At 64.0% G+C, this 57671-nt stretch carries 50 protein-coding genes and 1 pseudogene (1 of these 51 running past the window's edge); 35 read left to right on the top strand and 16 right to left on the bottom strand.

Features of this window, described 5'->3' with window-relative positions:
- Positions 1-348 (top strand): annotated as a pseudogene (locus CXZ10_RS21480) (hypothetical protein); the annotation flags it as partial.
- An 18-nt stretch (positions 349-366) separates the two neighbouring features.
- Here the strand turns inward: CXZ10_RS21480 and CXZ10_RS06805 are convergent.
- The 4 genes from CXZ10_RS06805 to CXZ10_RS06820 all read right to left on the bottom strand — a co-directional run bounded on the left by CXZ10_RS06805 (position 367) and on the right by CXZ10_RS06820 (position 3654).
- Positions 367-1422 (bottom strand): sensor histidine kinase, encoded by a 1056-nt coding sequence (locus CXZ10_RS06805; protein WP_101288396.1) that lies wholly within the window; start codon positions 1420-1422, stop codon positions 367-369.
- Positions 1423-1836, bottom strand: a complete 414-nt coding sequence (locus CXZ10_RS06810) for a response regulator (RefSeq protein ID WP_180335899.1) — start codon at positions 1834-1836, stop codon at positions 1423-1425.
- A 29-nt stretch (positions 1837-1865) separates the two neighbouring features.
- Positions 1866-3371, bottom strand: coding sequence for a sensor histidine kinase (locus tag CXZ10_RS06815; RefSeq protein WP_101288398.1), 1506 nt, complete (start codon positions 3369-3371; stop codon positions 1866-1868).
- 121 nt (positions 3372-3492) lie between these two features.
- Complete coding sequence (locus CXZ10_RS06820) at positions 3493-3654, bottom strand: DUF1328 domain-containing protein (protein ID WP_101288497.1); 162 nt, start codon at positions 3652-3654, stop codon at positions 3493-3495.
- Between the two features lie 415 nt (positions 3655-4069).
- Here CXZ10_RS06820 and CXZ10_RS06825 point away from each other — a divergent pair, with 415 nt between their 5' ends.
- A complete protein-coding gene (locus CXZ10_RS06825) occupies positions 4070-5134 on the top strand; it encodes a zinc-binding metallopeptidase family protein (protein ID WP_101288399.1) in 1065 nt (354 codons plus the stop codon).
- An 84-nt stretch (positions 5135-5218) separates the two neighbouring features.
- Here CXZ10_RS06825 and CXZ10_RS06830 read toward each other — a convergent pair whose 3' ends face one another.
- The 5 genes from CXZ10_RS06830 to CXZ10_RS06845 form a co-directional block, all read right to left on the bottom strand.
- A complete protein-coding gene (locus CXZ10_RS06830; protein ID WP_101288400.1) occupies positions 5219-5410 on the bottom strand; it encodes a hypothetical protein in 192 nt (63 codons plus the stop codon).
- 91 nt (positions 5411-5501) lie between these two features.
- On the bottom strand, positions 5502-5648 hold the full coding sequence (locus CXZ10_RS21485) for a hypothetical protein (RefSeq protein ID WP_180335893.1): 147 nt from the start codon (positions 5646-5648) through the stop codon (positions 5502-5504).
- 275 nt (positions 5649-5923) lie between these two features.
- Complete coding sequence (locus tag CXZ10_RS06835; RefSeq protein ID WP_101288401.1) at positions 5924-6760, bottom strand: FTR1 family iron permease; 837 nt, start codon at positions 6758-6760, stop codon at positions 5924-5926.
- 38 nt (positions 6761-6798) lie between these two features.
- Positions 6799-7107 (bottom strand): cupredoxin domain-containing protein, encoded by a 309-nt coding sequence (locus CXZ10_RS06840; protein WP_244617152.1) that lies wholly within the window; start codon positions 7105-7107, stop codon positions 6799-6801.
- 52 nt (positions 7108-7159) lie between these two features.
- Complete coding sequence (locus CXZ10_RS06845; RefSeq protein WP_101288403.1) at positions 7160-7702, bottom strand: iron transporter; 543 nt, start codon at positions 7700-7702, stop codon at positions 7160-7162.
- Between the two features lie 259 nt (positions 7703-7961).
- Between CXZ10_RS06845 and CXZ10_RS06850 the strand changes: the two genes are divergently transcribed.
- The 12 genes from CXZ10_RS06850 to CXZ10_RS06905 all read left to right on the top strand — a co-directional run bounded on the left by CXZ10_RS06850 (position 7962) and on the right by CXZ10_RS06905 (position 22448).
- Entirely contained in the window at positions 7962-9413 is a 1452-nt protein-coding gene (locus CXZ10_RS06850; protein WP_210199862.1) for a 4Fe-4S binding protein, read from the top strand.
- 262 nt (positions 9414-9675) lie between these two features.
- Positions 9676-10857 (top strand): efflux RND transporter periplasmic adaptor subunit, encoded by a 1182-nt coding sequence (locus CXZ10_RS06855; protein ID WP_101288404.1) that lies wholly within the window; start codon positions 9676-9678, stop codon positions 10855-10857.
- Positions 10854-14000 carry an efflux RND transporter permease subunit gene (locus tag CXZ10_RS06860; protein WP_101288405.1) on the top strand — a complete coding sequence of 1049 codons (3147 nt, stop codon included), beginning with the start codon at positions 10854-10856 and terminating at the stop codon, positions 13998-14000. Before CXZ10_RS06855 ends, CXZ10_RS06860 begins: the two co-directional genes overlap by 4 nt.
- A 221-nt stretch (positions 14001-14221) precedes the next feature.
- The gene (locus CXZ10_RS06865; RefSeq protein WP_180335894.1) at positions 14222-15148 is read left to right on the top strand and encodes an aldo/keto reductase; all 927 of its coding nucleotides are present in this window, start codon (positions 14222-14224) and stop codon (positions 15146-15148) included.
- Between the two features lie 109 nt (positions 15149-15257).
- The gene (locus CXZ10_RS06870) at positions 15258-15746 is read left to right on the top strand and encodes a GFA family protein (protein WP_101288407.1); all 489 of its coding nucleotides are present in this window, start codon (positions 15258-15260) and stop codon (positions 15744-15746) included.
- A 232-nt stretch (positions 15747-15978) separates the two neighbouring features.
- Positions 15979-16818 (top strand): MetQ/NlpA family ABC transporter substrate-binding protein, encoded by an 840-nt coding sequence (locus CXZ10_RS06875; RefSeq protein ID WP_101288408.1) that lies wholly within the window; start codon positions 15979-15981, stop codon positions 16816-16818.
- 112 nt (positions 16819-16930) lie between these two features.
- Positions 16931-18022, top strand: coding sequence for a methionine ABC transporter ATP-binding protein (locus CXZ10_RS06880; protein WP_244617140.1), 1092 nt, complete (start codon positions 16931-16933; stop codon positions 18020-18022).
- Positions 18003-18659, top strand: a complete 657-nt coding sequence (locus CXZ10_RS06885) for a methionine ABC transporter permease (RefSeq protein ID WP_101288410.1) — start codon at positions 18003-18005, stop codon at positions 18657-18659. The genes CXZ10_RS06880 and CXZ10_RS06885 overlap by 20 nt, the downstream gene beginning before the upstream one ends.
- 243 nt (positions 18660-18902) lie before the next feature.
- Positions 18903-19808: a metal ABC transporter substrate-binding protein gene (locus CXZ10_RS06890; protein WP_101288411.1), complete on the top strand. Its 906-nt coding sequence runs from the start codon at positions 18903-18905 to the stop codon at positions 19806-19808.
- Between the two features lie 50 nt (positions 19809-19858).
- Positions 19859-20755, top strand: coding sequence for a manganese/iron ABC transporter ATP-binding protein (locus CXZ10_RS06895; RefSeq protein WP_143741485.1), 897 nt, complete (start codon positions 19859-19861; stop codon positions 20753-20755).
- On the top strand, positions 20752-21612 hold the full coding sequence (locus tag CXZ10_RS06900) for a metal ABC transporter permease (RefSeq protein ID WP_101288413.1): 861 nt from the start codon (positions 20752-20754) through the stop codon (positions 21610-21612). The genes CXZ10_RS06895 and CXZ10_RS06900 overlap by 4 nt, the downstream gene beginning before the upstream one ends.
- Positions 21609-22448, top strand: coding sequence for a metal ABC transporter permease (locus CXZ10_RS06905; RefSeq protein WP_101288414.1), 840 nt, complete (start codon positions 21609-21611; stop codon positions 22446-22448). Before CXZ10_RS06900 ends, CXZ10_RS06905 begins: the two co-directional genes overlap by 4 nt.
- 92 nt (positions 22449-22540) lie before the next feature.
- Here the strand turns inward: CXZ10_RS06905 and iolE are convergent, their stop codons facing one another.
- Both iolE and CXZ10_RS06915 read right to left on the bottom strand, forming a co-directional pair.
- Positions 22541-23422 (bottom strand): myo-inosose-2 dehydratase, encoded by an 882-nt coding sequence (gene iolE, locus CXZ10_RS06910; RefSeq protein WP_101288415.1) that lies wholly within the window; start codon positions 23420-23422, stop codon positions 22541-22543.
- Positions 23423-23680: 258 nt separating this feature from the next.
- Complete coding sequence (locus CXZ10_RS06915) at positions 23681-24574, bottom strand: MurR/RpiR family transcriptional regulator (RefSeq protein WP_244617139.1); 894 nt, start codon at positions 24572-24574, stop codon at positions 23681-23683.
- A 577-nt stretch (positions 24575-25151) separates the two neighbouring features.
- Here CXZ10_RS06915 and iolG point away from each other — a divergent pair.
- From iolG to CXZ10_RS06955, 8 genes are all read left to right on the top strand, one after another.
- Positions 25152-26147 (top strand): inositol 2-dehydrogenase, encoded by a 996-nt coding sequence (gene iolG, locus CXZ10_RS06920; protein ID WP_101288416.1) that lies wholly within the window; start codon positions 25152-25154, stop codon positions 26145-26147.
- 510 nt (positions 26148-26657) lie between these two features.
- Positions 26658-28589 (top strand): bifunctional 5-dehydro-2-deoxygluconokinase/5-dehydro-2-deoxyphosphogluconate aldolase, encoded by a 1932-nt coding sequence (locus tag CXZ10_RS06925; protein ID WP_101288417.1) that lies wholly within the window; start codon positions 26658-26660, stop codon positions 28587-28589.
- A gap of 71 nt (positions 28590-28660) precedes the next feature.
- Positions 28661-30514, top strand: a complete 1854-nt coding sequence (gene iolD, locus CXZ10_RS06930; protein ID WP_101288418.1) for a 3D-(3,5/4)-trihydroxycyclohexane-1,2-dione acylhydrolase (decyclizing) — start codon at positions 28661-28663, stop codon at positions 30512-30514.
- Between the two features lie 24 nt (positions 30515-30538).
- Complete coding sequence (gene iolB, locus CXZ10_RS06935) at positions 30539-31366, top strand: 5-deoxy-glucuronate isomerase (RefSeq protein WP_101288419.1); 828 nt, start codon at positions 30539-30541, stop codon at positions 31364-31366.
- 50 nt (positions 31367-31416) lie between these two features.
- Positions 31417-32961 carry a CoA-acylating methylmalonate-semialdehyde dehydrogenase gene (locus CXZ10_RS06940; protein ID WP_210199863.1) on the top strand — a complete coding sequence of 515 codons (1545 nt, stop codon included), beginning with the start codon at positions 31417-31419 and terminating at the stop codon, positions 32959-32961.
- A 554-nt stretch (positions 32962-33515) separates the two neighbouring features.
- Complete coding sequence (locus CXZ10_RS06945; protein ID WP_101288420.1) at positions 33516-35804, top strand: glycosyltransferase family 4 protein; 2289 nt, start codon at positions 33516-33518, stop codon at positions 35802-35804.
- Positions 35801-37075 carry a glycoside hydrolase family 130 protein gene (locus CXZ10_RS06950; RefSeq protein ID WP_101288421.1) on the top strand — a complete coding sequence of 425 codons (1275 nt, stop codon included), beginning with the start codon at positions 35801-35803 and terminating at the stop codon, positions 37073-37075. Before CXZ10_RS06945 ends, CXZ10_RS06950 begins: the two co-directional genes overlap by 4 nt.
- Positions 37076-37367: 292 nt before the next feature.
- Positions 37368-37799 (top strand): helix-turn-helix domain-containing protein, encoded by a 432-nt coding sequence (locus CXZ10_RS06955; RefSeq protein ID WP_101288422.1) that lies wholly within the window; start codon positions 37368-37370, stop codon positions 37797-37799.
- A gap of 15 nt (positions 37800-37814) precedes the next feature.
- On the opposite strand, the gene CXZ10_RS06960 is transcribed toward CXZ10_RS06955, so the two are convergent.
- Both CXZ10_RS06960 and CXZ10_RS06965 read right to left on the bottom strand, forming a co-directional pair.
- The gene (locus CXZ10_RS06960; protein WP_101288423.1) at positions 37815-38054 is read right to left on the bottom strand and encodes a hypothetical protein; all 240 of its coding nucleotides are present in this window, start codon (positions 38052-38054) and stop codon (positions 37815-37817) included.
- Complete coding sequence (locus CXZ10_RS06965) at positions 38051-39094, bottom strand: GNAT family N-acetyltransferase (protein ID WP_101288424.1); 1044 nt, start codon at positions 39092-39094, stop codon at positions 38051-38053. The genes CXZ10_RS06960 and CXZ10_RS06965 overlap by 4 nt, the downstream gene beginning before the upstream one ends.
- 293 nt (positions 39095-39387) lie before the next feature.
- Here CXZ10_RS06965 and CXZ10_RS06970 point away from each other — a divergent pair, with 293 nt between their 5' ends.
- From CXZ10_RS06970 to CXZ10_RS06985, 5 genes are all read left to right on the top strand, one after another.
- Complete coding sequence (locus tag CXZ10_RS06970) at positions 39388-40401, top strand: LysR family transcriptional regulator (RefSeq protein ID WP_180335895.1); 1014 nt, start codon at positions 39388-39390, stop codon at positions 40399-40401.
- A 47-nt stretch (positions 40402-40448) separates the two neighbouring features.
- Entirely contained in the window at positions 40449-40622 is a 174-nt protein-coding gene (locus CXZ10_RS21490; protein ID WP_180335896.1) for a hypothetical protein, read from the top strand.
- Between the two features lie 228 nt (positions 40623-40850).
- Positions 40851-42542 (top strand): circadian clock protein KaiC, encoded by a 1692-nt coding sequence (kaiC, locus tag CXZ10_RS06975; RefSeq protein WP_101288426.1) that lies wholly within the window; start codon positions 40851-40853, stop codon positions 42540-42542.
- An 18-nt stretch (positions 42543-42560) separates the two neighbouring features.
- Complete coding sequence (locus tag CXZ10_RS06980) at positions 42561-42839, top strand: circadian clock KaiB family protein (protein WP_180335901.1); 279 nt, start codon at positions 42561-42563, stop codon at positions 42837-42839.
- Entirely contained in the window at positions 42839-44317 is a 1479-nt protein-coding gene (locus tag CXZ10_RS06985; protein ID WP_101288501.1) for a sensor histidine kinase, read from the top strand. Before CXZ10_RS06980 ends, CXZ10_RS06985 begins: the two co-directional genes overlap by 1 nt.
- A 93-nt stretch (positions 44318-44410) precedes the next feature.
- Here CXZ10_RS06985 and pgmB read toward each other — a convergent pair whose 3' ends face one another.
- Together pgmB and CXZ10_RS06995 are read right to left on the bottom strand one after the other, a co-directional pair.
- A complete protein-coding gene (pgmB, locus tag CXZ10_RS06990; protein ID WP_210199864.1) occupies positions 44411-47410 on the bottom strand; it encodes a beta-phosphoglucomutase in 3000 nt (999 codons plus the stop codon).
- A gap of 84 nt (positions 47411-47494) precedes the next feature.
- Positions 47495-48649, bottom strand: coding sequence for an amidase family protein (locus CXZ10_RS06995; protein ID WP_101288429.1), 1155 nt, complete (start codon positions 48647-48649; stop codon positions 47495-47497).
- Between the two features lie 279 nt (positions 48650-48928).
- On the opposite strand from CXZ10_RS06995, the gene CXZ10_RS07000 reads away from it, so the two are divergent.
- The 6 genes from CXZ10_RS07000 to CXZ10_RS07025 all read left to right on the top strand — a co-directional run bounded on the left by CXZ10_RS07000 (position 48929) and on the right by CXZ10_RS07025 (position 55064).
- Positions 48929-49960 (top strand): substrate-binding domain-containing protein, encoded by a 1032-nt coding sequence (locus CXZ10_RS07000; RefSeq protein ID WP_101288430.1) that lies wholly within the window; start codon positions 48929-48931, stop codon positions 49958-49960.
- 148 nt (positions 49961-50108) lie between these two features.
- Entirely contained in the window at positions 50109-51914 is a 1806-nt protein-coding gene (locus tag CXZ10_RS07005) for a YbhB/YbcL family Raf kinase inhibitor-like protein (protein WP_101288431.1), read from the top strand.
- 197 nt (positions 51915-52111) lie between these two features.
- A complete protein-coding gene (locus tag CXZ10_RS07010; protein WP_210199865.1) occupies positions 52112-52975 on the top strand; it encodes an alpha/beta hydrolase fold domain-containing protein in 864 nt (287 codons plus the stop codon).
- Complete coding sequence (locus tag CXZ10_RS07015; RefSeq protein ID WP_101288433.1) at positions 52972-53526, top strand: DUF4142 domain-containing protein; 555 nt, start codon at positions 52972-52974, stop codon at positions 53524-53526. Before CXZ10_RS07010 ends, CXZ10_RS07015 begins: the two co-directional genes overlap by 4 nt.
- A 111-nt stretch (positions 53527-53637) precedes the next feature.
- Positions 53638-53925: a DUF2934 domain-containing protein gene (locus tag CXZ10_RS07020; protein ID WP_101288434.1), complete on the top strand. Its 288-nt coding sequence runs from the start codon at positions 53638-53640 to the stop codon at positions 53923-53925.
- Positions 53926-54143: 218 nt separating this feature from the next.
- A complete protein-coding gene (locus tag CXZ10_RS07025) occupies positions 54144-55064 on the top strand; it encodes a CPBP family intramembrane glutamic endopeptidase (RefSeq protein WP_101288435.1) in 921 nt (306 codons plus the stop codon).
- 53 nt (positions 55065-55117) lie between these two features.
- On the opposite strand, the gene CXZ10_RS07030 is transcribed toward CXZ10_RS07025, so the two are convergent.
- On the bottom strand, positions 55118-55393 hold the full coding sequence (locus tag CXZ10_RS07030) for a hypothetical protein (protein WP_101288436.1): 276 nt from the start codon (positions 55391-55393) through the stop codon (positions 55118-55120).
- A 289-nt stretch (positions 55394-55682) separates the two neighbouring features.
- Here CXZ10_RS07030 and CXZ10_RS07035 point away from each other — a divergent pair, with 289 nt between their 5' ends.
- Both CXZ10_RS07035 and CXZ10_RS07040 read left to right on the top strand, forming a co-directional pair.
- Entirely contained in the window at positions 55683-56684 is a 1002-nt protein-coding gene (locus CXZ10_RS07035) for a LacI family DNA-binding transcriptional regulator (protein ID WP_101288437.1), read from the top strand.
- A 163-nt stretch (positions 56685-56847) separates the two neighbouring features.
- Positions 56848-57671: the 5' portion of an ABC transporter substrate-binding protein gene (locus CXZ10_RS07040; protein WP_101288438.1), read on the top strand. Its footprint extends 496 nt past the window's final position; 824 of the gene's 1320 nt are visible here — the first part of the coding sequence; it begins with the start codon at positions 56848-56850; its stop codon lies off the right edge, out of view.

Consider the following 57671-nt stretch of genomic DNA (forward strand, 5'->3'; position numbering starts at 1 on the left):
GGCGGCTTTGCCGCCGCCGCCGCGACAGTCGCGGTGATGATGGTGACCTTGGCGGTCGGATTTGTGGCCTTTGCCGCGCATATCGCGCTGGCCCGCCATTATGAGCCGGAAGTTGCCGCGCTGATCGTTGCCGGTTCGCTGTTCCTGCTCGCCCTGATCGCGCTTCTCGTCGCGCGGCAGGTGCTCAAGAGGGCGCAACGGGAACTGAGGTCGGCCGTTGCGTCCAGCGCAGCAGTCGCCTTCGTTCCGACGGCAGCCTCCATGGCAGCACGGCATACCCGGCTGGCCGCTGTCGTCGGTGTGGCAAGCATCGGCTTCTGGCTGGCGCGCAACACTCTGCGTCGCTGAACGACCGGCAGCAAAGGCTCAGGCGTCTGGAAACTCAATGCAGACGCGCGTGCCGGGGCTGGTCTGGGAATAGGAGATTTCGGCATCGAGATTGCGCGCCATGGCGCGCAAAACCTTCGAGCCGATTCCCGTCCCTTGGGCCGGACCTGTACCATCCCAACCGATGCCGTCGTCCTCGACGCATACCAGCAGTCGCCCCCCCTCCAGCCTGCGGGAATGGACGCGGATTTCTCCACTGGCGTCTGGTGAGTAGGCATATTTGAAGGCGTTGGTTACCAGCTCTCCGACCATGACGCCAAGCGTTACCGCCTTGTCTGTAGGCAGAGAAATGGGGATGAGATTCGTCTTGACCATGCGATGGGCGCCGTTGCCCGTCAGTGACGCTGACAGTTCTCCAACCAGATGGGTCAGATAGGCGCCGATATCGACCTCGCCGATATTGTCGGAAGTGTAGAGATGGCGGTGAACGCCGGCGACCGCTGAAATGCGGCTTTGCGTCTCTTCGAGTGCGTGGCGGGCATGAGGATCGCTGACGGCAGCGGCCTGCATCCGAACCATGGCGGCAACCAGGCCAAGCGAGTTGGCCACCCGGTGGTTGACCTCCTTCAGCAGCATTTCCGCGCGGTCGCGCGCCTCGCGGATCAGTTGCTGGTCGCGTGCCCTTGCGGTTTTCAGCCGCCAGCGCTCGAAAGCCTGCTCAAGGGAGGCGATCAGGAGGTCGAAGAACTCCGGCGACGCGTCCTTGATCACATAATCGTCTGCGCCCTGCTTGAGGGCTTCGACGGCCAGCCGGGCATCCATCGATCCGGTGACGTAGACCACTGGCGGACGAGCGCTGCGAGGCCCTATGCGGGCGAGGATATCCAGCCCGGTCTCGGCGGCGAGCGTATGATCGAGGGCGATGACGCCGATACCGCCCTCGGCGATGAGCTTCAGCGCCTCGTTACCGGTCGTGACGTGAACCGTCTCATGCCCGCGTCGGGCCAGAGCCTTGCGGACCAGAGCAGCGAGGGCGACGTCGTCCTCGACATGCAAGACCCGGATAGGCTCCTTGAGATCGGTTCCATAGGGCATTCAATCCAGCTCCGGAATCTGCATCACCGACAGGAAGAGGCCGAGCTGACGGATGGCGTTGGCGAAGCTTTCGTAATTCAGCGGCTTGGTGATGTAAACATTGGCGCCGAGATCATAGCAGCGCTGGATCTCGCGCGCGTCGTCGGTTGTCGTGAGGACGATCACCGGGGTGCGCCGCGTGTGTTCGTTGGCCTTGAGGCGCGCCAGAATGTCGATGCCGGTCATATCCGGAAGGTTGAGGTCGAGCAGCACGAGCGACGGCCGGCCGATGGCAACCAGCCCCGATCCATCCGATCCCAACAGGTAGTTGATGGCGCTGGTGCCGTTCCGAAAGGAGATGATCTCGTTGGTGACACCGGCGCGACGAATGTTCTTCTCGATGAGGCGGGCATGCCCTTCGTCATCCTCGATCATGATGATCGCCACGGGCTTGGGTTCCTTGCTCACGTTTCGTTTCTCCCCATACGCAATACCAGATCACGGGCGATCGTCACGATGAAGGTCGTCCCATTTTCTCCGTCACTTCTGACCGAGACGTCGCCACCCAGGCGACGGCTTAACATGCGGGTGTGCGCAAGACCGATGCCGTCTCCGGGCTTGTCCTGTGCGCCGGCGCGTCGAAACAGTTCGAAGATGCGCTCGAAATCGGCTTCGGCGATTCCCCGGCCATTGTCCTCGACCTCGAACACGGCCGCTCCGCGCTCCAGCCGACCGCGAACGGTGATTTGTCCCGGGCGGCCATCCTTCAGATATTTGGTCGCATTGTCGAGAAGGTTCGTGAAGATTTGCTGCAAGGCCGAACGGTCGGACACGACGTCGGGCAGGCGCCCCTCGATGCGCACCTCGGCCCCCGCTTCCGCGAACCGCTGACGAATGGAATCGATGCACTCAGAGACGAGGCTCTGCATGTCCAGCGGCATCGGCTCAAGCACACGACGACCGGCGCGCGACAGCTTCAGGATCTCATTGATGAGACCATCCATGCGTTTCATCGACGAGCGGATGAAACCGAGCGCTTCGGGAATGTCCTCGTCAACGGCAAGAAGCGCGTCGGCGCGATCGGGGTCATCGTCATCACCTACTTTACGGACATAGGCGGTCAGGCGCTCGGTAGCTGTCTCCAACTCGGATGTGAAGCCCATGATGTTGACGAGCGGCGCCCTGAGGTCGTGACTGACGATATAGGCATAGCGTTGCAACTCGTCGTTGGTTCGCATGACCGCCTCGGTGCGCTCGCGCACACGCGACTCGAGTTCCTGATTGATTTCAATGAGCTCTTCCCGGGCTTCGCCGATCTGCCTGATATGACGAGTTATGACCATGGCGGCACCGGCCGTCAGCACGACGATCATCGCCACACCGAGGCTGATCATCGTTCTGAGCATGGCGGCGGTGTCCCGCATGGCGGCGGCACGGGCGATGCGAACCGACGCCGCGATCTCGCGAATGACGGCGCCTTTCTCTCGAACCCGATCCATCAATGCGCGGCCGCTCTCCATGGCCGCGACGAGTTCTGCCTTATCGAAGTTTCCGGCCCGGTATCTGGCGAGATTGCTGCTGATCAGATCCATTCTCTGCCGGCCAAGCGCAACCAGCTCGTCCACAGGTTCGGGGGCTATCGCCTTGCCCTCGCCCACCTCAGCCGCCCTCAGCCCGAGGTCGGAGGAATCTTCGGCGAACTCCGACAGGGCCGACTCATAAGGCCCCAAATAGGCCGCATCGCCGGTGATGATGAAGCCGCGCTGGGCCGTTTCGGCATCGGCGAGATCGGAGATGAACTCCAGCACAAGACGGTCAACGCGCGCTGCCCGCAGCGATTCAGTGCCGTGCAACTGCGACCGTGATGAGAAAATGAAGGCGGCCGAGACGATCATCAACAAGACGACCGCCCCGCCCGCCAGAAGCAGAAGACTGTAGCCGACGACCCGACCTCCACCGAATCTCAGCATTTACCGACTTCCCCCCGCTCGCGCAGAAATAGCCGAGGCATACTGCCTGCGAACCGGGAAACTACAAGTACCATCCTGTTGATCGCTCCTTCGCAATGTACGAGCCTGCCGGGCTGCACCGTCAGGCTTGGAGCAGTTGGAAGACGAAGCTCACCACGAACAGGATCAGGAACAGCCCGAACAGCACCCTGGCAATACCAGCAGAGGCAGCTGCGATACCTGAAAAACCGAAGACGGCGGCGATCAGAGCCACGACAAGAAAGATGAGAGACCAGTAAAGCATGGCGAATGACTCCATCTGATGCGCTTTCGGATGGAACAACGCTGGATCGCCTGGTCGGTTCCGGTCAACTGTTCGTTCCGTTGGGTCACCATAGGAAAAAGCGTTCTTAGCGGCATTCGGAACCGGCGTGACATTGGCACGTTGTAATGATCGAAGCCCGTCACCCGGAACCGATCCCCGAAGGGCATTTCATCTCATCTCAGCAATGGAGCAGGCACCATGCGAAGCATCCTTCTCTGGTTTCTCGGCGTTCCGATCCCGATCATCATCCTGATCGCCCTTCTCTACCGCTGATGTCGACACCCGGATCGGACGCCGCGCCGCTCCCGACGACAGACACCACGCCGCCGGTCCTCCCGAGGGGACCGGCGGTTTCGTGATAACGGCATCCCGGCCAACCAGGGTGAAGAAACCAATGAGGCTCTTTTCCTGCGACAACTGCGGCAACACGGTCCATTTCGACAATGGAGCCTGCGTGGCCTGCAACAGGCGCCTCGGCTATGTTCCGGACCGTTCGCGCATGACGGCTCTGGAAGCATCCGAAAATGGTTGGTTCTCCGGTGCCCTCGGCAAGGAATTCGTCTTCTGTGCCAATGCCGACGTCGCGGCCTGCAACTGGTTGCTGCCATCTGACCAGGCGGGACAGCTTTGTCCGGCCTGTCGGCACAACCGGACAATTCCCGCCCTGACCGACGACACGACGATCGACGCCTTTCGGCGGGTCGTATCGGCCGAGCGCCATCTTTTCTATTCGCTGATCGCCTGGCGCCTTCCCGCGCCCGACAAGACCGAAGACGCCGAAGCCGGGCTCGCCTTCGACTTCCTTGCCGACGAGGTCGGGCCGGACGGAACCGTCAAGCCCGTCATGACCGGACATGCCGACGGCGTCATCACGCTCGCCATCGCCGAGGCGGACGACGCAGCCCGCGAGGAGCGCCGCGTCAGCCTTGGCGAACCCTATCGGACGCTGCTAGGCCATTTCAGGCATGAGATCGGCCACTATTACTGGGATCGGCTGGTCCGCGACGGCGGCCGTCTAGAGGCCTTCCGCGCGCTGTTCGGCGACGAACGGCAGGACTATGCCGAGGCGCTCGCAAGGAACTATCGCGACGGACCGCCCGCCGACTGGCAGAGCCGGTTCGTCAGTTCCTACGCAGCCTGCCATCCCTGGGAGGATTTCGCGGAGACCTTTGCCCACTACGTCCACATGGTCGATGCCCTGGAAACGGCCCACGCCCTGGGGCTGGTGGTGTCGCCGCGCGTCGCCGCTCCAGAACAGCTCGACCTGAGCGTCGATTTCTCGCCCTACAGACAGCGCGACTTCTCGGCGCTCGCCACGGCCTGGCCGCCGCTCACCGTGGCGGTCAACGAGATCAACCGCTCGCTCGGCCAGAGGGACTTCTACCCCTTCATTCTTTCCGCGGAGGTTCTGTCCAAGCTGGAATTCGTTCACGCCCTTGTCGGAGCGCGCGGCGCCTGACCACTTGCGGGTGGGCGAATGGTCACGAAAAAGCCCGGCTCCCTAGGGAACCGGGCTATGAGCGATGACCCGAAGACACCGACATCATCCTCCGGTCTTCCGACCACGGGCCGAACGACGCGGCACGATTTCGGCGGCGGGAACGCCGCGCCCACCGGCCGAGAGGGCGGCGACAAGCAAGATCACGGCGGCAATCAGCGGCGCCAGAGCCAGAAACTGAGCGGCCAGAGTCGTCACGACGGGAGCGGACTGTTCAACGAGGGCAAGGGCGGGCATGGCTTGATCCTCTTTTTGCACCGACCGGAAGCGTGAGCTGGGCGGGCGGTACCGTTTGCGGCTGGGACCGTAACGGTCCGGTTGACGCGGGTTACTTTCCTTCGACCGATACGCCGTTTTCGCCAATCGAGATCTCGACACCGTCCGGCTGCTTCTTCTCTTCATAGAGCTGATAACCAAGCACGCCGACACCTGCGGCAAGAAGAACGACGACGGCGACAAGCATCTGACGACTCATGGCGTCTCCCCAACTTGGATGCTGGGCCGAAATGGCCCGGCGTACCGAACGAAGTCCGGCAATGAACCGGCCTTCGTGAGGAAAACACCTCCAGCGATCGGTTGGTTCCCTTTGGCTCGAAATATTCGCGGTGTTTCCCGTCACATCTTCGACGTCCGGGCTGACCTGAGACTGACCGGCGCGACATGCCGGCTGGCTGTTGCACCGAACGTGAAAAGCCCCGGCGCTCCTCTCTGGAGCGCCGGGGCCTGCTTTTGTCAAAGCTTGCGGTGTCGTCAGGCGAGCACGGGTGCCACCGGCCGTTTCGGACGGAAGATGACGAACAGCACCAGGGCCCAATAGCCGACGAAGACGAGGAGTTCCATCAGGTTGGGGGTCGCCCGGTAGCCGGTCAGGGCCGAGATGAAGCCGCCGGTGGCATCGCCATCGGAGAGCAGCCAGCCGCTGTCCCAAAGGCGGCGCGACAGGCGCGGCAGTATTTCAAGGTCGATCAGGCCGTCGATGCCGGTCATCAGCAAGGCGCAGGCGAGGAACAGCAGCATGATCTCCGTAATCCTGAAGAACAGGCGCCAGGAGAGGAGGCGGCTGCCGGCCTGCAGAAGGCCGTAGCTCAGAAGCGCCAGGGCAAAGCCGAACAGGCCAGCGCCCACGCCGGAGACGAGATCGCCGGCGGCGCCCGACGACAGGATGCCGTAGAGGAAGATCACCGTCTCGCTGCCCTCGCGGGCAACGGCGACCAGCGCCAGCACGAAAACGCCCCACCAGGAGCGACGGATGACGGCGATGGAGAGCTGCGCTTCCAAGTCGCGCTTCATCGACCGGCCGTGCTTGCGCATCCAGAAGACCATCTGGAGGATGAGAACGGCGGCGATCAGCACCATGCCCGTGGTGTAGGCGAGCTGAGCCTCCTCGGAGATGGCATCGCCCAGCCGGACCAGCAGCGCGGCGAGAAGGCCGGCAAAGGCCAGACCGGCGGCGACCCCGCCCCACAGGTAGAGGCGGGCGCGGCCGGTATCGCGCGTCTCCGCACGCAGCCATGCATCGAGAATGCCGATGACCAGCAGCGCTTCGACGCTTTCACGCCAGACCACGAAGGCGATGGAGCCGAACATTGAACCAAACCTCGTCTTGACCCGTTACGCCCGTCCGTTCACTTCGCGACCAGGACAGCGGGTGGCGCCTCCGGATGGAAGTCGTCGAAGAAGGAATACTCGCCCGGATCGAGATACTTGATGACCATGGACGTGGTGACACCCGGCCCGATCACCTTTTCCTTGCGAAGCGGCACGCTTTCAAATTCGGCCGGCGTCTTGCCGAGATTGACCAGTTGCAGCTCGAAGCGGGTGTCGGCCGGCACTTCGATGCGACTCGGCGTCATGGTGCCGTCGTTGAACTCGATGCGGAACACCGGGTCGTCCTCGGCGGCGGCCGGAGTAGCCGCCGCGAGAACCACGAGCAGGCAGCCGGCGGTCTGACAAAGCCGCCGCCGGTGCGTCGTGTTGAGAAGAGGCTCAGTAGCCACCCTTTTTCCCCGTACCAGCATAGGTGAACTCGTACTTAGCCTCGAAGGGCTCGAACCAGGGCGCAACGCCGGTTTCCTTGTCGACATGACGGCCGAACATCGCCATGTGGCCGCTGCCGGAAGGCGGCGCGATCTTGTAGGTGAGCTGATAGACGCCGGGGCCGTCGAGCTTGACGTTGTCGCCGTAATGCGGGCCGTCGGATGCGACCATGCCCATGAACGGACCCTTGGCAACCGTCTTGCCATCCTTGGTCAGTTCATAGGTGATCTCCAGGTAGGGCACCCAGTCGCCATTGGCAAAACCGTTGACGTTGTCCTTGGTGGCGTGGATGTCGGCCTCAAGGTGGACATCGGCCTTATCAGCGGCCAGCATCATTCCGGCCGGCTCCATCTCGATCGGCTGAAGATAGACCGCGGCTACCTCCATGCCGCCGCCGAACTGCGGCTCACCAATCGGATACTCGAGCGCAAAGGCGCTCGTTGCGAAACCAAAGGCCGCCGAGGCCAGAGCCAGTCCAGTCAGGATGCGCATTCTTATCGTCCCAGTTGCTAATGATTGTCATTAGTATTGGCTTTAGAAGCGAGAGGTCAATCATGGGGAAACCCCTGACGGATAATAGAAATGTTCTAAACTTTTGACGCGGCGGAGGTTTTGCCTGGCCGGATTCTCGGGCGCGTGAGGGAAACCACCAGCTTGATCCGCTAATGCAAGTGCGAGCAATTAGCAGTCGTGCGTGTTTCGCGGACGGGCGAAGCGCGCAGTCAGGATGTCGGTGTCGGAGGGACACGTAATGAACAGGCTTGCCCGCGGCGAAGATTTCGTCGGCCCGGCCGCGAAAATCATGATCGAAGCCGGTGGCGTTGACTCACGCAGTTCCTTCACGCGCAAGGCCGAGACGCTGTTCGTCCAATGGCGGCGGCATTTCGGCTGGATCCAAGTGCTGATGTTCGGCGTGTTCCTGGTGGTGATCGGCCTGCCGGTGCTGCTGCCCGACCCGCCCGCCGAAAGCGGCATTCTCTCCAATCCGACCCTGTTCCTGCGCTATCTCCTGTGGGGTATCTGGTTTCCGCTGGTCTTTCTGTCGGTGATAGTGCTTGGCCGCCTGTGGTGCGGCACGCTCTGCCCGATGGGTGCCGCCTCCGAGCTCGCCAACAAGTATGGCCTGCAGCGCGCCATTCCCGGCTGGATCAAGTGGGAGGGTACCCCTGCCCTCAGCTTCATCATCATGACGCTCTATGGACAGACCATCGGCGTGCGCGACCATCCGGAAGCGGCGGCCGGCCTGTTCGGCGGCACCATGCTGCTCGCCATCGCCATCGGCGGCCTCTACGGCCGCAACAAGCGCGTCTGGTGTCGCCACCTCTGCCCGATCGGTCGCGTGCTGGGCCTCTACTCCCGGCTTGGCGCCGTGCAGTTCACGCCCAAGATCCGCCTGAGCGGCGGCGACGCCTATACCGAGCGCGGCGCCTGCCCGACCATGATCGATCTGCCGCGCAAGGTCGAAAGCCGCCATTGCATCGAGTGCTTCCGCTGCGTCAACCCGAAGGCGGCCGGCAGCATACGGCTGGACCTGCGCCGGCCCGGCGTCGAAGTGGAGGAGATCCGCGACCATCGCGCCAACCCGGCCGAGGCCTGGTTCCTGTTCCTCGACACCGGCGTGGCGCTCGGCGGGTTCCTCTGGCTGGTGCTGCCGCAGTATCAAGCGATGCGCCAAGGCCTCGGCGTCTGGGCGATCCAGAACCACATCGATTGGATCACCCGCATCGGTCCGTCCTGGCTGATGAGCGTGCACCCGGCGCGGGCCGAAACCTTCCTGTGGCTCGACTTCATCATGATCGTCGGCTTCATGCTCGGCACCATGGCCTTGCTCACCGCCGTTCTCGCCAGCCTGACGGCCTTGGGTGCGGCGATCGCCCGCCGGCTCGGTGCCGACGGCGGCTTCGGTCAGGTCTTCACGGAACTCGGCTACCAATATGCGCCGGTGGCGCTCATGAGCCTCATCATCGGTCTCGGCGCCGAGCTGCTGATGCCCCTCAGCGACACGTTCGTCGGCATGGAAGGCGTGCATATCATCCGCGGCGGCCTGTTCCTGATCGGCGTCGTCTGGAGCATCTGGCTCGGCGACCGCATTTTGCGGCGCCAGGGATTGGCTCTGGGCAAGCGCTGGATACCGCTCCTTCCCGGCATCGCCGGCAGCCTGTTCGTCGGCTTCGGCTGGTGGCCGGCCATCTTCGGACTTTAGGCACCGTCAACGACAAACTTTCCAGTCATCGCTAATGACGCGGGCGATCAGAAACGATTGCCCGCGAAATATTTCCCTTTCCTTTCAAGCATACGACGTCAGTTCTTTTCCAGCTTGCGACAATTGTATATCCGGTTACCATTCATCTCCAGCATGACGTTGACTTAGCGGAGGGCGGGAAACTATTGATCCCGTTCACGACTGTCGTTCGACGATTTGTTCCGAAACATTTTGATACGGAACTTATGGCTGGAGCCAAAACATGCGCGCTATCGGAAGACTTGGCGGCGTAGTGCTTGTTCTGACCCTCATTGCCGCCTGCCAGCCGAGCGGTCCGTCGGGGCCGCCGCCGGCCGGAAAGGCAGAGGTCGGCTACGTGTCGCTCCAGCCGACATCAGTACCGCATACCATGGAGCTGCCGGGCCGCGTCATCGCCTTGGCCACGGCGGAAATTCGACCACAGGTGTCCGGCATCGTCCGTAAAATCGCGTTCAAGGAAGGCGGCGTCATCGAGGCCGGCGACGTGCTCTACGAACTTGACGACGCCAAGTTCAAGGCGGCATATGCCGCCGCCTCTGCCGCCGTCAAGAAAGCCGAGGCGGCCACCGCCGGTGCACAAACGGCCTACGATCGCAATGCCAAACTGGCCGAAAGCAACGCTGTCGCCGCTCAGACCGTCGATGATTCCCGTTCGACGCTGCTGCAGGCCCAGGCCTCCGAGGAGGCGGCGCGGGCCGACCTGGAGACAGCGCGCATCAATCTTGAGAATGCCACCATCCGTGCACCGATCGGCGGTGTTATCGGCGTGTCCGCGGTCAGCGTCGGCGCACTGGTCACCGAGAACCAGACCGATGCGCTCGCCACCATCCGCCAGATCGACCCGATCAACGTCGACCTCGTCGACTCCAGCGCCAACCTCCTGCGCATCCGCGACGAGGTCAACAGTGGGCGTCTGGGACGCGGAAGCGGCAATCCACCGGCCGTCACGCTCACGCTCGAGAACGGCAAGCCCTACGGCACGGCCGGCTCCGTCTCTCTGACCGAGATGGTGGTGAGCGAAACCACCGGCACCTTCACGCTCCGCGCCACGTTCCCCAACAGTCAGCGCGTGCTCCTGCCGGGCATGTTCGTCCAGGCAAGCGTCGATCTCGGCTCGCTCAACGATGCCTTCCTGGTGCCACAGCGGGCCGTGACGCGCAGCGACGACGGCGTCGCCACCGTCTACGTAGTATCTCAGGACAACAAGGCCGAGACCAGGCGCATCACCACCGCCGGAACGTCCGGCAACAACTGGATCGTGACCGACGGACTTTCAGCGGGCGACCGATTGATCGTCGACGGCTTTCAGAAGTTTTCGGCGGGCGCTGAGGTCGTGCCCGTCGAGGCGACCATCGACGACGATGGCGTGGTCGAACAGGATCTGACGGCGGGGAGCGGCAAATGACGTTCTCCTCACCCCGCAACGCGCTCGCCAGCTTCTTCATTGCCCGGCCGGTGTTCGCCATCGTCCTGGCCATCTCCACGCTGCTCGCCGGCGTCATGGGCATCTATTCGCTGTCGATCTCGCAATATCCCGATATCGCGCCGGTGACGGTGCGCGTCAACGCGACCTACACGGGCGCCACCGCCGAGGCGGTCGAAAACTCGGTCACCAAGAAGATCGAAAGCGCCATGACCGGTCTCGATGGCCTGCTCTACATGGCATCCTCTTCGAGCACCGGCTCCGCCTCGATCGAGCTCACCTTTTCCAACGGCACCGACCCGGAGTTGGCCCAGGTGGAGGTGCAGAACAAGCTGTCGCGTGTCGAGTCCCAGTTGCCGGATGCGGTGCAGGACGCCGGCGTCCGCGTCAACCGGTCGCCGTCCGGCATCCTGATGATCGGCAACATCATCTCCCGTGACGGACGCTACAGCTCCGACGAGTTGTCGGACATCATGTCCAGTCAGATCGAGGATCGCATCGAAAGGCTGGAAGGCGTCGGCGGCGTGCAATCCTTCGGTTCGAGCTATGCCATGCGGATCTGGCTCGATCCGGCGGCCATGCTCAAATACCAGTTGGTGCCGAGCGACGTGACGACCGCCATCAAGGCGCAGAACGCCCAGGTGGCCGCCGGTTCGATCGGCGCGACGCCGGTGGTCAAGGGCCAGCAGCTCAAGGCCACCATCATTGCCCAGTCGCAGATGACTTCGGTCGACGAGTTCAAGCGCATCAGCCTGAAGACCGCCGCCGACGGCTCGGTTGTGCGCCTGTCGGACGTGGCCCGCGTCGAAATCGGCCTTGAAAGCTACGGTCAGAACTCGAGCTTCGATGGACTGCCATCTGCCGGCTTCGGCGTGCAGCTCGCCTCCGGTGCCAATGCCATCACCACGGCCAATCTCGTTCACACCGAACTCGATAGCCTGAAGGCTTCCCTGCCCGATGGCGTGGAGATCGCCTATTCCTACGAAACAACGCCTTTCGTCGAGCTCTCCATCGAGAAGGTGGTGGAGACGCTGATCGAGGCGATCGTCCTGGTGTTCCTGGTGCTGCTGCTGTTCCTGCAGAACATTCGCGCCACGCTGATCCCGATGATCGCCGTGCCGGTGGTGCTGCTCGGAACCTTCGGCGTGCTCGCGGCGCTCGGCTACTCGATCAACATGCTGACCATGTTCGCCATGGTGCTGGCCATCGGCCTCCTCGTCGACGACGCCATCGTCGTGGTCGAGAATGTCGAGCGCATCATGCGCGACGAGAAGCTGCCGGCGCGCGAGGCGACCGAAAAGTCGATGGGTGAGATCACCGGCGCGTTGATCGGCATCGCCCTGGTGCTGACCGCCGTGTTCATCCCGATGGCCTTCTTCTCCGGCTCGGTCGGCGTCATCTACAGGCAGTTCTCGGTGACGATCGCCAGCGCCATGCTGCTCTCGGTTCTGGTCGCCGTCATCCTGACCCCAGCCCTTTGCGCGCTCATGCTCAAGCCGAGCCACGAGGGACCGCTTCACCGGTGGCTCGGCTGGTTCGATCGCATCTTCGAGCGGTTGACGAACGGCTATTCCCGCATGGTCGGCCGGGTTGTGTTGCGGCCCATACGGATGTTCGCCGTCTTCCTCGCGCTGGTTGCCGGGTCCTACGGGCTCTACAGCGCGCTGCCGACCTCCTTCCTGCCGGAAGAAGACCAGGGCGTCCTGATGACCATGATCACCCTGCCGGCCGGCGCCAACGCCGCCCGCACCCAGGCAGTGATCGACAAGGTGCAGGACTATTATCTCACCGAGGAGAAAGACGCGGTCCAGAGCGTGTTCATGACGCTTGGCTTCAGTATCTCGGGCAGCGGCGAGAACACCGCCATGGGTTTCGTTCGCCTGAAGGACTTCGATCAGCGAACCGACAGCCGCCTCGCCGCCAGCGCCGTCGCCGCCCGCGCATCGGCACATTTTCGGAAGATCCGGGATGCCGAGGTGTTCGTGCTGGCGCCACCGGCCATCCAGGGCCTCGGCCAGACCAGCGGCTTCTCGATGTATCTCCAGGACAGCGGCAACGAGGGGCGCGAGGCACTCAGCGCAGCGGCCAACGAAATGGCCGACAAGGCGGCCACCAGCGCTTCTATCACCAATCTGCGCGGCAACACCCGCACGCTGGAATCCCAGCTCAAGATCAACATCGACAGGAACAAGGCCGGGGCGCTCGGCGTCGAGCTGTCCGGCATCAACAGCCTGATTACCACCGTCTTTTCCGGTTCCGACGTCAACGACTTCATCTACCAGGGCGAAATCAAGTCGGTCATGGTGCAAGGCGATACGCCCTTCCGCATGCAGCCCGGCGATATCGATCGTTGGTATGCAAAGAACGACAGCGGCGAAATGGTGCCGTTTTCCGCCTTCGCCAGCACCGAGTGGGTGAAAGGCTCGCCTTCGCTTGACCGGTTCAACGGCATCGCGGCCGTTGCCCTCGATGGAACAGCGGCCAGCGGCGTCAGTTCTGGCAATGCGATGACGGCAGCCGAGGCGCTGGTGGCCGATCTCGACGGCGGCTACTCGGCGGCTTGGTCGGGCCTTTCCTATCAGGAACGCCTGGCCGGTTCGCAGGAAATGCTGCTCTACGCCGTGTCCCTGATCGTCGTCTTTCTGTGCCTCGCCGCGCTCTATGAAAGCTGGGCCATTCCCTTCTCGGTACTCTTGGCGGTGCCGGTCGGCGTGTTCGGCGCGCTCGCCTTCGCCAAGCTGTTCGGCCAATCGAACGACGTCTACTTCAAGGTAGGTCTGCTCACCACCATAGGACTCACTGCCAAGAACGCCATCCTCATCGTCGAGTTTGCCAAGGACCTGATGGAACGCGGCAGCACGGCGGTCGAAGCGGTCATTGAGGCGGCGCGCCTGCGTCTCAGACCGATCGTCATGACGTCGCTTGCCTTCGTGCTGGGCGTGACGCCACTTGCCCGTGCCACCGGTGCCGGTTCGGCGGCGCAGAACGCCATCGGAATCGGCGTGATGGGCGGCATGATCTCGGCAACGCTGCTCGGCGTGTTCTTCGTGCCGCTGCTGTTCGTGACCATCCAACGGCTCACGGCCAGACGGCGGGAACCACGGAGTAGCGCCGCAGAGGCATGACATCATCCCCGCGATGGAGAATGAGCAAACACGGTCAGCCGGGACGAGGCGCGCAAACCGCGTGCGGCAAAGCCGCGCTCGCGCGGCATATCGTTCCGGTGACCGGCGGAAAAAGGAAAACCCAGCCCTGATGATCCCTTCCGATATTGGCTAGCCTTTTCAGGTACCGGCGCCGCCGGTGCGTGGCAGCCATCCGAGAGGAGACCATGTCCGAAGGGCGAATGCCAGGCAGACAAGCCACCATCGGTAGTTTGCAGCTCTCGCGGGTCGGGCTCGGCACGGCGGCCTTTACCTTGGACGGAAGCCAGGTGGACGCTGTCGTCCGGCGCGCTCTTGACCTTGGCATCAACTGGATCGACACCGACATTATCTTCGACCGCGGAGAGGTCGAGCGCCGCATAGGCGACAATCTCACCGCCTTGCCGGCCGGGGACCGCCCAGCCGTGGCGGTGGCAGTCGGCTTCGATTGGGACGGCCGCTCCCGACAGGCACAGTTGCGCCCTACCCTGGAGCCGCGCCGCCTGCGTCGGCAGCTCGAACGATCGCTCTCTCGACTTCGCATCGAAACCGCCGACCTCGTCAAGCTTCACGTTGGGGTTCCTTCCGACGCATCGTTCGAGGATGCCTGGTCGATGCTGCTCGACCTCAGGCAGAGCGGCGTCGTGCGCAGCCTGGGGCTGATCGCGCCCGACAGCGCCCATCTTGAGCGCGCCGAACGGATCGGCACCTGCGACTCCCTCCATGTGGAGATGTCGTTGCTCGATCGCCGCGTCAGCGACGGCGAGTTGCTGGGGCGGCGGCAGCCGACGCCGGCGGTCATCGCCAGCCACAGCGCCGCGAGCACCGAGTTGACGGTTGCGGACCGGTCGGACGACGACGCCTTGCAACGCATGCGGCTGCTTCTCAGAACCATTGCCACACGCCGACGGGCGAGCCCGGCTGCCGTTGCCGCCGCCTGGAGCCTGAGCTGGCCGGGAGTGGCCGCGGTGGCCGTCAGCGTTCGCAGCCCGGAGGACCTGTCTGCCGTCGCGAAGGCGGCGGACATCGAGCTTTCGGTGCGCGATCTCTCAGATATCGGCAAGCTGCTGCCGGCGCTCGGCAGCGGGAGAGGGCCGGTGCATCCGCGCCGAACCGCCGACGCGGCCTGAGCCTTTCCGGCAGACGTCGCACTCGCTCTGCAAGACATGACAGCTTGATCATTGCCGGCAATGGGGCAACACTCCCCTTGCATCGTGTCATTGGTTTCGGGCCGGAACAATGAGCCAAGTCCGCATTACCGGTGGCTGCCAGTGCGGCGCCGTTCGCTACGCCCTCGATCAACCGCCGCGACATGTCCATGTCTGCCATTGCCGCATGTGTCAGAAGGCCGTCGGCGGCCCCTTCGCGGTGATCTGCCCCATACCCAAGACGGCTTTCCACCTGACGCGAGGCACGCTCAGCTATTTCATGAGCTCGGATGTCGGCCGTCGCGGCTTTTGCAACGCCTGCGGTACGCCAATAAGCTTCGATTATCCCGAGGACGACGAGTTCGGCGTCATGGGCGGCACGCTCGATGAGCCCAGCCGCGCGCCACCCGAGAACCAGTATGGCAATGAAAGCCGCGTCTCCTGGTATGCCGGCCTGTTAGACGTGCCCGGCGACAGTTCCACCTATGCCGACAATCCCGACATGCTGCACCGGATCAGCAGCACCAACCATCAGCATCCCGATCACGACACGGAAGTCTGGCCGCCACGCCGGCCATGAAACTCGACAAGCGGGGCTATGGACTCGGGGCTGGCGACTTCATTTCGCCGAAAGCGTTGGCGGGAGCGCACCCGTAGAAAATTCGTCTGTCTCTCTGGCGCTTTTGGGCAGAACTTTTCGCAGGCACGCTGCGCAATGGCTGTGCGCGTCGTCGCCCTGACAAAGGGCATCTGCCATATTTTGCGGCGAAGACGACAGTGTCTGATGCGGATACCGAACAGGAACATACGAGATGACCAAGACGCTCCTCACCATCGCCCTTACCCGTCGCGCGGGCCTTGCCGCCCTTGCCGGCGCCGCTGCGCTCGTGTCCGTCGCTGCTCTCGGCGCGACGGCGGCGCTTGCCGCCGACAAGACGTCGATCAAGGTCGGCATCATGTCGGGCGAGGATGAGGATGTCTGGCGCGCTGCGGCGGCCGAGGCCGAGAAGGCCGGCCTGACGCTGGAGCTGGTCACCTTCAACGACTACACGCAGCCGAACGAGGCTCTGGAGCGAGGTGAGATCGACGCCAACGCCTTCCAGCACAAGCCCTATCTCGACAACCAGATCCAGCAGAACGGCTATCACATCGTGGTGGCCGGTTACACCGGCCTCTGGCCGATCGGCCTCTACTCCAAGACCCACGCCAAAGTAGCCGACCTCGCTGACGGCGCCAGTATCGGCGTGCCGAATGACCCCTCGAATGAAGGCCGCGCCCTCAAGGTGCTGGAGCAGCAGGGCCTCATCAAGCTGAAGGACGGTACGGGCATTCTCGCCACTGTCGCCGACATTGCCGAGAACCCGAAGAATCTCGAGATCAAGGAACTTGATGCCGGTGTGGTCGGCCGGGCCATCGACGACCTCGACGGCGCCGTCGTCAACACCGACTGGGCGCTGAAGGCCGGCCTGACGCCGGAGAACCGCATCGCCCAGGAGGCGATCGCCGACAACCCCTATCGTAACTTCATCGCCGTGCGCGAAGCCGACGCCAAGGAGCCATGGGTGACCAAGCTGGTTGCCGCCTACCAGAACCCGACGGTGAAGGCGGTTTTTGACGAGGTCTACAAGGGGACCGGCGTCGCCGCCTATTGACCGACGCGACGGAAAGCCGTTGAAGAAGCGATCCGGCGGGTTTCCGCCGGATCGCGTTCATCGGGGAGGCCCGATCGCGGCACTCTCCGGACGAGATATGACTGGAAGAAACGTGACCTCGCAGCCGTCCGCCACAGCCTTCGCGGCCGTGGACCCCGCACCCGGCGCCTTGGAGACGCCGGTCGTCGCACTATCCGGCGTCAGCCGCAGTTTCGGCCCGACACGCGCCCTCGATGATCTGTCGCTCACCGTGCGGCGCGGCGAAATCCTCGGCATCATCGGCCGGTCCGGCGCCGGCAAGTCGACGCTGATCCGCTGCCTCAACGGCCTTGAGCGCCCCGACAGCGGCCGCATCGAAATCGAGGGGCGCAACATCGTCGGCCTCAGCGAAAGCGAGCTGCAGCCGATCCGCCGCAAGATCGGCATGATCTTCCAGCACTTCAACCTGATGTCCGCCAAGACGGTGGTGGACAACGTCGCCCTGCCGCTGAAGATCGCCGGCTGGAGCAAGGCCGAGCGGCGGGCGCGGGCGCTGGAACTTCTCGACCTCGTCGGCCTTTCCGACAAGGCCGGTGCCTATCCGTCGGCGCTGTCGGGCGGCCAGAAACAGCGGGTCGGCATCGCCCGCGCTCTTTCCGCGCGCCCCGCCCTGCTGCTCTCCGACGAGGCGACGTCGGCCCTCGATCCCGAGACCACCCGCGCCATCCTGACGCTCCTCAAGGACATCAACCGCAAGCTCGGCGTCACCGTCGTCCTCATCACCCACGAGATGGAGGTGGTCAGGACGATCGGCGACCGCGTGGCGGTCCTGGAAGCCGGTCGTATCGTCGAGGAAGGCGAGGTCTGGCACGTCTTCTCCGATCCGAAGACCGAACTGACGCAGAGCCTTCTGTCCGGCGTCCGGCCGCAACTGCCTGCGCATGTCGCCTCGCGCCTTGCGACCGACGGCCAGGAGGTGGTGCTTGGCGTCGACTTGACCGACCCCGCCCTGGGGGATGGCCTCTTCGTCGACATCCTGGATCATCTGCCGGCGACCGTTCACTTCCTGCATGGGGGCATCGATCATATCCACGACCAGCCGGTCGCCCGTTTCTTCCTGACCGTCCCGCGCGAACCGGCCGCCCTTGTCGAGGACGTCACAACCTACCTCCGGTCCATCAACGCCCGCGTCGAGGTGCTCGGCCATGTCTCCCGTCCTGTTTAACCTCTTGCTCCAGTCGATCTGGGAGACGGTTGTCATGACGCTGGCCTCCGGCGTCATCTCCTTCGTCGCCGGCCTGCCGCTGGCGCTCATCCTCGTCGCCACCGACCGCGGCGGCATCGCCGAGAACTTCCTCGTCAACCGGGCGCTGGGTTGGGTGATCAACGGCTTCCGCTCTGTGCCGTTCATCATCCTGCTGGTGGCGCTGATCCCGCTGACCCGCCTGCTGGTCGGCACCTCGCTCGGCACGGCGGCGGCCATCGTTCCGCTGGCCATTGCCGCGGCGCCCTACTACGCCCGCGTCGCCGAGGTGTCGCTGCGCGAGGTCGATCCCGGCCTGATCGAGGCGGCGCGCGCCATGGGCGGCAATCGCTGGACCATCGTGCGCGAGGTGCTGGTTCCCGAGGCGCTGCCCGGCATCGTCGCCGGCTTCACTGTGACGCTGGTCACCCTGGTCGGCGCCTCGGCCATGGCCGGCGCCATCGGGGCCGGCGGCCTCGGCGATCTCGCCATCCGCTATGGCTATCAGCGTTTCGAGACCGGCGTCATGATCGCCGTGGTCGCGGTACTGATCGTGCTGGTGTCCGGCATCCAGTGGCTCGGCGACCGGCTGGTCGCCCGCCTCGATCACCGCGCCTGAGACAAGCGACCAGCGGCCCTACCTGGCAACTGACCTGCGCAAGATGGGTGTCTCGGTCTCGCCGAGACGGTCTTGGCCTGAGCTCCCCCGGCCTCAGCGACCTGTGGGAACATTCGCTCGCCGAGCCTCGGCTTCGGCGATCCTCCGATGTGTTGCCGGCCTCAAGTTTTTATTGCAAGTGATTTGCAACTGCATATGATGCCTAGGCTACATCTTCGAGATTAGCCTACAGGAGATCGGCTCATGCGCGGTATGCGATGGCTAGGCTTGGCGCTTGTCGCAGTGATGGCACAGGCGCTGTCAGCGGGGGCGGCGGTCGGCCAGGAGAAGTTCAAGGCGGTAACGACCTTCACCGTCATCTCGGACATGGCGAAGAACGTGGCGGGCGACGCCGCCATCGTTGAGTCGATCACCAAGCCCGGCGCCGAGATCCATAACTATCAGCCGACCCCCGGCGACATTCAGCGGGCGCAGGGCGCTAGGCTGATTCTCTGGAACGGGCTCAATCTCGAACTCTGGTTCGAGAAATTCTTTGACAATCTCCAGGATGTGCCAAGCGTGGTGGTGTCCGACGGCGTGGAGCCGATCGGCATCGCCGAGGGGCCGTATAGCGGCAAGCCCAATCCGCATGCCTGGATGTCGCCGACGTCGGCGCTCGTCTATGTCGACAATATCCGCGACGCCTTCGCCAGGTATGATCCGGGAAATGCCGAGACCTATCGGGCCAACGCCGAGGCCTACAAGGCGAAGATCGCGGCGGCCATCGATCCCATCCGGGCGAAACTTGCCGCCCTCCCCCCCGACCGGCGCTGGCTGGTGACGAGCGAAGGCGCCTTCTCCTATCTTGCCCGGGATTTCGGCCTCAACGAACTCTACCTCTGGCCGATCAACGCCGACAGCCAAGGCACGCCGAAACAGGTCCGCAAGGTGATCGACGCGGTGCGCGAGCATGGTATCGCCGTCGTCTTCTCCGAAAGCACCGTGTCGCCCAAGCCGGCCGAACAGGTCGCGCGCGAGACCGGCGCTAGATATGGCGGCGTGCTCTATGTCGACTCGCTGAGCGAGCCCGATGGCCCGGTGCCGACCTATCTCGATCTCCTGCGCGTCACGGCGGACACCATCGCCAAGGGTCTGGCCGCTGCGCCCTGACCCGGCACGAACCAGAAGCCGCGCCGTCCTTCTACCGAAAGATTTCTTCGATGACCGAGACACCCGACCAGCACGGAACGAGCGCCGGCACCCTTGAGGCGGGGATCGCGGTGAAATCGGCGACCATCACCTATCGCAACGGCCACACGGCCATGCGCGACGCCAGTTTCGAGGCGCCGGCCGGCACCATCACCGCGCTGGTTGGCGTCAACGGTTCGGGCAAATCCACCCTGTTCAAGGCGGTGATGGGCTTCGTGCGGCTGGCGCGCGGGTCCATCTCCATCTTCGGCCGGCCGGTGGCCGAGGCTTTGCGCCAGAATCTCGTCGCCTACGTGCCCCAGAGCGAAGAGGTCGACTGGAACTTTCCGGTGCTGGTCGAGGACGTGGTGATGATGGGCCGCTACGGCCACATGGGCTTCCTGCGCCGGCCGCGCCCCAACGACCATCAGGCTGTCGCTGTCGCGTTGGCCCGCGTCGGCATGACGGATTTTCGCAAGCGCCAGATCGGCGAGTTGTCGGGCGGGCAGCGAAAGCGCGTGTTCCTGGCGCGCGCACTCGCGCAGGACAGCCGGGTCATCCTGCTCGACGAGCCGTTCACCGGCGTCGACCTGAAGACCGAAGGTGCCATCATCGATCTGCTCAAGGAGTTGCGCGAAGAGGGTCGGGTCATGCTGGTGTCGACCCACGACCTCGGAAGTGTGCCGGAGTTCTGCGACCGCACCGTGCTGGTCAAGGGGGCGGTGCTGGCCTATGGCCCGACCGCGGAAGTCTTCACCCAGGCCAACCTCGAAATCGCCTTTGGCGGTGCACTCCGGCACTTCATCCTGAGCGAACAGCGTAACGGCGAGTCCTATCCGGTCGGCGTCATCACCGACGACGAGCGGGCGCTGGTGCTGCGCGACGGCAAGGCCAGCCGGATGGTCGCCAGCTCGGAGAGGCTTGAATGATGGCCGCGCTTCTGGAGCCATTCTCCTACGATTACATGGTCAATGCCATGTGGGTGTCGGCGCTGGTCGGCGGCGTCTGCGCCTTCCTGTCCTGCTACCTGATGCTGAAGGGCTGGTCGCTGATCGGCGACGCGCTGTCGCATGCCATCGTGCCCGGCGTGGCCGGCGCCTACATGCTCGGCCTGCCCTTCTCGGTTGGCGCCTTTTTCGCCGGCGGACTCGCCGCCGCCGCCATGCTGTTCCTCAACCATCGCACCAAGCTGCGCGAGGACGCCATCATCGGCCTGATCTTCTCCTCCTTCTTCGGTCTCGGCCTGTTCATGATGTCGCTGTCGCCGATGTCGGTCGACATCCAGACCATCGTGCTCGGCAACGTGCTCGCAATCGCGCCGGCTGACACGTTGCAACTCGTGGTCATCGGCGTCGTGTCGCTCGTCGTGCTGCTTGCCAAATGGAAGGACCTGATGGTGACCTTCTTCGACGAGACCCACGCCAAATCGATCGGCCTCAATACGACCGCCCTCAAGATCGTGTTCTTCACCCTGCTGTCGGCATCGACCGTGGCGGCGCTCCAGACAGTTGGCGCCTTCCTGGTGATCTCCATGGTGGTGACACCGGGCGCCACCGCCTATCTCCTGACCGATCGCTTCCCGCGCCTCATCGCCATCGCCGTGGCGATCGGCGCGCTGACCAGCTTCATCGGCGCCTATATCAGCTACTTTCTCGACGGCGCCACGGGCGGCATCATCGTGGTGCTCCAGGCGACGATCTTCCTCGTGGCCTTCCTGCTGGCGCCGCGTCATGGCCTGCTGGCAGCACGCCGACGTGCGGCTGAGGCCCCGGAGGTCTCGCGATGACCGTCATCGACACCCTCCTTTCGCCCTTCCAGTTCGATTTCATGGTCCGGGCGCTGGTCATCGCGGCGCTGGTGGCGGTGCCGACGGCGCTCTTGTCCTGCTTTCTGGTGCTGAAGGGTTGGTCGCTGATGGGCGACGCCATCTCGCATGCCGTGTTCCCCGGCGTGGTCGTCGCCTATATCGTCGGCCTGCCCTATGCGGTGGGCGCCTTCACGGCCGGCATGCTCTGCGCGCTCGCCACCGGCTTTCTCAAGGACAACAGCCGCATCAAGCAGGACACCGTCATGGGCGTGGTGTTCTCCGGCATGTTCGGCCTCGGCCTCGTTCTCCATGTGAAGATCCAGGCGACGGTGCATCTCGACCATATTCTGTTCGGCGACATGCTCGGCGTGTCATGGCAGGATGTCGCGTTCACTGCCGCGATCGCCGCCGCGACCACCCTGGTCATCGGTGCCAAGTGGAAGGATCTGCTGCTGCATGCCTTCGATCCAGCGCAGGCGAGAGCGTCCGGACTGCCCGTCGGTCTGCTGCACTATGGCCTTCTCGCCATGATCTCGCTCACCATCGTCGGTGCCTTGCAGGCGGTCGGCATCATTCTGGCAATCGCCATGCTGATCGCCCCGGGCGCCATCGCCTTCCTCGTCACCCGGCGCTTTGCCGCCATGCTTCTGGTTGCCACAGCTGTCGCGGTCATCGCCTCGCTCGTCGGCGTCTACCTGTCCTTCTTCCTCGACAGCGCGCCGGCGCCGACCATCGTGCTCTTGATGGCAGTCCTGTTCGTCGCGGCCTTCATCGCATCGATCGTTCGGACCTCGCGGGCGGAAACCACCGCCTGATCGCCTCACCCCCTGCGAGCCGTATCCGTCATGACACGACAAAGCCCCTGAAGCCGAGCTCCAGGGGCTGTTTCACGTCAGACGCCCTGACGTCAGCGATGCCCGGCCTCGGCCAGGAACCGCTTCAGGTTGGCGATGCCCATGTTGACGTATGTCTTCGGGTTGGCCTTCTTGGGGTCCTGCTCGGCCTCAAGAATGACCCAGCCAGAATAGTTGGGCAGCGCCTTGAACACGCCCGCAAAGTCGATCGAACCGTCGCCGGGCACCGTGTAGACCCCTTCGAGGACGGCATCGAGGAAGGACCAGCCCTCGGCGAGCGCCTTCTTGGCGATCGGTGTGCGGACATCCTTGGTGTGCACATGGCCGATGCGGTCGGCGTATTTGCGCGCCATCGCCACGGCATCGCCGCCGCCCCAGGTCATATGACCGGTGTCGAGCAGAAGCTTCACCGCCGGGCCGGTTCCGGCCATGAAGCGGTCGACCTCTTCCGGGGTCTGGACCACCGTGCCCATGTGATGATGATAGACCACCTGCAGGCCGTAGCCCTTCACCAGCTCGGCAAAGCGGGTCATGCGCGGCAGGAAGACGGCCCATTCGGCATCGGTGAGCACGGGGCGGCTCGTCAGCGGCGCCGACTGGGTGCCATGAACGGTGCGCGTGCACTCGCAGACGATCAGAACTTCGGCGCCGGCTTCCTTGCGCCACTTCAGCTCATCCTGCGCTGCGGCGAACTCGGCATCGGCGTCGCGCTCGAGCAGGAAGGTGGAGTACCAGCCGGAAACGAAGACCATGCCGTAGTCGGCGAGCAGCTTCTTGAGTTCCGGGCCATCTGAGGGGAACTTGTGCCCCTTCTCCATCCCTTGAATGCCGGCGTCGCGCGCTTCAGTGAGGCACTGCTCGACGGGGATGTCACCACCGATCTCCCAGAGGTCGTCGTTCGACCAGCAGATGGGGTTGGCGCCAATGCGAATCATGTTTTCTCTCCCACTAGCCGCACCAGTTCGAGCTCTGCGCCGACCGGGCTGTTGTTTGCCAAATGCTTCGTCACGGCAGGACATCGGGGCTTAGCCCCGGCCATCGTCCCGCTCTTGCGCCGTGGAACAGGCGTTCCGCCCAAAACCCAATCCAAGAACCGCCTTTCACCACAAGGAACATGTTCCGGCTGCATACCGGAGGATGGGCGCTCCGCTCTTAACCCGCCGAATTCCGACCCAATTATTCCCTATTTCATTTCATTCGGCATGTAAATTCCGCTTCTCGCGACCTCGACGAAGGTCGGCTACCGACACCGCCAGTGCCGTTGCGACCGTCAAGGTGGCCGACAGCGACCTAAAGCCCTCGAAGTCGGCTTCGACGATCTCGAACCAGGCACCGTTTTCCGGCACCAGGGGGCTGAACGGACTGTCGGTGATCACCACCAGCGGCACCCCTTGGGCGGCAACCTGCCGCATGTGATCCACCGTGCTGGAGGAATAGGGCGTGAAACTGATGGCGAAAGCCGCGTCGCGCGGGCCGGCGAAGTTGAGAACCTCGCGATCGATGCCGAGCGGCGACCCCACCAACACGGTGCGGATTCCCAGCTTCCCAAACGCGTAGGCCATGTAGGACGTGATGGGATAGGAGCGGCGTTGCGCGATCAGGTAGATCGTGTCGGCATCGGCGAGGATTTGCGCCGCCTTATCCATGGTTGCCGGGTCAATGCGTTCGCAAACCCGCTCGACCGAGCGGATGGCGGCCTTGCCGAAGCCATCCAGCATGGCGGCGGTGACGGGCCGGCCGGAGGAATGAGTGGAGAAGGCGTCGAGGCGCTCGTCGTAATTGGTCGGGCGATCGCGCAGGCGTTCCTGGAACACGACCTGGAGCTCGGAGAAGCCTTTGTAGCCCATTGCCTTGGCAAAACGGACAAGGGTGGAGGGCTGCACCTTGGCGGCCGTGGCGATGCTCGCCACGGTGCCGAAGGCAATCTCGTCGGGCGACTCGACAGCGTAGGCTGCGACCTGGGCCAATCGGCGCGGCAGCTTGTCCCGACGTTCGATGATGATGTCGCGCAGGGCGCGGAACTCCTGCGGCGGCGGTCCGGCGCCATCAGGATCATCGAAATGCATAGGCTCGCTTTCGTCGGTCATCCCAGCCTCGTTCCAAATCGAATTGGATGTTTCAACCATATTCCATCATTCCATCCGATGTTAGACCATCCGAGCGCCGTTGGCATCGACAAAGAAACGGCCGAAAGTCTCAGTCAGCCAGGCCGGCCCGTATCGATCGTCTCGTCCCCGCTGGCGATCCGAGCAGCGCACAGAGACAAGCATCCTCGACCCGCCGCCTCTCCATCTCTTTGAAAGAGAAAGGAGGTTTGCGTGATACCGTCGACACGGAGCCGACTACCGCCAGACGTCCAAGCCAACGCCTACGACCAAATAGTAGTGATCCCGATGGAAGCGGCGGGCCGATTGAGCCGGGGAGGCCTTGACGGACAGACGAGATGGAACTTAAATTCCATCTAGAAAAGAGACCGTTCCATATCATCCAACAAACACGCCGCTGACCTCAGCAATGGACGGATGGGACCGGGCTCGCGACGGCCAATCCCGAAAGAGATTGTGAATCGTTTTCACCTTTTGGCGCGGCGACGGTCAGATGCAACTAGCCGGCGGGAAGAACCGCGATATCCCGGCGGAAACAGTCGAGGGAGAGAGCTCTATCATGGCACTGAGATTTGGATTGCTGGGCGCCGGACGCATTGGCAAGGTGCATGCGGGCGCCGTCGCCGCCACGCCGGGGGCGGAACTGGTGGCCGTCGCCGACGCGCTGCCGGAAGCGGCTGCCTTCATCTCGAAATCATCGGGCGCCGAGGTGCGGACGATCGACGAGATCATGAATGCCAAGGATGTCGACGCCGTTCTGATCACCACGCCGACCGACATGCACGCCGACATGATCGAACAGGCTGCGCGCGCCAAGAAGGCGATCTTCTGCGAGAAGCCTGTCGACCTCGACATCGCGCGCGTGCGCCGCTGCCTCGATACCGTGGCACGCGAAAAGGCGCCGCTGATGATCGGCTTCAACCGTCGCTTCGACCCCAATTTCATGGAGGTGCGGGCCCGCATCGACGCCGGCCAGATCGGCGCGGTGGAAATGGTGTCCATCACGTCGCGCGATTCTGCTCCGCCGCCGGCCAGCTATGTGGCGCGGTCGGGCGGCATGTTCCGCGACATGACCATTCATGACTTCGACATGGCGGCCTTCCTGCTCGGCGAGGATCCGGTCAAGGTGTTCGCGGTCGGTTCGAGCCTGGTCGATCCGGAGATCGGCAAGGCCGGCGACATTGACAGCGGTTCGGTCATCCTCACCACCAAGTCGGGCAAGATCGCCCAGATCTCCAACTCGCGCCGGGCCACCTACGGCTACGATCAGCGCATCGAGGTGCACGGGTCGAAGGGCATGGTGCACGCCGAAAACATGCGCGCCACCACCGTCGAGGTGGCGGACGCCCAGGGTTACCGCCGCGAACCGCTGCTCGATTTCTTCATGACGCGCTACACGCAGGCTTACGCCAACGAGATCGCCGCCTTCATCAAGGCGCTCGATGCCGGCAAGCCGATGCATCCCTCGGGCGAGGATGGCCTCAAGGCACTGGCCATGGCCGACGCCGCCATGCTTTCGCTGAAGGAAGGTCGTCAGGTCGACATCGCCTACTGAGCACAGTGGACGGCCGGCGCCACACCGCCGGCCGTCTTCATGAGGGCGTATGCCTCTTGCCTTGCGTCGCGGCCTTTCAGCCGAGCCCGATCGAAGTCTTCGATCCTTGCCTGCGCGTCTCCAAGTGTCGAGTAGGCGAGAGCACCGCCCCCGGATCCGACGTCCCGGCGCGAAGCCCGACCGGCGCACAGGAATTCGCGGGCCCTGCTGCATAGCCAGCGACTGTGGGTTTTTGAACGTTTGGTTCAAAGCCATCGCGGCGCGTCATGGCAGCCCCCGTCAGGCAGGAGCCTCACCGATGCTCGCCATGAGCCGTTTGGCACGACCCGCCCCGCAGGAAAGCAGCAAAATCGACCGTTTCGCCCACGCCACGCGTGAGCGGGGGCCGGCATTCCGGGATACTACGATGGTCGTAGAACAATAATTTCATCGACCTTTGCTATCGGAATGTATATTCTTACACACAAGGACGCGGCACAGCGTCAAGACGGAAAGCCCTGCGAGGAAAGAATGACGAACACCCCCAGCGCGGCCAAGACGCTTGATCTCATCGCCATTGGCCGGGCCTCAGTCGATCTCTACGGCCAGCAGATCGGCACCCGCCTTGAGGACATTGGCAGCTTTGCAAAGTCAGTCGGCGGTTGCCCTGCCAACATTTCCGTCGGAACCGCCCGGCTCGGGCTCAAGTCGGCACTGGTGACGCGCGTCGGCAACGAGCAGATGGGGCGGTTCATCCTTGAGCAGCTCGCCCGTGAGACGGTCGAGACCTCGGGCATCACCGTCGACCGTGATCGGCTGACGGCGCTGGTGCTGCTCGCCGTGGAAGATGAGGGCGTGTCGCCCATGATCTTCTACCGTTCCGACTGCGCCGACATGGCTCTTTCGGAAGCCGATATCGACGAGGCGCTGATCGCCCGTAGCCGCTCGATCGTGGTCACCGGCACGCATTTCTCGCGCCCGCATTCAGAGGCCGCGCAGCGCAAGGCGATAGCGCTTGCCAAGAAGCACGGCACCAAGGTGGTGATCGACATCGACTACCGGCCCAATCTCTGGGGCCTCGCCGGCCATGATGCGGGCTTCGAGCGCTATGTGAAGTCGGACCGCGTCTCCGGGCTCCTTCGCACGGTTCTTGCCGATTGCGATCTGATCGTCGGCACCGAAGAAGAGATCATGATCGCCACCGGCGCCGACAGCGTGCTGGCGTCGCTGAAACTGATCCGATCGATCAACACCGTCGCCACCATCGTGCTGAAGCGCGGCGCCATGGGCTGCATCGTCTATGACGGCCCGATCTCCGACGATCTCGAAGACGGCATCGTCGGCAAGGGCTTCCCGATCGAGGTGTTCAACGTGCTCGGCGCCGGCGACGCCTTCATGTCGGGATTCCTGAGGGGATGGCTGAAGGGCGAGCCGCTCGCCACCTGCGCCACCTGGGCCAACGCCTGCGGCGCCTTCGCCGTGTCGCGCCTTCTCTGCTCGCCAGAGTATCCGACCTGGGAGGAACTGAGCCACTTCCTCGCCCATGGCAGCAGCGAACGGGCGCTGCGCAAGGATCCGGCCCTCAATCACATCCACTGGGCAACGACCCGCCGCGGCGACTATCCGACGATGATGGCGCTGGCCATCGATCACCGCAGCCAGGTCGAGGATCTGGCCCAGGATGCGGCGACGCTGAAGCGCGTTCCCGACTTCAAGGTGCTGGCTGTGAAAGCCGCTCAGCGGGTTGCGGCGGGACGTCCGGGCTTCGGCATGCTGCTCGACGACAAGTACGGCCAGAAGGCGCTGTTCGCCGCCGGGGCCGGCAAGGGGCTCTGGGTCGCCAAGCCGATCGAACTGCCCGGCTCGCGGCCGCTCAAGTTCGAGTTCAGCCAGGATATCGGCAGCCGCCTGATCGAGTGGCCGCTCGAGCATTGCATCAAGGTGCTGTGCTTCTATCATCCCGACGACCCGGCCGACCTCAAGGCCGAGCAGACGGCCAAGCTCACCACCGCCTACGAGGCGGCGCGCAAGGTCGGCCGCGAAATCCTGATCGAGATCATCGCCTCCAAGGCCGGTCCGCTCGGCAGCGACACGGTGGCCCGGGCGCTGACCGAACTTTACGCCGCCGGCCTCAAGCCGGATTGGTGGAAGCTGGAGCCGCAGGCTTCGGAGGTTGCCTGGCAGGCGATCGATGGCGTGATCAAGCGCAACGACCCCTATTGCCGCGGTGTGGTACTCTTGGGCCTGGAGGCACCGATCGAAACGCTGAAGCAGGGCTTTGCCGCCGCCAAGACGGCGCCCTGCGTCAAGGGCTTCGCGGTGGGACGGACCATATTCGCCGATGCCGCCAGGCGTTGGCTCAACGGTGAGATCGACGACGAGGCGGCCATCGCCGACATGGCGCAGAAGTTCGGCACGCTCGTCGAGGTCTGGCTGTCGCTGGACGCCTCGCGGGCGGCCTGATCGAATAGAAAAAAGACAGACGAGAAGGGGCCGGCCGCAACGACGACGGCGCCCACTTCGGGAGGATAGACATGGCAGGCAAGACGGTGCGGTTGACGGTGGCGCAGGCGACGGTGCGGTTCCTGGTCAATCAGAAAACGATCATCGACGGGGAGAAGCTGCCGATCTTCGCCGGCTGCTGGGCGATCTTCGGCCACGGCAACGTGGCCGGCCTCGGCGAGGCGCTTTATCAGGTACGCGAGACGTTTCCGACGCTGCGCGCCCATAACGAGCAGGCTATGGCCCTGTCGGCGATCGCTTTCGCCAAGGCGTCGTTCCGCCGCCGTTTCATGGCCTGCACCACCTCGATCGGCCCCGGCGCGCTCAACATGGTGACGGCCGCCGCCGTCGCCCACGTCAACCGTCTGCCGCTCTTGCTGCTGCCCGGCGACGTCTTCGCCAACCGTCGGCCCGACCCGGTGCTGCAGCAGGTGGAGGACTTCCAGGACGGCACCGTGTCGGCCAACGACTGCTTCCGCCCGGTGTCGCGCTATTTCGACCGCATCCAGCGGCCGGAGCAACTGATCCTTGCCTTGCAGCGGACCATGCACGTCCTGACCGACCCCGCCGAATGCGGTCCGGTGACGCTCTCGATGTGCCAGGACGTTCAGGCGGAAGCCTATGACTGGCCGGAAAGCCTGTTCGAGGAAAAGGTCTGGGTGCCGCGTCGCATTCGCCCGGACGAGAACGAACTCGCCGCCGCCATCGGCCTTCTCAAGTCCGCCAAGAACCCGATGATCATCGCCGGCGGCGGCGTGCTCTACTCCGAGGCGACCGCCGAGCTTCGCGCCTTCGCCGAGAAACATCATGTCCCCGTCGCCGTGACACAGGCCGGCAAGTCGTCCATCGACGAGACGCACAAGCTGGCGCTCGGCGCCGTCGGCGTCACCGGCACCTCGGCGGCCAATGCGCTGGCCGCCGATGCCGACCTGGTACTGGCCATCGGCACCCGCTTCCAGGACTTCACCACCGGTTCGTGGGCCCTGTTCAAGAGCGGTGATCTCAAGATAGTCGCGCTCAACGTCGCGAGCTACGATACCACCAAGCACAACGCTGCGCCGTTGGTGGCGGACGCCAAGGTCGGCCTCGGACTGCTGTCTCAAGGCCTCGGCACCTGGAAGGCGCCGCGCGTCGCCGAACGTGCTATCGTCGAGAAGAAGAAATGGCTTGAAGAGGCCGACAAGGCGTTGGCGTCGACCAATGTCGAAAAGCCGTCCGACGCGCAGGTGATCGGCGCCGTGGCGCGGACGCTTGGCGGGCCTGAAACGGTGGTCGTCTGCGCCGCCGGCGGCCTGCCCGGCGAGTTGGACAAGCTCTGGGTGCCGACGGTCCCGGGCAGCTACCACCTGGAATATGGCTTCTCCTGCATGGGCTACGAGATCGCCGGCGGCATCGGCGTCAAGATGGCCAATCCCGAGAAGGAAGTGGTCGTCATGGTGGGCGACGGCTCCTACATGATGATGAACTCCGAGCTCGCCACCTCGGTCAGCCTCGGCCAGAAGCTGACGGTCGTGCTGCTCGACAACCACGGCTTCGGCTGCATCAACCGGCTGCAGATGGCCACCGGCGGCGCCAACTTCAACAACCTCTGGCAGGACTGCGCCATGCAGGCCCAGCCGGATATCGACTTCCGGGCTCATGCGGAAAGCATGGGTGCCATCGCCGTCAAGGCCTCCTCGATTTCCGAACTGGAGACGGAGCTCGCCAAGGCCAGGACCGCCGACCGCTCCACGGTGATCGTCATCGACACCGATCCCCTCGTCACCACCGACGCCGGCGGCCATTGGTGGGATGTGGCGGTGCCCGAAACGTCGCCGCGCAAGCAGGTTGCCGGTGCCCGCGAGGCCTATGAGGCCGCGAAGAAGCTTCAGCGGGTCTTCGACTGACGGCGGGACGGGAAGGAGAAGGTCATGCCCAACTCTCATCTTCGCGTCCGGCCCAAGGCGGACCGAGGCCTCGTCTCCGAGGTGACGCCGGAAAGCGCCGGCTGGACTTATGTCGGATTTGCACTCCACCGCCTTGAGTCCGGCAAGGCTCTCAAGGCGGAAACGGGAAAGCTGGAAGTCTGCCTTGTGCTGGTTTCCGGCAAGATCCGTCTCTCGATCGACGGCAAGGACCAGGGCGAAATCGGTGAGCGGATGAGCCCGTTTGAAGGCGCCCCCTGGGCAGCCTTCATCCCCCCTGGCGGCAACTATGAGCTGACCGCCACAACGGAGGCCGAGGTCGCGATTTGCTCAGCGCCCGGTGCTGCTGGCTTCCCGGCCAAGCTGATCCCGCCGGGCACCCATCCGCAGATCACGCGCGGCAAGGGGTCCAACACCCGCCTCGTCACCAACATCATGCCGGAGAACGATGGTTCCGCCCATTCGCTCCTGGTCGTCGAGGTGATCACCCCGGGCGGCAACACATCGAGCTACCCGCCGCACAAGCACGATCAGGATGACATCCCGGCGGAAAGTCATCTCGAGGAAACCTACTACCACCGCTTCAATCCGCCGCAGGGCTATGGCTTCCAGCGCGTCTACACCGACGACCGCAGCCTCGACGAGGTGGTGCTGCTCGAAGACGGCGACGTGGTCATGGTGCCCAAGGGGTATCACCCGGTCGCGACCATCCACGGCTACGACAACTACTACCTCAATGTCATGGCCGGGCCCAAGCGGATCTGGAAGTTCCACAACGAGCCGGCCCACGAGTGGCTGTTCACCGGACTTGGCGCACCGACCGCCGCGCGCTGACGAAGCGCCAGCGGCCTTGGCGATTGCCACGAGACACAACGGAGAAGATCATGAACATGGAAATCCTGAAGCACCAATTCGGCAAGGTGGAGCGTCTCAGGTATCTCGTCGACAATGAGTGGCGGGAATCGAAGACCACCAAGTACATGCCGGTGATGGATCCCTCCACCGGCAAGCAGATCGCCGAGGCCCCCTGCTGCACCCAGGATGAGGTGGATGCCGCTGTCGCCGCCGCCGCCCGCGCCTTCCCGGCCTGGCGCGACACGCCGGTCCCGACCCGCATTCAGTTGATGTTCCGCTTCAAGCAGTTGCTCGACGCCCACCTCGACGAGCTGACCGAACTGCTCGCCACCGAGAATGGCAAGGTCCTCTCGGAAGCCAAGGGCGATGTTCTCAAGGCGATCGAAGTGGTCGAATGCGCCTGTTCGACGCACTACCTGATGCAGGGCGACACCTGCATGAACGTGTCGACCGGCTACGACACCGTCTCGTTCCGCGAGCCGCTCGGCGTCTTCGCGGCCATCGCGCCCTATAACTTCCCGGCGATGATCCCGATGGGCTGGATGATCCCGTTTGCGATCACCACCGGCAACACCGTGGTGCTCAAGGCGGCCTCTATGGTGCCGCAAACGGCGAGCCGCATGCTCGAACTCCTGATCGAGGCCGGCCTGCCCAAGGGCGTCGTCAATCTCGTCACCTGCTCGCGCGTCGAGGCCGACAGCCTCTTGGTCAACCCGGCCATCAAGGGCGTCTGCTTCGTCGGCTCGACCTCGGTCGGTCTGCACATCTACAAGACCGCCGCCGCCAATGGCAAACGCGTTCAGGCTCTCACCGAAGCCAAGAACCACGCCCTCGTCCTCGAGGATTGCGTGCTCGAACGCACGGTGCGCGGCATCATCAACTCGACCTATGGCTGCGCCGGCCAGCGCTGCATGGCGCTGCCCGTCGTCTGCGTTCAGGAGAGCATCGCCGACGAGTTCGTGGCGCTGTTCAAGAAGCTTGCCCAGGAACTGAAGATCGGCCCGGCCTATGTCGAGGGATCGCAGCTCGGCCCGGTCATCTCGCAGGCCCAGAAGGAGTCGATCGAGAAGGCCATCCAGCGCGGCATCGACGAAGGCGCGACGGCCGTTCTGGACGGTCGCGGCGCCAAGGTGCCCGGCTTCGAGGGGGGCTATTTCGTCGGCCCGACCATCCTCGACCACGTCAAGCCCGGCTCCTATGTCGGCGAAGAAGAGATCTTCGGGCCGGTGACGTCGATCAAGCGCGTCAAGGACTTCGAGGAAGGCCTCGCCATCATGAATGCCAACCGTTTCGCCAACGGTTCGTGCATCTACACGACGTCGGGCCGCTACGCCCGCGAGTTCGCCAAGCGCACCGACGGCGGCATGGTCGGCATCAACGTCGGCATTCCCGTGCCTTTCTCGATCTTCCCATTCTCGGGCCACAAGCAGTCCTTCTTCGGCGACCTGCATACGCTCGGCAAGGATGGCGTCGCCTTTTTCACCGAGACCAAGTCGGTTACTTCCGTCTGGTTCTCCGAAGAGGACGCCAAGAAGACGGTCAGCACCTGGGATGGCACGCTGACCCGCAGCTGACGATCAGGGGCGACGGTCTCCTCCACCCGCCTCGCCCCAACAAGCGCCTCTCCTCCGGCGCTGGCCGGCCCTCCCTGGGGCCGGCCTTTTCTTTTCTGGAAGGAACGACACCGACGATCCTCGCCAAGTCATGAAATCCAAAGCGAAATTCTGAACTTCCGCGCCTCAAGACTTCGCCTTTTGACAGCAGGTCGAACAGCCTCGGAAATATGCTTCGTGCATGGAACCGAACGAGCCCGATCGACGTTTGCAGTATAAGCATGGAGTGTGGGGAGCCAGCCGGACATCAATGCGATCGATGCGTGGCGGCTTTCAGTCTCCGATCACTTGAAACCTTTGCTTCTTTTTCCCATCTCGGGAGAGCAGTTTACGCGTTTCCCGTTGATTACAACCAGTTACGTGTCGTCAACCACCATCATCTGTTTGGGATACCGAGCCGATGCTGATCAAGACGCAACAGAGCAAGGCATGCCCTCGGCTCAGTTTTCTTCAATCCTTTCCACGTTGATCCACGCTTGTCCTTGGATGAAGCGCAGATTCGGGAGACCCGCCAAATGACCAACGACAACCTCACCCCGCCCGTAAGCCACGTGGCCCTGATCGGCAATTTCCCACCGCGAAAGTGCGGCATTGCGACGTTTACCGCCGATCTGCGCGAGGCCCTGGTCACAACCGATGCCGATCTCAAGATCAGCACCGTCGCCGTGACCGACGAGGGGCAGAGGCACGCCTATCCGCCGGCAGTTGGCTATGAAATCAGCCAGCACGAAGCCGACGACTACGCAGCCGCGGCTGACCATATCAACGCCCTCAACCCCGACGCCGTGTCGATCCAGCACGAGTTCGGCATTTTCGGCGGCGAGGCCGGCGAGTATCTTCTGAAGCTGACCGAGCGTCTGCGCGCTCCTATCGTGACGACGCTGCACACGGTGTTGGTCGATCCGACCCCGGACCAGCGGCGCGTCATGGAGCGCCTTGCCGAGCACTCGGCCCGGTTGGTGGTCATGACCGAGATGGGCCGCACCATTCTAACCCAGAACTGGAACTTCCCAGCCGAGAAGATCGCCGTCATACCGCATGGCATCCCCGACGTTCCCTTCCTCGACCCGGCGTTCCAGAAGCACAGCTTCGGTCTCGACGGCCGCAAGGTGGCGCTGACCTTCGGTCTTCTGTCGCCCAACAAGGGCATCGAGAACATGATCGACGCCCTTCCGGAACTGGTGCGGGCGCATCCCGATCTGGTCTATGTGGTGCTGGGCGCGACGCACCCGCATTTGGTCGCCCGCGAAGGCGAGGCCTACCGCGAGAAGCTGCAGGCCCAGGCGGAGGCGCTCGGCGTTGCCGACCATCTGATGTTCGTCAACGAGTATGTCGACGCCTCCGTCTTGAAGGCTTGGCTGTCGGCGGCCGACATCTACGTGACGCCCTATCTTCACGAGGCGCAGATCACCTCCGGCACGCTGTCCTACGCTGTGGGTCTCGGCAAGGCCGTGGTCTCCACGCCCTACTGGCATGCCCGCGAACTACTGGCCAACGATGCCGGCGCGCTGGTGCCGTTTGGCGACCCGAAGGCGCTGGCCACGACCATCGGCGAGCTCCTTACCGATAGCGGGCGCCGCGATCGCCTGCGCAGTTGCGCCTATGACGCGGGGCGCCAGATGATCTGGCCGGTCGTCGGCCGCGCCTATCTCGACCTGCTCGCCGAAGCCCGCTCAGGTGCGCGCATTCCGGCTCCGGTCAGCAACCTCAGAACCGGTCGGCGGGTCCCCCTCGTTTCCACGCTGGCGGCCGTCGACCGGATGACGGACGGCTGCGGCATGCTGCAGCATAGCCGGTCGACCGTTCCGGATCGGCGGCATGGCTACTGCCTCGACGACAACGCCCGCGCCATGATGCTGGCGGTCGAGTTGAAGTCGGAAGGCATCGAGACCGAACGCGCGACCCGCATTGCCGACATTTGCGCCGCGTTTGTGGATTCGGCCTGGGACGAGGATCGGGCCGCCTTCCGCAACTTCATGGGCTACCAGCGCAACTGGCTGGAAGATGTGGGTTCGGAAGACAGTCATGGGCGCGCCGTATGGGCGCTCGGACGGGTGGTGGCGAGCACCGACGATCACGGGTTGAAACTATGGGTCACCGGCCTCGGCGAGAGGGTCATCCCGGCCAGCGCCCATCTTTCCAGTCCGCGTGCCACCGCCTTCACGACGCTCGGGCTGATCTACTGGCTGACGGTCTATCCGGGCCATCGGCCGGCCCGTCAGTTGCTCGACACATTCGCCACCCGGCTACACGAACTGCTGCGCGAGCAGCGGCGGCCCGACTGGCTGTGGTTCGAGCCGGTGCTCGCCTATGACAACGCCCGCCTGCCCGAGGCCTTGATCCGCGCCGGGCAATGGCTCGGCAAGGATGACATGGTCAGGGACGGCATCGCCGCACTCGATTGGCTGGCGGAACTCCAAACCGACACGGACGGCCATTTCCGCCCGGTGGGCACCGAAAGCTTCGGCAAGCTCTACAGCCGTCCCCTGCCCTTCGACCAGCAACCGGTCGATGCCTGGGCGATGATCGAAGCCTCGACGGCAGCGTTCGACGTCACTGGCGACGGCAGGTGGCAACGCTACGCCGAAGCGGCCTTCGACTGGTTCAACGGCCGCAATGACCTGGGCCTGCGGCTCGCGACCCCAAACGGCGGCTGCTACGACGGCCTTCAGGTCGACCGCGTCAACCTCAACCAGGGAGCGGAGTCGATCCTGGCCTTCCAGTTCTCGGTTCGGTCGATACGGCAACTCCAGAGACTCGCTCACGGCCGTTCGGAACGGATGGTGGCGGGGGCTGGCCAATGACGCTGCAACTGCTCCCCCAACGCCTTTATCCGGATGCCAGCCGCGTCGTCGTTCGCAACTTTCAGCTAGCGGGGGAGCCCAGAGGGCTCACCCCCGCCTCGCAGGCGCGTGCGCGGCGCATCGTCGAGACCGTCCAGGCCATGGACAACCGCACCGTTCAATCCGAACTTTCGCTGGTCATGGCCGACTTCGAGAACAGGCACCGTGAGGTCCGTGGCTTCTTTGAAGAGCGTTATGAGGGCATGGCCGCCCATCTTGGCCTCGTCGAGCCATTGCGCGACAACGAGCGGCTGCTAATCGGCGCCTATTTCTGCCATGAATATTCCTTCGAGGCAGCGGCACTGATGAACCCCAGCGTCGTTCCGCATCCCGATCAATCCGGCCTCGAGCCGGGCGAGGTGCGGTTCCTGTTGTCGCTGAGAGCGGTCGGCGAGGGGCATATCTCCTCGATCACCTTCCGGGAAGGCATCCTGTCCGACCAAGAGGAGTTCAGGCTGACGGAGGACAGTCCGTTCGCCGTCGCCTCCCGCCCCGAAATCGGTGAGGACGGCAGGGTCTGGGCCGTTCGCGAAGGCGACGGGCCGCTCGACGAGACCGTGCTGCTGCCCGTGACGTCGGCCCAGCGAAACGGTCTCGAGGACCTGCGCCTCGTGCATTTCAACGATCCCGACGAGGGACCGCTCTGGTATGGCACCTATACCGCCTTCAGCGGTCAGTCGATCGCCTCGGAGCTGCTGATCACCCGCGATTTCCGACGCTTCGAGCTGAGACCGCTGACGGGACCGGCAGCCCGCAACAAGGGCATGGCTCTGTTCCCGCGCAAGATCGACGGCGCCTATACCATGCTGGGGCGGCAAGATAACGAAAACCTGTTCCTGATCCGCTCCGACACTCTGTTTGAATGGGGGGAAGGCGAACTCATAGCCGGTCCGCTCCATGCCTGGGAACTCCTCCAGATCGGAAACTGCGGCTCCCCCATCGAGCTCGACGAGGGTTGGCTTGTGCTGACCCACGGCGTCGGCCCGATGCGGAAATATGCGATCGGAGCCATGCTTCTCGACAAGACGGAGCCGACAAAGGTGCTCGGACGTTCGCGCGTGCCGCTGCTGTCGCCATCGGATGCCGAGCGCGAAGGCTACGTGCCCAATGTCGTCTACACCTGTGGCGCCATGGCCCATGCCGGGCGGCTGTTCCTGCCCTATGGCATCGCCGACAGCGCGGTGGGTTTTGCCAGCATGGGGATCGAGGAGTTGCTTGCCTCGCTTGGCTGATCCTCGGGGCACCAGTTCCTGATGGAAACGAAATGCGCCTCTCGGCGCATTTCTCTCATTGCGGCCGGTTCGACCGGACTTCACGCAGGCGTCACCCACTTCGGGATTTTCGACAAGCATCCGAAGATTATGGTAACCGCCCCCATCGAGACGCATTTGCTCGCATTCTCAGGCGCCATCGTTCCAAGTAAAAGACCTTTTGGGAACAGTCGCGCCATGGCGAGCCTCGCATGGCAATGCTAGATGTAAACTGAGCCGGCCCTCGGGCACGGATGCTGTTGGGGAGCTTTGAATGGAGCCTAACGCCGCCAAGAAAAAAGTACCCAATCCTGCCGACGTTCACGTCGGAGGGCGTATTCGCATGCGGCGCATGATTTTGGGCATCTCGCAGGAGAAGCTCGGGCAGGCTCTCGGTGTGACGTTCCAGCAGGTCCAGAAGTATGAGAAGGGGGCAACCCGTGTCGGAGCGGGACGCCTCCTGGAGATCGCGAACTATCTCGGCGTGCCGGTGGGCTATTTCTTTGAAACGGCCGTACTGGATGCCCTGGAGACGCGTGGCTCGAGAGGGACGATCGCTACGGCGACGGACGAGTTTGACGAGTTCGTGAAGAGTTCGGAAGGCATCAAGCTCAACAATGCCTTCCTCGGCATCAGCGATCCAACGGTACGTCGGCACCTGCTCGATCTCGTCGTTTCCATGTCTCGCACCGGTCAGGAAAGCTGAACGGCGCCAACGCGCTCAATGACGCCGGCGGCGTTCGGCAAGGTCGACCACGTCGGGATCCGTCTGAAGCGCCAGAAGACCGGACAGTTCGGCATTGGCGAGGCCGAGCAGGAGGGCGGCGGACACGCTCACCTCGCGCGCCTGCGGCATCAGATAGTCGATCATCGTCATCATCGCCCTGATATCCATCGGGCGATGGACGTCGCCGGCATAGGTCTGCTCGCCCATCACGGGATCGTCGAATTTAGCGCTCATTGATCACCCGATACTCTTTCCAGAATGCCCGGCCGATCCCATTGTCCCTCGGGGCGAACGAGCACGGCGGCGCCGGAGTTCGGCGACAGCACGTCCTCGGCCGGCGGGACCACAAGATCGGCTTCGTAATAGGTTTCATCCGTCAGGTAGTTGATGCCCGTGCCTTCGCGCAGAACGAAACCGAAATGCTGCCAGATGGGCGCGACATTCGCCGCGGTCTGGCCATAGAAACGCGTGTAGCCCTTGGTGCGACAGAGCTCGATGCCAGCCCTCACAAGCTTCAGGGCCAGCCTGCTCTTGCGGAAGCGAGGCAGCACGGCGAGCCGCTCCAGCTTCACGAAGCCGGCGAAGTAGCGGATGCGCAGACAGCCGGCCGGTTCGTCCCCAACGAAGCCGAGAAGATGCGTTGCCGTGAGATCGTTGCCGTCGACATCTTCCGTGAAGGGGATGGACTGTTCGGCAAGATAGGTCGCCGCCCTGATCGCATGGACCATCAGAAGCTGATTGACGTCGTGAACCACGGTGATGCCGATCGCGCCCCGCCGTCCGGCCGTCTCGCCGGGACGCCAGGTGTCGTAAGGAGCGGCGGGAGTGTCGACCTCGCCTTGCCGCTCCTCATCCGTCAGGCGGCGGCAAGTCATAATGCCCGGCGCGTAGACGTCGCCATGCCGCGCGCCCATCGTGAAGCCGATGCTCTCGAACAGCTTGCGAGCCTTGTCGTTGGCGGCCTTGCAGAACACCGGCAGGCCTCGGAACTTGTCCGATGTCAGGCGCTCCATGACGAGCGAGATGCCGCCGGCGATCGCCGGCGAGATGTAGATGCCCCAGAAGTAGATGGCGACCGGCTTTTCCCACTGGCGGGCGATGAACCGGTTCTCGGGAGCACCGGTGTCCATTCTGCCGTCGAAGAGTGCATCGAGACCGTCCTGGTTGAGCGGCAGGAGACAGACGAAGCCGAGCGGGCCGTTGCCCGCCTTCTCGCGCCACTGCCCGCGACTGATGGCCAGAATGGTGTCGGGATTGCGCGCATAGATGCGCATGACAGTTTCGAGACTGGCGACGCCTTGAATTTCAGGGGTCGCTTTTCTCATCAGATCTGCAATAATTTCGCTGGAAGGACTGAATACCGAGAGGTTGCGGCCATACTTCGAGTAATCGATACGATCAATATGGCGGGATGGATAGAAATTGGGTGCTTCTTCGTAGTTTCGAGCGTGAGAATTCATCTGTCACCTCGTCCTGGAGGGTTACAGCCCATTTCAATCTAAGTTTAAGCGTAACCAACTCGGACACTGTTCCGTGCATCCGATTTTGACGCGGGGTGATGAGGCAGATGGAACACGGTGACGGAACGGCGGAGCTGGACATCAACTGGGATGACGTTCGCGTATTCCTGCTGGTTGCGCGTCTTTCCAGCTTCCGGGCCGCGTCCGTGGAAAGCGGCGTATCGGTCAATGCGTTACGTCGGCGAATCGAGGCTCTCGAACACAAGATCAATGCCGTGCTGCTGACCCGGTCGGCGAAGGGCGTCGAGCTCACTGAAGAGGGGCGGAAGGTCGAGGAGACCGCGCAGGCCATGCTGGAACAGGCGCGAGCCTTGGCGCGCCTGTCGTCCCGCTCGAAACGCGGCCTTCGAGCGACAGTGCGGGTGGGCGCCACCGAGGGGCTTGGGGCGTTCTGGCTGGTTCCCCGACTGGTCGACCTGTTCGAGCGCGCACCCGGCATCCAGGTCGACTTCCGCAACGACATGCGCGTGCCCGACGTGTCTGGGCTCGAGGTGGATATCGCGGTGCAGCTGGAACGGCCGGCCGACGATGAACTGAAGGTGGTTCGCCTCGGCTGGCTTCACATCGTCCTGTTCGCGTCCGGCGACTACATCTCCCGCAACGGCATCATCGAGACATCGCAGGATATTCCTCGCCACCGCTTCATCGAGATCAGTGCGCCGCAGATCCAGAGCGCGGCGCTCAAGGCGGAGTTGCCGGAGGACGACAGCCGCAGCTTCGTCGCACTGAGGGTCAACACGGCCTCGGCCCAGGTGTTGGCCGCGACGCATGGCGCTGGCGTGACGGCGCTGCCCACCTATGCCCGACTGGTGACCCACAAGCTGCATCACGTCGCCCGCGAGTTCACACTGAAGCGGGACATCTGGCTTTGCTACCACCCCAGCGTCGTCGAATTTCGGCACATGCGGCAGGCCATCGACTGGATCAAGGCGTCCTTCGACCAGGAAAAGTTCCCCTGGTTCGGGGAAGAGTATCTTTCTCCCGACGAGATCGACCGGCTGGCGGTGAAGCGCGGTCTGGCTCCCCTCTTTTCCGGCTTCCGGGACGAGCATAAGTTGTAGAAGGATGAGCTGGGCGATATGCTCTCGGCACGCCTTTGGAGACGGCGATGGACAAGAAGGGGCTGACACTCCGTCATGAGCTTCCCCGCCTCATCGAGGCGGCGAAAGCCCTTGGAGCTTCGGTGCTCGTCATGCTTCTGATGAGCGCCGAAGAGGAGCTCCGCAGGCAGGAGCCCGAACAGCGTCAGGAGGCGGACCACGGCTTGATCGATCGCTCCTGACTACGCGCCCGGTCCCCTCCCATTCCAGTCATTGAATGCATATATACGTGCCGACCTGTCCGTGGGTCGATCGCCAGTTCATCCCCATCATCCCGCAATCGCTCCTGAAATCGTTTTGTAAGGAGCGGCGGGCCTGTTAATGCTGGGACCGATTTGCAAATAGGCGAACCGTTTTTCCTTCACGGATTGGAAGTCGCGCCTCGTTTCGTTCCCCATCGCGAGTAGAACATGTCCGACAGTCGCCTACCGACGAACTCCCTCGCCAAGTCGCCGACAGGCATCTCAGGCTTCGACGACCTTACTCTCGGCGGCCTTCCGAAGGGTCGACCGACGCTCGTTTGCGGTACAGCCGGCTGCGGAAAGACGCTGTTTGCCGCAACCTTCCTGGTGCATGGCGCCCGCGAACTCGACGAACCGGGCGTCTTCGTGAGCTTCGAGGAGCGTCCGAGCGATATCGTCGAGAACGTGGCCTCCCTGGGCTTCGACCTCGAGACACTCATTGAAACGGAGAAGGTGGTCATCGAGCACATCGTGGTCGATCCTTCGGAAGTGGCCGAGATCGGCGACTTCGACCTCGAAGGGCTGTTCCTGCGCCTCGAGCTTGCCATCGACTCCATCGGGGCCAAGCGGGTGGTTCTCGACACGATCGAGAGTCTTTTCTCAGCCTTCACCAATCAGGCGGTGTTGCGCGCGGAAATCCGCCGCCTGTTCGACTGGCTGAAGGATCGTGGGCTGACGACGGTCATCACCGGCGAGCGAGGTGACGGGGCGCTGACCCGGCAAGGATTGGAGGAGTATGTCTCCGATTGCGTCCTGCTGCTGGACCACCGGGTCCAGAACCAGATCTCGACGCGGCGGCTCAGGATCGTCAAGTATCGCGGCTCCAGTCACGGTACCAACGAGTATCCCTTCCTGATCGACCAGGGCGGTTTCTCGGTTCTGCCAGTCTCATCGCTCGGCCTCAACCACCGGGTGTTCGACGAGCGCGTGAGCACGGGCGTCGCCGACCTCGACGCCATGGTCGGCGGCGGCGGCTTTCATCGGGGAACGAGCGTTCTCATCTCGGGCGTGGCCGGTTCGGGAAAGTCGTCGCTGGCGGCGAGTTTCGTCGATGCAGCCTGCAAGGCCGACCAGAAGGCCCTGTATTTCTCATTCGAGGAATCGCAAGACCAGACGGTCCGCAACATGCGCTCGCTGGGCGTTAATCTCGGAAAGCATATCGCCGACGGAAAACTGAGGTATGTGGCGGCACGGCCGACCTTCTACAGCCTCGAGATGCACCTCGCCCTGATGCTGCGCGAAGCGCTCGCATTCAAGCCGGATGTTTTCGTTCTCGATCCGCTCTCGGCCTTCACCGAGACCGGCAACCGGACGGAAGTGCATGCCATGCTGTTGCGGATCGTCGACTTCCTGAAATCGGAAGGCATCACCGGCGTTCTTACCCATCTTACCCAGAGCGGGCAGACGGTCATCGAAACGGACTCCGGGCTTTCGTCGCTGATGGACGCCTGGATCCTCCTGCTCAACCGGGAGTCCAATGGCGAGTTCAATCGCGAACTCTATCTTTTGAAGGCGCGCGGCCTCAGCCACTCCAACCAGGTGCGCGAGTTCGTCATGAGCAGCGAGGGCATCAGGCTTTTGCTACCCTACACCGGCCAGGGCCAGGCCCTGACCGGCGCGGCGCGGCGGGCGGCGGAAGCCGAGGAGCGACGGCAGGAACGTCAGCGCGAGATCGAGGCTGAGAAGGCGCAACGCCAGATCGAGCAACGCCGGCGACGAACAGCGGCCCAGATCGAAATCCTGCGTTCCGAGTTGGAAGCCGACGAGGTCGAGCTGCAGGGGCTGGTGCGGACGGAAACCGATCGCCGAGTCCAAATTGAAACAGACGAAGCCGAGATGCGGAAATCTCGCGGCAACTGATAGGGAACGCCGATGTCGATGGAAGAGACCTCCACGCGCAAGTTGATCCTCTATGTCGCGGGAGAGACCCCCAAGTCCCTGGCCGCCATCTCGAACCTCGAGCGCATCTGCCGGGAGCACCTTCCGGGCAAGTATCAGATCGAGGTCATCGACCTCAAGAAGAACCCGCAACTCGCCCGGGAACACAAAATCGTGGCGATTCCCACGCTGGTCAGAGAACTGCCCATTCCCATCCGCAAGATTATCGGCGATCTTTCCGACGAGCAGAAGGTTCTGGTCAACCTCAGGGTCGAATGATGCGGAACTCTCAGGAGCAGGCGCTTCAAAGCCTCATCGACGACCTCCGCCAACGCGTCGCCGAGGCCGAGGAGACCTTGGCGGCCATTCGCGACGGTAGCGTTGACGCCGTCGTGGTCGGTGGGGAAGGCAAGGACGAGGTTCTCGTCATCGGCGACGACGTGTCGGCGTTCCGCAACTTCATGGAAGCCATGGAGCCCGGCGCCGTCGCAGTCGATTCCGCCGGCCGGCTTCTCTACGCCAACGCCCGCTTCCGTCAGATTTTCGCCGAGGATTGGGACCGGCTGAAGGGCAAACTGCTGTCGGAGATACTTCCCGGACCCGCGGCGCAACTGATCGGAAGGCTGATCAACTCCGACAGCGAGGAAACAGCGCCGGTCTCGGTCTCCTTCCTGGAGCGGGGCATGGAGCGCAACTATCTCGTTTCAGCGCGCCCCGTGCATCTCGGAACCGTTCGGGGCTTCGCCGTCACCTTCTCCGACCTGACCGAGCGCGTTCGCGCCGAGACCGCCGAGAGGGCGCAACGGGTCGCCAATGCCATCATCGCCTCGGCGAATGAAGCGGTCATCGTCTGCGACCGCATGCACAACATCACGCACGCCAACTTCGCCGCCGAGGCGCTATCGACGCAAAAGCTGGTCGGCGCACGGCTCGACACGGCAATTCCCCTCAAGTTCCCCGATGCGACCGGCATTCTGGAAATCGGCGAGCTCGTGGAATCCTCGCTCGCCGGAACGCCGCTTCGCAGCATCGAAGCCTTCGCGCCGATGTCGCCCGGGGCCCGTGACGTCCTGGTCAGCGCCGCGCCGCTCAACATATCGGACGACGAGCCTGAGGGTTGCGTGCTGACGCTGGTCGATCTCACACAGCGCAAGAAGGACGAGCGGCAGATGCACCTCTTGATGCGTGAGCTCGACCACCGGGTCAAGAACACCCTGGCGCTGGTTCTGTCCATCAGCAAGCGCACCGCTGCCAGCGAGGAGACGCTGGAGGGGTTCCAGGGCTCGTTCAGCGGACGCATCGAAGCATTGGCGGCCACCCACAATCTGCTCGCCGGCGCCTCATGGGAAAGCCTGTCGCTTCGTCAGATCTTCGGTGCCGAAGTTTCGCCCTATGCGGAGACCAGCGGCGACCGGATCAACATCACCGGCCCGGACCTCAGCCTCTATCCGCGCGCCGCCATCGCACTGGGTTTGATCTTCCACGAGCTGGCGACCAATGCCACCAAGTATGGAGCGCTGTCCGGAGAGACGGGAACCATCGACCTGGAGATCCATCCCAGGACGGATTCTCCTTCCGTCGAGGTGACATGGACCGAAAGCGGCGGGCCGCCAGTGAAGTCCTTCTCCCGAAAAGGCTTCGGGCATACGGTCATCGCGCGGAGCCTCTCCTATTCGCCGCATGGCGGCACCACGCTGGACTTCGAGCCGAGCGGCGTGGTTTGTCGCATCCGCATCCCGGTGTCCGACGTCGCCTGAAGGTACTGCCGGAACTTCGGGAGGCGGGCGCAAAGGCCGCACCGGCCGCTCTTTCAGTCTGCCGGCGGCGGTGAAGCCGCCGGCATCGCGCTGTCAGGCGAGATAGTCGTCGAGCACGAAGTCGTCGAGGCCAGCGATGACCGCATCGGCTTCGGTCAAGACCGACGGCTTGCCGATACCGAGGGCCGCCATGCCCGCCCCCTTGATCGAGGCGACGCCGGCCACCGCGTCCTCGACGCCGAGGCAATCCGCCGGATCCGCGCCGAGCTGCGCGGCAGCCTTGAGGAAGATTTCCGGGTCGGGCTTGCCGCGCTTCAAGAGGCGCGCATCGACCACCGTATCGAACAGATCGGCGATGCCGAGCCGCTCCAGGATGGCAGGGGCGTTCTGACTGACCGAGGCGAGGCCGATCTTGAGGCCGGCGGCGCGGACCGCCTTCAGCGTATCCAGGGCACCCGGCAACAGGTCATCCCGGGTCATGGTGCCGATCAGTTCCTTGTACCAGACGTTCTTCATGTCGGCGAGGCGATCGAACTCGGCCGGCTCCAGCGTCACGCCGCCCTTGTCGAGGATCATCTGCAAGGACATGCGGCGGTCGATGCCTTTCAGGCTTTCGGCCAACTCGTCGTCGAAGCCGATGCCGAGCGTGTCGGCCAGCCGCTTCCAGGCGAGGTGATGAAAGCGCGCGGTGTCGGTGATGACGCCATCGAGGTCGAAGACAACGGCCTTGAACGGCTTCTTGTCGAAAATCTTCGGCAATGGCACCTGGCATGTCGGTTCGGCAACCGACAGATCGACCGGCTCGCCGCGATGGAACAGGCGGATCGCCTCGCCCTCGACGAGGCGGAACTCGACACCGGCCTTGGACACCGCGACTTCCAGCGTCCGGCCGTGATCGACGAGACGGAAGCGATAGCGGCTCCATTCCGCCGGCAGTGTGGGGGCGAAATGCAACTCTCCTCTCACAGCCCTCAGACCTGCGAAACCATGCACGACGCTCATCCAGGTGCCACCCATGGCTGCCGTGTGGACACCATGGAACGTGTTGCCATGGGTGTTGTCGATGTCCATGCGGGCGGCGTCCATGAAGAACGCATAGGCGCGATCCTGCAAGCCGACCTCGGCGGCGATGATCGAGTGAATGCAGGTGGACAGCGAGGAATCGTGGGTGGTGATGGCTTCGTAATAGTCGAAGTCGCGCCGCTTCACCGCCTTAGGGAACATGTCGCCGCGCAGGAACAGCGCGAGCAGCACGTCGGCCTGCTTGCAGACCTGATGGCGGTAGATGACCAGAGGATGATAGTGCAGGAGCAGCGGATAGTTTTCGGCGGGCGTGCCGGCAAAATCCCAGACCTTACGCGACAGGAAGGCGTCGTCCTGGGCGTGGATGCCCCGCGTCTCGTCATAGGGCAGCCGCAGACGATCCGAAACATCCGACCAGCGGTCGATCTCGCCTGACGAAAGATCGAGGCTCTCGGAGAGCTTGCCCCAGGCCTCCGCCTTCTCCCGGCTCAACCAGTCCGCCACCTCAGCCGCGAAGGCGAGGTGGGTCTTGGCCATGACGTTGGTATAGAAGTTGTTGTTGACGAGAGCGGTGTATTCATCCGGCCCCGTCACCTCGTCGATGTGATAGGCGCCGTCGACGAGGTGGGCGAGATCGGCCCAGACGCGCGCCGTCTCGAACACCAGTTCGGCACCGCCCTCGACAAGCAACGAGCGATCACCGGTGGCCTCCACATAGAGCTTGATGGCGAAGGCGATGTCGGCGTTGATGTGGTATTGCGCCGTGCCGGCCGGGAAATAGGCCGAGCACTCCTCTCCGGTGATGGTCCGCCAGGGGTAGAGCGCTCCGCGGACATGGCCGAGATCACGAGCGCGGGCACGGGCCTTGTCGAGATAGCCGATCCGATGCCTGAGCACGGCACGCGCCAGCTCCGGCATGGTGCGCAGGAACACCGGCAGGACGTAGATCTCGGTGTCCCAGAAGGAATGGCCTTCATAGCCCTCACCGGTCAGACCCTTGGCGGCGATATTGGTGCGGCCGTCGCGACCGATCGACTGGAAGAGGTGATAGAGGTTGAAATGCAGGCCCTGCGACAGGGCGTCGTCACCCTCGATCTCGATGTCGGCCTTATTCCAGAAGGCGGTGAGCTGGGCGCGCTGCTCGCCGGCAAGCCCGTCGAATCCGACGGCGCGTGCGCCTTCCAGCGCCTCGGCAGTACGGGCGGCCAGTTCGTCGCTCGGCGCGTCGCGGCTGGTGACGATGGCCGTCATCTTTTCCAGCGTGACGGCTTCGCCGGCCTTGGCCGCAACGCGGAAGCGCTGGGTGAGGACGCCACCCTCCTGGGATGCCGTAGTGTTGGCAGCCGGACCTCCGGCCATGTCGGTCAGCGTTTCAATCCGCAGCGTCAGTCCGCTGTTGTGGGTTCGTGATACCAGCACCGACCGACCAGGGGCGGCGACGGCCTCGACCGTCGAAAGCGCGCGGGCGGAGGCACCGGAGCCAAGACGAGGATCGAAACTCTCCTCTCCCCCTCGCACCACACTGTTGAGCGTGGCGACGAACTCTATGACGGCGTCGGCGTCGAGCGGCGTCACCGTGACCTGTTGCGCCAGGATGGCGCTGCGGGAGAGACTGACCAGACGCTTTGAGACGATGCGAAGCCGCCGGCCGGCCGGCGACTTCCAGTCCACGCTACGAACCAGCACGCCCTCGCGGAAATCGAGGCTGCGCTCGTAGGCGAGGATCACGCCCGTCGCAAGATTGAAGCGTTCGCCCTCGACGAGGATCTCGACACCCTTGGCATTGGGCAGGTTGAGCATGAACTCGTTGGTGCGCGCGAAGCCATAGGCGTTCTCGGGATAGCGGATTGCCTCGGTGTCGTAGAAGCCGTTGACGTAGGTGCCCTCCATGCTGGCGTCGACCTCGCCGAGCCAGGCCTCGTCATGACTGCCACGCGTGCCGATATGCCCATTGCCGAGCGCGAACAGGGTCTCGCGCAGCAGATTGGTGTCGGCATCCCAGCGGGTTTCGACGAGACGCCAGGGATCGGTGGGCAGCGACGAGAGCGTGGGGACGGGGTTCGCAGTCACTTCAGTCTCCATGGAATGGACAAACACCGGCACCGGCGGCCTCTCCGGCCTCAGTTGCCGATGATGCGTCAAGCTTCGGTCCTGCTACCGATGAGCCAACGGCGATGACGCCTGGATGTCAATCGGCCGAGTGGACCTTGGAAGGGGTGAATCGGTGAGGGTCGCTGCCGCGACAGCCAAGGTCTCATCGTTGCCGCCGGCACCGATGAGCGAGCTACCGTCCGGCAGCGTGATGGCCGCAAGGCCACAGGCGCTGACAAAGCTGGCCGAACCGAACTCGGGCGGAACGACCAACAAATCGACGTCGGAGAGTTCCGCCTCGACTTGCCGGCGTAGCTCCGAAAGGCGGCGTTGCGCGCAGGCGAGTTGGCGAGCGGGACGGCCAAGCGCATCCGAAAGACGCCGGCGCAGACGAAGCGGAAACAGGTCGGGCAGCTCGGTGAAGGCAATCGCCACATCTTCAAGTCGCAAGGCCAGCCAGATATCGTCGTCCATTAGCGCGCGGAGTTCGTCAAAAGGGGCTTCCGACAGGGCGATCGTCGCCAGGCCAAGCCGCTCGGCAAGGTCCTCAGCTGCGGCGAGGCCACTGCCGCCGAGCACGCCAAGTTGCCGGGATGGGAGCGCCACCGATCGCCCATTTACCGGCACACTCTCGATGACCCTGCGCACCGACGAGCCGCAGGCAACGTCAGCCGCGTGGATGACGACGCCGTCGAGTTCGGGAGCGATGGCGAACAATCCTTCGACAGACACCAGCCCTGGGCTCGGTCTGATCTCGACCATGCCACAGCTGGCAGCGCCGGTTCGTTCGCCGGCGATGCCGAAGGCGGCGAGGCCGGCGGCAATGGTTTCCCCGATCCCGGCGGCCGGCGCATCAAGGCCGAGAAGACCGATCGGTACCTTGCCGACCAGCAGGGCACCGGCGGCCTGCAGGCGCTCTATGACAACCGCGTCGAAATCAGGCTGAAAGTCGAGCGCCGGCAAGCCAATCGACGTCGGAAGACCGGCGACATCAATGTTGGCGTCGACGACATAGGGAATGCCCCAGAGCGGCAGGGCGGACGGGTCGGGGCAACGGGCGAGAAGATCGCGAGCGGCGGCGCCGAGCGGCGCCGGACTGCCAACGCCATCGGACGCGGCGAACCGGCGGGCGATATCGTCGGCGACGTCAAGAATGCTTTCAGGGCACCCCGCGAAACACTCGCCAAGGCCACCAAACTTCAACACGGGAGCGCGCATCGGCACTCCTCCCCCTGCTGCTCCGACCGCCAGTCGGAGCCTTCAAAAGCGCTTTTGGTCTCGTAACACCGGCACCATTCGTCTGTCAATGCTTTTGTCGAAAGACCGTTTTCCGTATCAACGCAAGGTGTCTTGAAACGTTTCTTGAATTTATCGATGGTTTTATTGGCATATACTTTCATCAAAAAACGATAGTACCTCAATAAAAGCGCTTTCGGATCTCAGGCAAGCTGTACAAGCCCTTGAGCAGGGGCTATACAGGCGCCCTGTTTCCAGACCATCGGCCCCTGCATGAACCTCAAGGAACTGGCGCGTCATCTCGGTCTTTCCCAGAGCACGGTCAGTCGTGCGCTGAACGGCTATCAGGATGTCAGCTCCGATACGCGTGAGCGGGTGTTCGCGGCGGCCCGGCGTTTCGACTACTCGCCCAATGCCAGCGCGCATCGCCTGGCAACCGGTCACTCCGGTGCGATCGGCATTGTCTTTCCGTCCGACAAGGACCCGCTGCTCGACCCGCTGTTCACGGATTTTCTGTCCGGCCTCACCAACAGCGCCGCCCGCCGCCAGATGGATATCCTGGTCAGCGCCAGCCTGGATACGGCCGAAGCGAGCTATCGTCGCCTCGCCCAGCGCGGCTCGGTCGACGCCGTCGTGCTGTCGAGCCCCCTCGTCGAGGACGCGCGCGTGCCGCTGCTCGACAAGCTCGGCATCCCCTGCGTGGTGCATGGCCGCACCAGGTCGCCGCGCCCGCATGCGTTCCTCGACATCGACAACGAGGGTGCCTTTCGCCAGGCTGCCGAGCTGCTGATCGGTCTCGGTCATCGGCGCATCGGCCTCGTCAACGGCGACGCACGGCAGGCCTTCGCCGTCCATCGCGAGACCGGCTGGCGCTCCGCCCTCCTCAACGCCGGCCTCGAGGCGCCGGATGTCCTCAACGGCTCCGACATCATGACCGATGAGGCCGGCTATCGGCTGACCGCCGGCATGCTGGCTGCTCCCACGCCGCCGACGGCCGTCATCTGCTCCAGTATCTTCTCGGCCGTCGGCGCCTGCCGCGCCATCCGCGACCGCGGGTTGACGATCGGCTCGGACATTTCGGTGATCGCCCACGACGACGGCATCACCTCGATCCGGCCGGAGGCGCATCATCCGCCGCTTACCACCACCTTCTCGTCGATCCACCGCGCCGGCGAGCGTATCGCCGAAATCGCCGCCGACCTCATCGAGGGCAAGGCGCCGGCCGATTGCCAGGAAGTCTGGCCCGTCGACCTGATCTTCCGCGACAGCACCCGGCCGCCCAAGCGCCCGTAGCGGCACGCGCCGGTTTCAGCGATCCCGAAGGTTTCCTAAGGTTTCCGTCCACGTCGCCGCCGTAAGGGCCGGCGGATCTTTCCCGCGTGCAGCGGAACAAGTCATTGTCCCAGCGGTTGTCGCCCCGATCATCGGAGGACCGAGCGGGATGAGAACCGGATATCTGGGAGTTGCACCGCTCGTGCTGGTGCTTGTCCTGAGCGCGCCAGTCATGGCGCAGCAAGGCGACGGCACGGACGTCAGCATCACCTCCACCATCTTCAAGCCCAACAAGGTTCAGCCGACCAGCGAACGGCTCGATCAACTGAAGGCGCCGGAAGGCTTTTCGGTTCAGCCTTTCGCGCAGGGCCTGGGCAATGCCCGCATCATCGCCGTATCCGACAAGGGCTTCATTTATGTCAGCCGGCGAGAGGAAGGCGACGTTCTCCTGCTGAAGGATGAGGACGGCGACGGCAAGGCCGACTCGGCACCGGTCAAGGTTGCCTCCCGAGCCCAGGCGCATGGCCTCGCCGTCAAGGACGACCGGCTCTATCTCGCCACCGTCAAGGAGGTGTTCGTCGCGCCCATCCAGCCGGACGGGCGGCTCGGACCGCTCGACATGATCATCGGCGACTTGCCGGACGCCGGCCAGCATCCGAACCGTGTCCTCGCCTTCGGCCCCGACGACATGCTCTACATTTCCGTCGGCTCGACCTGCAACGCCTGCAACGAGAGCAACGCCGAGAACGCGACCATTCTGCGGGCCACGCCCGACGGGAAGAGCCGCATCATCTTCGCCTCCGGCCTGCGCAACACCATCGGCTTCGACTGGTCGCCAGAGACCGGCGAGCTCTGGGGCTTCGATCACGGCATCGACTTCCTGGGCGACGAGGTCCAGCCCGAAGAGCTCAACAGGATCGAGGCCGGCAAGCAATACGGCTGGCCGCATGTCCATGGCGAAGGTGGTTTCAATCCGCAATCCACTCCGCCCGGCGGCATCAGCAAGGAACAATGGCGCGACATGAGCACACCGATGGTGCTCGGCTATACGGCCCACGCGGCGCCCATGCAGTTCAAGTTCTACACGGGTGCAGCCTTTCCTGCCGACTATGCCGGCGACGCCTTCGCCACCATGCGCGGCTCCTGGAATCGCAATCCGGCCTCGGGCTACGAGATCGTCCGGGTGCGGTTCGAGAATGGACAGCCGACGGCGATCGAACCCTTCGTCACCGGCTTCCTCACCGACGGCGGCAAGACCCACATTGCCCGTCCGGTCGGCCTCGTCGTCGCCAAGGACGGATCGCTGCTGATGGCCGACGACACCAACGGCGTCATTTATCGCGTTGCCTATCAGGGACATGCCGAGACGACCGCTGCCGCCAAGGCGCCCCCCGCGGGTCCCATGGAGACGCAGGCGACACAGGGTGTCGGCGTGCCCCTCGCCAAAGACCGGCCGGAGACGACGCCGGAACCCTCGACATCGACATTGCCGCTGGTCATCACCTCGGCCAGCTTTGCCGAGGGTGGTGCCATTCCGCTTGAGCATAGCGAATATGCCGACGGCGTCTCGCCGCAACTGAGCTGGACCGAAGTGCCCGGCGCGGCGTCCTACGCCATCATCATGGAAGATCCGGACGCCAAGCCGATCACGCCCTTTGTCCACTGGGTGGCCTGGAACATCCCGGCGGCGATCACTGCCCTGCCGGAGGGGCTTCAGGAGCAGATGCGGCTGACCGAGCCGGAAGGCGTTCTTCAAGGGCGCAACAGTTCCGGCAGGCACGGCTATCTGGGACCGAAGCCGCCGGTCGGCGATCCGCCCCACCACTATCATTTCCAGGTTCTGGCGCTCGATGCCCTACTCGATCTGCCGCCGACCGCCGACCGCGATGCCGTTCTCGCCGCCGCCAAGGGACATGTTCTCGCCAAGGGTACCCTGGTCGGTATCTACCAGCAGCATGTGGAACCGCCGAAATGATCGGCTCCGCGCTCCGAGCCCCCCTCTTCGTCCTCGCACTGTGGTCCGCGCCGGGCTCTGCCGTCGCCGAACCGGCGCAAGCCGACAGCCAGATGCGGGCAGTTCTGGACGCCCTTGGGGATCTGAAGGCTCAGCCAATCCACACACTCAGCGTTCAGCAGGCGCGGACACAGGCAAGCCCGGCTGATGCTGCGCGTATGGTGCAACGCGCCAGGAAGATTTCACCGCTGCCCGAGGCGGCGGTGGAAACGAAGGATATCGCCCTTCCCACGCCGGCCGGCGCCTTGCCGGCCCGGCTCTACAGGCCGGATGCCTCCGGGCCGCTGCCGGTCATCGTCTACTTTCATGGCGGCGGCTGGGTCGTCGGCGATCTCAACAGCCATGACTCGACGCCGCGCGCCCTGACGCTGGGCTCGGGCGCCGCGGTACTGTCCGTCGACTACCGCCACGCGCCGGAAAGCCGGTTTCCCGCCGCCCATGAGGATGCCTGGAACGCCTATCTCTGGGTGCTGGAGAACGCCCTGTCCATCGGCGGCGACGCTGAACGGATCGCAGTGGCCGGCGAGGACGCCGGCGGCAATCTCGCTGCCAATGTGGCGCTGATGGCCAAGGAGAAGGGCAAGCCGTTGCCGGTCCACCAGCTTCTCATCTACCCCATCGTCGGCAGCGACATGAACACGCCATCCTATCGGCAGAATGCCGAGGCCCGGCCGCTTGGCCGAGCCGACATGGAATGGTTCGCCCGCCACGTTCTTCGCTCCTGCACGCAGACCGCCGATCCGCGCATCAATCTCGTTGGTCGCACCGACCTCTCCGGCCTGCCGCCGGCGACCGTCGTGACGGCCGAAATCGATCCTCTGCGCTCGGAGGGTCAGACCTATGCCGAAAGGATGCAGGCAGCTGGCGTGGTCGTGAACCTCGTCGACGTCGCCGGCGTCACGCACGCGTTTTTCGGCATGGGCAAGGTCGTCGACAAGGCGAAGTCGGCGGTCGAGGCGGCAAACGCCGATTTGCGGAAAGCCTTCGCCAAGTCCACCAACAGCAAAGGAACAGGTCAATGAAACGGACCATTCTCAACGCCGCTCTCCTGGCGGCCGCTCTCGCCGTCACGCCGGCATTCGCGCAGACCGCCACGCCCGCCGCGCCGGGTGACGCCACCGCGACCATGCCGATCGACAAGGCGACCTTCCTCCAGATGACACTGAGCTCCAACGAATGGGAGATCCAGTCGAGCGACCTGGCCAAGACAAAGGCCAGCAGAGAAGACATCCTGCAGTTTGCCGACATGATCATCAAGGATCACACGGCCGCTGCCGCGAAACTCAAGCAGACGCTTGAGACCAAGGAAGGCGGGCCGGAGGCGCTGCCACCCGCCGCTCTCACGCCCAAGCACGCGGGCATGCTGCAGCAGCTCGGCGCGGTAGCCAACGGTGCCGAGTTCGACAAGCTCTACATCGACATGCAGGTACAGGCGCATCAGGAAGCGATCGCGCTGTTCCAGACCTACGCCTCGTCCGGTGACGACAAGGCGCTCGTCGGCTTTGCCAGCGAGACGCTGCCCACCCTCGAAACCCATCTCGCCCACGCCAAGAAGCTGATGGGGTCGAACTGACCCACGCCAATCCGGCGGCCGCCTCAATGCGGCCGCCGCCCCTTCAGGATGGCGCAGGAACCCTCGTGCCTCCTTCCGGGTTCTCCCCTCGGACATGAAAAGGAGCCGACAATGGACGCCAACCGCGACGACGAAATCCGGGCCCGGGCCTATCAGCTTTGGGAAGAGGAAGGACGGCCGGAAGGCCGCGCCGAACAGCACTGGTTCACCGCTCGGGAGAGCCTTGCCATCGAAGAGAACCAGGACTCGACCTATCTGCCGATCGACAGCGGTACCGACGCCGAGCCGATTGAAGCCCTCGAGAACGCCGGCGAGTTTCCGACCCTCACCGACCAGGGAGAGCAGCGGATCCCGCGCCGCCCAAAGGAAGACGATCCATCGCTGCCGGCAAACAGCTGAGATACGCTCTGGGCGGGTCCGACACCACGTTTGGCGTCCAAGGCGCCGACGGTGGTTTGGACCCGCTGCGCCGGTGTTCAGCCATGCCCAGACCGCAGGCGACGCCGTGAAACGCTCGTTGGCTCCCCAGCTGCCACCGCCGCGATGTCCTGCTACTCTCGATCGGTGCGCGAACGGACGTTCCGACACGGTTAGGGAGCGGCACGAAAGGTTCTGGCATGGCGCAGATGAACGACTCGCCACCTCGCGACGAGGTTCCGGCATCTTCCCACCGCTGGCAAGCGTTGATCTTTCTAGCCATCACCTTCAGCTTCTCCTGGTTAGTCGCCCTGGTTACCTGGAGAGCAGGCCTTTTGACGCCCGCAGCGCCTGGGACATTTACCGCGGCTGCGATGTTTCTCTTCATGTGCGGTCCCGCCGTCGGCGCTGTGATCTGCGCTGCCGCCTTCGACAAGGGACGGGCGCGCCTCTCGCTCGGCCTTCGCTGGCCTTTCAACCGCTGGCTCCTTGCCGCCTGGCTGGTGCCCGCTCTGCTCGTCGCAACCTCCCTCGCGATCAGCCTCGCCTTGTCCAGCCGCGGCTTTCAGCCCCCGGTGGCGGCGCTTGAGGCAGCGATCCGGGCGGCCGGCGAGGATCCAGCCAAGGTCGGCTTGCCGCTGGAAGTGCTGGCGACCTTGCAAATCGGCATGTCGCTACTGCTCGCGCCGATCATCAACTGGCCGCTGTCGTTGTCCGAGGAACTCGGGTGGCGCGGCTGGCTCTGGAGCCGATGGAGACCGCTCGGCTTCTGGCGTTGTTCCGTAATGATCGGCCTTGCCTGGGGCATCTGGCATGCGCCGCTCGTCGTTCTCGGGCACAACTACCCGACCTTGCCGCTAGCCGGTCCGCTTCTGATGATCCTGTGGTGCATGCTGATCAGCCCCGTCTTGCACCTGATCCGGGATTGCGGCGGATCGGTCTGGCACGCCGCGCTGTTCCACGGAACCATCAACGCACTTGGCTCGCTCAGCATCATGTTGCTGGCCGATCCCTCGATGCCGTGGCGCGGCATATTCGGCATTGGAGGTGGCATTGTGCTGGTGGCATCCGTGCTTGGTACATGGCTGGTCCGGAACGATGGAACGGCCGCGCGTCTTTGATGGAGCCCTTCAGCCTCTCACTTCCGCGTTCGACCAGAGGCTGAGCGACACGCTTATTGCGTTGTGACGTTGCCCTGATAATCGAGGCGGACCAGGGCCGGATTGCCATCGAGCCGGGCGCTGCCGCGCCACACACCATCCGTCCCAAGCACGAGATCGGCGACGTGGGTGTAGCCGGCATCTTCGATCCAGGCCTTCGCCTGCGCTTGGGTGAAGCTGTTCTCACCCGTGAGGGGAACCTCCGCGACCGCCACCGTCGGCTCCTCGGCCTTGCCGGCCAGCGTGAGCGACACGAACAGCACGAACGCCCCTGCTGCGATCAGTTTCATGGCATGTCCTTCCGCGTTTGCGGGAATGGCGCCCAACAAACCGCAAGGATGATTGTTCCCCAAAAAAGTTGCTCTGTGAAAGCGCCCGGCAAGTCGCAGGCCAGCCTCGCCCGATGCGGTGCCACCGGCAAGGCCCCTTCTCGGGCGTGCCGGGCGGTACATCGGCCTTGGACATACAGCGGAAAATCTCGGTCCACCGGAATCCTCCAAGCGCCGCTTGACGGCCCAAACAAGCTGGATTATTCGTATCAGTAATACGTATAAGAAGACAACGGGCGGAAACAATCCCATGAAGCGTCCCACGCAGAAAGACGTCGCCAAGCTGGCGGGCGTCTCGCAGGCGGCTGTGTCCATGGTGCTGAGCGGCACCGGCGCGCCAACGGTGTCGCCGGACACCTGGATGCGCATCACCGAAGCGGCCAAGACGCTTGGCTACGCGCCGAACCGCTTTGCGCAGGCACTCAAGACGCGACGGACGATGACCATCGCCTGCATCGTTCCGGACATCACCAACCCCTTCTATCCAGTGCTGATCCGCGGTGTGCAGGCCGTGGCGCAGGAGGGCGCCTATGACGTCATCACCGTCAACACCGATGGTGACCCTGCCCGCGAGCGGCATTTCCTCGATTGGGCGCATCAGGGCCGGGTGGATGGGGTCATCGGCGTGTTCTTCACCCTCAAGGCGACGGATTTCCGCTCGCTGGTCGAGGCCGGCGTACCGGTGGTGCGCATCGAGTCGGCCCGCAAGAAGGGGGGCGATATCGCCATTGACGACATCTTCGTCGACAGTCGCGCCGCCGCCCATGCCGTCGTCGACTATCTTGTCGGCCGCGGCCACCGCCGCATCGCCATGCTGGCTGGCACCGGCGGCCCGCAGCGTGTGCGGGTCGAGGGCTATCGTGAGGCCATGGCTACCGCAGGTGCGGCCCCCTCCGTCACCATCACCGAAGCCTTCAGTGAGGAGGCCGGCTTCACCGCCGCTCAGTCGATCCTCGAAAGCGGCTACGAACCGACGGCCATCTTCGCGGCGAATGACCTGATGGCGATCGGCGTCATGCGGGCGCTACGCGATCGCGGTCTCCGGATACCCGAGGACGTCGCGGTGGTCGGCTTCGACGATATTTCCCCGGCGAGCCTGGTTTCACCGCCACTGACCACCGTCAGCCAGTTTCAGGCGCGCATGGGCGAGTTGGCGGCCGAGGCGCTGCTTCAACGCCTGCGCGGCCTCAGACCACCTTCGGGGACCACGGAGGAAGTGCGCTTTCAGCTCATCGAACGCGCGTCGGCTTGAAGCGTTCGGCCGTAGAGCGCGCACGATAGGGGAGTTCGCCGCCGGTATGCGCCGGTCGGCAAGGGACCGGATCTACCGGTCGGGAGAGGAGCCGGATCACGCGGTCGACATAATCGAGCCAGCAAACGCGTCACCCGGAAAGAACAACAAGGTGGAGGACACAATGGACAGACGGACATTTCTCGCGGGAAGCCTGGGCGTTTCCCTCGTACCCTTCATGAGCCGATTGGCTTTCGCTGCCGGCAAGCCGGTGACGTGGTGGTATGAAAGTGCCGCGCCGGCGCAGCAGGAGGCCATCGCCAAGGTGCTGGTCGGCGGCTTCAATGCCGCTCATCCCGATTACAGTCTGACGGTCGACTATCGCGGTTCCGAACTCGACAAGCAGATGCGCGTAGCGCTCCTGTCCGGCAACGGCCCCGATGTGGTCTACACCGCCGGTCCGAGCTATGTGGCGCCGATGGCCCGCGCCGGCCAGTTGCTGGCGCTCGACGACTATGCCGAGAAGCTCGGCTGGAACAAGCGCATCCTGCCGGTCTTCCTGGAAATGGGCAAATATGACGGCAAGCTCTACGCCGTGCCCAAGACCTACGAAACGCTAGGTCTGTTCTACAACAAGGCCGTGCTCGAAAAGAACGGCTGGAAGGCACCGACCACGCTGGCCGAGATGGAAGCGCTGGCCGACGAGGCTCTCAAGGCCAAGCTCGTACCCTTCGCATCCGGCAACGCCGGCTGGCGCGGCAACAACGAGCATTACGTCACCATCGCCTTCAACTCGATCGCCGGGCCGGAGAATGTCTATAAGGCGCTCAAGGGCGAAATCCCCTGGACGGCCGAGCCCTTCGTGGCGGCCATCAACAAGCTGAACGACTGGTGGCAGAAGGGCTATTTCGGCCCTGACTATTTCTCGCTCGAGACCGAGCAGTTCTTCGCCCAGATGGCTGCCGGCAAGTCGCCGATGCTGCCGAGCGGCACCTGGCACTTCCAGTA

This window comes from Pleomorphomonas diazotrophica (genome assembly GCF_002844595.1).
GTDB lineage: Bacteria > Pseudomonadota > Alphaproteobacteria > Rhizobiales > Pleomorphomonadaceae > Pleomorphomonas > Pleomorphomonas diazotrophica.

What these genes read in the sequence shown, in the direction of transcription:
- CXZ10_RS06805 (WP_101288396.1), bottom strand. Translation starts at nt 1,422, where the DNA reads ATGCCCTATGGAACCGATCTCAAGGAGCCTATCCGGGTCTTGCATGTC.
- CXZ10_RS06810 (WP_180335899.1), bottom strand. Translation starts at nt 1,836, where the DNA reads ATGATCGAGGATGACGAAGGGCATGCCCGCCTCATCGAGAAGAACATT.
- CXZ10_RS06815 (WP_101288398.1), bottom strand. Translation starts at nt 3,371, where the DNA reads ATGCTGAGATTCGGTGGAGGTCGGGTCGTCGGCTACAGTCTTCTGCTT.
- CXZ10_RS06820 (WP_101288497.1), bottom strand. Translation starts at nt 3,654, where the DNA reads ATGCTTTACTGGTCTCTCATCTTTCTTGTCGTGGCTCTGATCGCCGCC.
- CXZ10_RS06825 (WP_101288399.1), top strand. Translation starts at nt 4,070, where the DNA reads ATGAGGCTCTTTTCCTGCGACAACTGCGGCAACACGGTCCATTTCGAC.
- CXZ10_RS06830 (WP_101288400.1), bottom strand. Translation starts at nt 5,410, where the DNA reads ATGCCCGCCCTTGCCCTCGTTGAACAGTCCGCTCCCGTCGTGACGACT.
- CXZ10_RS21485 (WP_180335893.1), bottom strand. Translation starts at nt 5,648, where the DNA reads ATGAGTCGTCAGATGCTTGTCGCCGTCGTCGTTCTTCTTGCCGCAGGT.
- CXZ10_RS06835 (WP_101288401.1), bottom strand. Translation starts at nt 6,760, where the DNA reads ATGTTCGGCTCCATCGCCTTCGTGGTCTGGCGTGAAAGCGTCGAAGCG.
- CXZ10_RS06845 (WP_101288403.1), bottom strand. Translation starts at nt 7,702, where the DNA reads ATGCGCATCCTGACTGGACTGGCTCTGGCCTCGGCGGCCTTTGGTTTC.
- CXZ10_RS06850 (WP_210199862.1), top strand. Translation starts at nt 7,962, where the DNA reads ATGAACAGGCTTGCCCGCGGCGAAGATTTCGTCGGCCCGGCCGCGAAA.
- CXZ10_RS06855 (WP_101288404.1), top strand. Translation starts at nt 9,676, where the DNA reads ATGCGCGCTATCGGAAGACTTGGCGGCGTAGTGCTTGTTCTGACCCTC.
- CXZ10_RS06860 (WP_101288405.1), top strand. Translation starts at nt 10,854, where the DNA reads ATGACGTTCTCCTCACCCCGCAACGCGCTCGCCAGCTTCTTCATTGCC.
- CXZ10_RS06865 (WP_180335894.1), top strand. Translation starts at nt 14,222, where the DNA reads ATGCCAGGCAGACAAGCCACCATCGGTAGTTTGCAGCTCTCGCGGGTC.
- CXZ10_RS06870 (WP_101288407.1), top strand. Translation starts at nt 15,258, where the DNA reads ATGAGCCAAGTCCGCATTACCGGTGGCTGCCAGTGCGGCGCCGTTCGC.
- CXZ10_RS06875 (WP_101288408.1), top strand. Translation starts at nt 15,979, where the DNA reads ATGACCAAGACGCTCCTCACCATCGCCCTTACCCGTCGCGCGGGCCTT.
- CXZ10_RS06885 (WP_101288410.1), top strand. Translation starts at nt 18,003, where the DNA reads ATGTCTCCCGTCCTGTTTAACCTCTTGCTCCAGTCGATCTGGGAGACG.
- CXZ10_RS06890 (WP_101288411.1), top strand. Translation starts at nt 18,903, where the DNA reads ATGCGCGGTATGCGATGGCTAGGCTTGGCGCTTGTCGCAGTGATGGCA.
- CXZ10_RS06895 (WP_143741485.1), top strand. Translation starts at nt 19,859, where the DNA reads ATGACCGAGACACCCGACCAGCACGGAACGAGCGCCGGCACCCTTGAG.
- CXZ10_RS06900 (WP_101288413.1), top strand. Translation starts at nt 20,752, where the DNA reads ATGATGGCCGCGCTTCTGGAGCCATTCTCCTACGATTACATGGTCAAT.
- CXZ10_RS06905 (WP_101288414.1), top strand. Translation starts at nt 21,609, where the DNA reads ATGACCGTCATCGACACCCTCCTTTCGCCCTTCCAGTTCGATTTCATG.
- iolE (WP_101288415.1), bottom strand. Translation starts at nt 23,422, where the DNA reads ATGATTCGCATTGGCGCCAACCCCATCTGCTGGTCGAACGACGACCTC.
- CXZ10_RS06915 (WP_244617139.1), bottom strand. Translation starts at nt 24,574, where the DNA reads ATGACCGACGAAAGCGAGCCTATGCATTTCGATGATCCTGATGGCGCC.
- iolG (WP_101288416.1), top strand. Translation starts at nt 25,152, where the DNA reads ATGGCACTGAGATTTGGATTGCTGGGCGCCGGACGCATTGGCAAGGTG.
- CXZ10_RS06925 (WP_101288417.1), top strand. Translation starts at nt 26,658, where the DNA reads ATGACGAACACCCCCAGCGCGGCCAAGACGCTTGATCTCATCGCCATT.
- iolD (WP_101288418.1), top strand. Translation starts at nt 28,661, where the DNA reads ATGGCAGGCAAGACGGTGCGGTTGACGGTGGCGCAGGCGACGGTGCGG.
- iolB (WP_101288419.1), top strand. Translation starts at nt 30,539, where the DNA reads ATGCCCAACTCTCATCTTCGCGTCCGGCCCAAGGCGGACCGAGGCCTC.
- CXZ10_RS06940 (WP_210199863.1), top strand. Translation starts at nt 31,417, where the DNA reads ATGAACATGGAAATCCTGAAGCACCAATTCGGCAAGGTGGAGCGTCTC.
- CXZ10_RS06945 (WP_101288420.1), top strand. Translation starts at nt 33,516, where the DNA reads ATGACCAACGACAACCTCACCCCGCCCGTAAGCCACGTGGCCCTGATC.
- CXZ10_RS06950 (WP_101288421.1), top strand. Translation starts at nt 35,801, where the DNA reads ATGACGCTGCAACTGCTCCCCCAACGCCTTTATCCGGATGCCAGCCGC.
- CXZ10_RS06955 (WP_101288422.1), top strand. Translation starts at nt 37,368, where the DNA reads ATGGAGCCTAACGCCGCCAAGAAAAAAGTACCCAATCCTGCCGACGTT.
- CXZ10_RS06960 (WP_101288423.1), bottom strand. Translation starts at nt 38,054, where the DNA reads ATGAGCGCTAAATTCGACGATCCCGTGATGGGCGAGCAGACCTATGCC.
- CXZ10_RS06965 (WP_101288424.1), bottom strand. Translation starts at nt 39,094, where the DNA reads ATGCGCATCTATGCGCGCAATCCCGACACCATTCTGGCCATCAGTCGC.
- CXZ10_RS06970 (WP_180335895.1), top strand. Translation starts at nt 39,388, where the DNA reads ATGGAACACGGTGACGGAACGGCGGAGCTGGACATCAACTGGGATGAC.
- CXZ10_RS21490 (WP_180335896.1), top strand. Translation starts at nt 40,449, where the DNA reads ATGGACAAGAAGGGGCTGACACTCCGTCATGAGCTTCCCCGCCTCATC.
- kaiC (WP_101288426.1), top strand. Translation starts at nt 40,851, where the DNA reads ATGTCCGACAGTCGCCTACCGACGAACTCCCTCGCCAAGTCGCCGACA.
- CXZ10_RS06980 (WP_180335901.1), top strand. Translation starts at nt 42,561, where the DNA reads ATGGAAGAGACCTCCACGCGCAAGTTGATCCTCTATGTCGCGGGAGAG.
- CXZ10_RS06985 (WP_101288501.1), top strand. Translation starts at nt 42,839, where the DNA reads ATGCGGAACTCTCAGGAGCAGGCGCTTCAAAGCCTCATCGACGACCTC.
- CXZ10_RS06995 (WP_101288429.1), bottom strand. Translation starts at nt 48,649, where the DNA reads ATGCGCGCTCCCGTGTTGAAGTTTGGTGGCCTTGGCGAGTGTTTCGCG.
- CXZ10_RS07005 (WP_101288431.1), top strand. Translation starts at nt 50,109, where the DNA reads ATGAGAACCGGATATCTGGGAGTTGCACCGCTCGTGCTGGTGCTTGTC.
- CXZ10_RS07010 (WP_210199865.1), top strand. Translation starts at nt 52,112, where the DNA reads ATGGTGCAACGCGCCAGGAAGATTTCACCGCTGCCCGAGGCGGCGGTG.
- CXZ10_RS07015 (WP_101288433.1), top strand. Translation starts at nt 52,972, where the DNA reads ATGAAACGGACCATTCTCAACGCCGCTCTCCTGGCGGCCGCTCTCGCC.
- CXZ10_RS07020 (WP_101288434.1), top strand. Translation starts at nt 53,638, where the DNA reads ATGGACGCCAACCGCGACGACGAAATCCGGGCCCGGGCCTATCAGCTT.
- CXZ10_RS07025 (WP_101288435.1), top strand. Translation starts at nt 54,144, where the DNA reads ATGGCGCAGATGAACGACTCGCCACCTCGCGACGAGGTTCCGGCATCT.
- CXZ10_RS07030 (WP_101288436.1), bottom strand. Translation starts at nt 55,393, where the DNA reads ATGAAACTGATCGCAGCAGGGGCGTTCGTGCTGTTCGTGTCGCTCACG.
- CXZ10_RS07035 (WP_101288437.1), top strand. Translation starts at nt 55,683, where the DNA reads ATGAAGCGTCCCACGCAGAAAGACGTCGCCAAGCTGGCGGGCGTCTCG.